Below are 46,282 nucleotides of genomic sequence, written 5' to 3'. Positions count from 1 at the left end.
AATTGTTCACATAAGGGTACCATTCATGTCGATAGATACCCTTATGCAGGCGAAATTGTTCACATAAGGGTACCATTCAAGACGATAGATACCCTTATGCAGGCGAAATTGTCCACATAAGGGCACCATTCAAGTCGATAGATACCCTTATGCAGGCGAAATTGTCCACATAAGGGCACCATTCATGTCGATAGATACCCTTATGCAGGCGAAATTGTCCATATAAGGGCACCATACAAGGGTATGTATAACGTTTTTTCAGTTAAGACACATATTTACATGGCACCTCTCTCTAGTTCTACGACCGTACTCCGAGTGGTTTCCTCTTTTCGGGCGCAGCTGCTCCTTTTCTGCGACCGTATCCGAGTGATTTCCTCTTTTTGGCGCAGCCCGTCTCAGTCTGTGACCGCAATCAAATATCACCTTTATTTGGTTGATTCGGGTGACTTAATTCTCCTGATTCAAAAACAGCCAAGGCTCAATCCCTGGCTGCAATCCTATTTTATAAACGCCTTCACGACTCCTGATGGCACCCACTTCTGCAATGACCGATAAGCTCGTCCATTAATATAAAAGAAGTAGCTGACGGGGCCTGCTGTTTTGATCATTTCCCTGGCGAGCTTCCTGATTCTTTCCTGACGCCTTACTTTTTCATCGGATAGATAAACGCCGAGCAGTCCGCGGTTGATCAGTTTGTGGAATTTCCGATGCGGCAATCGAGCTGTGTGCCGGTCGGCATTTTCCACAAAATACCGCAACCTCCCAAACAAAGCTTCTTCATTTTCATAATAGAAACAGAAGTTCAAATCGCCGCCTTCGCGATCCTCTTCCTGGTCGATGAAATAATCCAGGAGGATGTGCAGCCCTTGTATGTATGGAAAATAACCGTTGCGGATGCTATCTGCGTATTCCGGTTTGAAATCATCGCGAAGCGCGTAGGATACGAGACAAAAGATGCCGAGCGTCGATCCGGTGCAGGCTGAGAATTCGTACCATTCCATGTCGGGAATATTTTCACGATGGCCATCGAACCATGTTTGCAATCTCGGCACACGCTCTTTCACCTCGACATGCTTATGTATCTGCAAATCGCAATAGTAATCACACAGTTCAACCAGATGCTCCTTTATATCCTGATAATGATCAAGCCCGGCAAGGACTTCGCGGCAAACGGTAACCAGCTCGATCAGATACCCGCCATCATTCTGGTCTTCCCGCTCGCGATAATAATTTTTCAACTGGTTGTCCAGGCTGAGAGCATCTGCCATCGACTCATGCAGTGCGGCAAAATCCACCGGATCCAGCGAGGTGCTGCGGTCACATAGATTATCGAGATAATCGCTGATTGTCTGGTAAGCCACAATGAACCGGATGGCCTCTTTATATTGTTTTTTCGCGGTCAGACTCATAATAGAGCCGCCCTCACAATGGAAAGTCTTGTGCTCGATGCTAGCCAGGGCCTGCCTCCTGAGTTCAGGATTCGGGATTTCCTCTGCCCTGCTTTTCCAGTATGCCAGCTCCCGATGTACCTGTGGCAGGACTTTTCTGTACACCCGGTACATCAAACTGATGGGCATTGATGGGATCATCATGCTGCAGCTTCACCCTTTCTCTTTCTAATAAACATATCCAATCGCCTTCAGCTGGCTCATGACAAAATCATGCGCATAGTCAAAAACCTCTTCGCGTTCAGGTTCATTGAAGACTTCATGGTAGCATTTCGGCCATTCTTTATATCGTTTCTCTGAAAGCGGGGCATTGTTGAACCAATCTTTAACCGCTCGCTTATCGACTATCTTATCATCTCCGCCCTGCAGAAGCAGTGTTGGTACGTCCTGGACTTTATCCATATTATCAAACGCAAGCCCCATTGCCGCTGCCAGCTCGCGGTACCAGCGCACCGATACCTTGGTAATATATAATGAATCATTGGCGTCGACTGCCCTGACATCCTCATTCCTGGTTGCCATATCGACAGACAGGCCCGATGAGATCCTGAATGTCGGTAAAATGACATTCAGGCCGTGCGAGAGCATATCCAGCATTTTTGATGGATACTTTACCAATCCGAGGCATGGTGATGATAGTATCAATCCGGCAAGTTCGACACGTTCCTCCTGCAGCAAGCGGATGGCAATAAGTCCCCCCATGCTGTGGCCTAGCAAAAACACTGGGAGGTCAAAGTCATAAGCTGCCTCTATCCACTCTTTCACTTCCAAAATATATTCATCAAAGGAATCAATATGGCCACGGTTTGCTCTTGTGGTCATGCCCTGTCCTGGCAGGTCACCCATTATGACATGAAAACCGGATGAACGCCAGGCTTCAATCAGCCAGCCATACCGGCGATGATGCTCCTGCGCACCATGAATCATCACAATCACAGCCTTAGCATCCCCATCAGCTTCCCATTTCCACATGACCATTCCCCCACTCAAATACTTTTTCTTTCTTTAAAAGAACTATAATATATAATTAATGAAAAATAAAAACGAAAGCATTATAAAATTACAGGAGTGTGCACAAATGATTTATCCTTACAATGGCAAAACACCTAAAATAGCAGATTCCGCTTTTATCGCGGATTATGTAACAATTACCGGAGATGTTGAAATCGGTGAGGAATCGAGTGTCTGGTTCAATACCTCGATCCGCGGCGATGTCGCCCCGACGATCATTGGCAATAAAGTGAACATCCAGGACAATTCGGTCCTGCATCAAAGTCCGAATAACCCTTTAATCCTCGAAGACGAGGTGACCGTCGGACATCAGGTCGTCCTCCACAGCTGCATCATCAGGAAAAAGGCCCTGATTGGGATGGGGTCAATCATTCTTGATGAAGCTGAAATCGGCGAAGGCGCTTTTATTGGTGCCGGCAGCCTCGTTCCTCAGGGTAAGAAGATCCCGCCCAATACACTGGCTTTCGGACGACCGGCAAAAGTCATCCGTGAATTGAACGAAGACGATATAAGGGATATGGAACGCATTTCCAGAGAATACGCCGAAAAAGGGCAATACTATAAAAGTTTGCAGAACAAAGATGAATGATCTGCTAAAAAAACTCCCTCACCAGTCCGATACTAAATAATATAATATACCCTATTATTTTTGAAATATGCGGACGGGGTGATGGATGTGGACAAACTGTATTTACCTATTGCAGCAATTATCCCTTTGCTGCTCATGTTTTATTTATTGATTCGAAAACAAAATAGCATGATGAAATCCATCTTGATGTTCCTGTTTGTTTTCACCTCAATCGTTGGTGCTTTCCTCCTCGAGAACCTTCAGGCTTCACATGTAGCCCTGGCCGTACAATCGGTGAAAGACTGGCTGGATGAGCCTGAACCCAGAACAGAAAGGGCACCTGCTGTCCAGGAAGAGAGCGAACCTAAAATCATACCGACTAAAAAGCAGGTACTCCTGGAGGCACCAATCATATGGCAAATGCCTGAGCTCCCTCGAGGATGTGAGGTAACAAGCCTGGCCATGCTCCTCATGCATCAGGGTGTAAAAGTGGACAAGCTGACACTCGCCAGCGAAGTCAGGAAAAACCCGGCTGAGTACCGCCTCGATAATGGAAAAGTCTTTTTTGGAGACCCGAATGAGGGCTTTGTCGGCAATATGTACACATACACAGAACCAGGGCTCGGAGTCTATCATAAACCAATTGCTGAACTGGCAGAAAAGTATCTTCCCGGCAAAATAAAAGATCTTACGGGCGCAGGATTCCAGGATATTAAATCGCACCTGTCAGATGGCAGGCCAGTTTGGGTGATCATTAACACCGAATACAAAAAGCTGGACGACAGCTTTTTCCAGACATGGTACACGCCTGGCGGGCCTGTTAAAATTACAACGAAGGAACATTCTGTCCTGATTACCGGGTATGATGAAAACTTCGTCTATTTCAATGATCCTTTATCAAATGAAAAAAATAAAAAAGCACCCATTAAGGATTTCGCAGAATCCTGGGTGCAGATGGGAAGGCAGGCCATCACCTACCTTCCCTAATTTTTAAGATTGTAATACTTTTTGAGCCTCATACTCCTTCTGGAAGGAGTATTTTTTTTCGACATACACATCATGCCACATCATGAACATCAGAACTGTCCAGATTTTACGGCTGTTATCCGCCTTGTTCTGGCAGTGTTCATCCAATAGTCTTAAAACGTAAGACTTATTGATAAGATGTTCTGTGTTGCTTTCCTTGATAATGTTCTTTGCCCACTCGTTCATTTCATTCTTAAGCCAGTGTCTGATTGGCACCGGGAAGCCGAGTTTCTTGCGGGTAAGCACGTGGTCAGGGACCACTCCTTCTGCCGCTTTTCGCAAAATATACTTCGTTGTATTATTCGCTGTCTTCAGGCTTGTCGGAATCTTTGAAGCTGTTTCAAAAACAACCTTATCCAGGAATGGTACGCGAAGCTCCAAAGAATGAGCCATCGTCATCTTATCTGCTTTCAATAAAATATCGCCGCGCATCCATGTGTGGATGTCGATGTATTGCATTGTATCAACCGGATCATAGCCTCTGCTTTCACGATATAAAGGCTTCGTGACATCCCTGTAATCGTACTGGCCGTTATAAACATGCAGCAGTTCGCTCTTCTCTTTTTCCGTGAACATCTTCGCGTTTCCGATATAACGCTCCTCCATTGGAGTCACGCCGCGCTCGATGAAGCTCTTGCCTCTCATACCCTCTGGCATCATTTTGGAAATGCCCTTAAGCATCGCCTTCCCTACTCCGGGAATTTTATTGAATACCTCGAGGTCTTGCGGTTCGCGGTAAATATTATAGCCCCCGAACAATTCATCGGCACCTTCACCGGAAAGGACTACCGTTACATGCTTCCTTGCCTCACGGGCAACGAAATACAAAGGTATGGCTGCCGGATCAGCAAGCGGGTCATCCATATGCCACATGATTTTAGGAAGTTCATCCATGTATTCCTGCGGGCTGATCACATAGCTGATATTTTCAACACCGAGTCGATCAGCCGTTTCCTTGGCGACGTCAATCTCGCTGAAGCCATTCTGTTCAAATCCGACAGAGAATGTTTTGATTCCAGGATGGTATTGCTTCGCAATCGACGCAATGATAGAAGAATCAATCCCGCCGGAAAGGAAAGAACCAACCGGCACATCACTGCGCATGTGGATTTTCACCGATTCGAACAGGACATCCCTGATCTCCTTCGTGAATTCATCCTCAGATTTTTGGATTGGCGAGAAGCTCGCTTTCCAATAACGCTTGATTTCCATAGGTGAACCGATTTTCTTTGTAAAATAATGCCCTGGCTCAAGCTTGTAGATGCCTTCAGACATTGTATTAGGTTCTGGGACAAATTGATAAGTTAAATAGTGCTGCAGTGCCTTATAATCAATCACATCATTCTGCAGCGCAAGCAAAATGCTTTTCTTTTCAGAACCGAAGAATGTGCGATTTTCATCTTCAAAATAGAAGAATGGCTTGATGCCGAAATGGTCACGTGCACCGTAAAGGACTTGTTCCTGCTTATCCCAGATGACAAATGCGAACATTCCGCGCAGCTTGTCTACAGCCTGCTCCTTAAGGTGGCTGTATAGGGCAATGATGACTTCAGTATCAGAGTGCGTTTCGAAAGTCAGTCCTTCTTCAATCAACTCTTCACGAAGTTCGAGATAGTTGTAGATTTCCCCGTTAAAAATGATCCAATAGCGTTCATTTTCATAAGTCAATGGCTGATGGCCAGCCTCAAGGTCGATGATGCTCAGACGGCGGAAGCCGAACTGGATATGCTCATCATAGAAATACCCATCATCATCAGGCCCGCGGTGGGTGATGATGTCATTCATATTTTTGAACAGCTGCTTATCATCGCTGCTGAATTCCTGTGCATTTTCATGTACACAACCGATAAAGCCACACATTATGTACTTCACCTTCTCCATTTCAGAAAAAATTTATTGTGATTTTCCAGTGATTTTACTTCCAAAAAACATACCATCTAATACTACCATTAAACGCAAAATTTTTGCAGTAAAATCTGAGGGAAATTTAAGGTAATACTTTATTTTACACCTTTTGGACCAGGTGCAAACCTTGAAAATATCTGGCGCTCCCTAATTAGACGGCAAATAATAAAGGGAGTTACATATTTCTATGCAACTCCCGTTGTTCCTTTTTATTTACCTTGAGCCTGAGTGCGGAGTGCCTCTGCCTTGTCTGTACGCTCCCATGGAAGGTCAACGTCAGAACGGCCGAAGTGTCCGTATGCAGCTGTCTGCTTGTAGATTGGCTTGCGCAGGTCAAGCATGTTGATGATTCCAGCTGGACGAAGGTCGAAGTTGTTTTCAACAACATCGATCAATACATCTTCGCTTACCTTGCCTGTTCCGAACGTATCGATTGAGATAGATACCGGACGGGCAACACCGATTGCGTAAGCAAGCTGAACTTCAACTTTTTCAGCAAGGCCTGCAGCGACGATGTTTTTCGCAACATAACGCGCAGCGTATGCAGCTGAACGGTCAACTTTTGTAGGATCCTTACCAGAGAATGCGCCTCCGCCGTGGCGAGCGTATCCGCCGTAAGTATCAACGATGATTTTGCGGCCAGTAAGACCTGCGTCACCCTGTGGTCCGCCGATTACGAAACGGCCAGTTGGGTTGATGAAGTATTTTGTGTTTTCATCGATCAGCTCTGCCGGTACGACAGGGTTGATGACATGTTCTTTAAGATTGCGCTGGATTTGCTCAAGCGAAACTTCAGGATGGTGCTGTGTTGAGATAACGATTGTGTCGATGCGGACTGGCTTGTCATTCTCATCGTATTCTACCGTTACCTGAGTTTTTCCGTCCGGACGAAGATATGGAAGGATTTCTTCCTTGCGCACTTCAGTCAGGCGGCGGGAAATTTTGTGCGCCAATGAAATCGGAAGCGGCATAAGCTCTTTCGTTTCATTACATGCAAAACCGAACATCAAGCCTTGGTCGCCAGCTCCGATTGCTTCGATTTCTGCATCGGACATTTGTCCTTCACGTGCTTCAAGAGCCTGGTCAACACCCATCGCGATGTCTGCAGACTGCTCGTCAATGGAAGTTAACACTGCGCAAGTTTCAGCGTCAAAGCCGTACTTCGCGCGAGTATAGCCAATTTCCTTGACAGTTTCACGTACGATTTTAGGAATATCTACGTATGTAGATGTTGTGATTTCGCCTGCAACTAGTACAAGGCCAGTTGTAACTGATGTTTCAGCAGCAACACGTGCGTTAGCATCTTTAGCAAGGATCGCATCCAAAATCGCGTCAGAAATCTGGTCGCAAATTTTATCCGGATGGCCTTCTGTTACTGATTCAGAAGTGAACAAACGGCGTTTGTTTGACATCTGAGTTCCTCCCTCATGTATAAAAATTGATCGAGGCTGTCCCAATACAAACCTCGGTTTGATACGGTACTCATTCCCTATGTAGTATGAAATAAACGCTGAGTTTTTATTAGAAAAATTTGTTTAAGATTCATGGTGAATTTCTTTTTTTCCTAATTTTCACCCACGGGAGCAATGACACCAAAGAAGGCAGTCCAGTTGCATTTCTATGCATCGGACAGAAAAAAGCAATATAAAAAACCTCTCCAATTGTGAGGAAAGGTTTTAGCTTTAACCGCGCCTTTCGCTCTTATCGTTCAAGGGCAATTCCCTTGCGTCAGGTTAGCACCTTTGCCCGGAAAAGATCAGCTGATTCTTAGGCTGTTTTTCTCGTTTGCAGGTTGCTGGGTTTCATTGGGCCTGTCCCTCCACCAGCTCGGGATAAGAGAGTATCCGTTCAAATCAAAATCATAACGAACCTGTCTGGCCATGTCAATCATTTTCTCGACAAAAATGTCGATTGTTGTTGAAACCATTTCTTTAAAATAGGCTCTGTTAAAGCCCAATGTTGTTTTTACACCTGTTGATTGTAGTGGAAGGCGCGTAGGCTCCTGCGGGCGCAGCTGGTTAGGTGAGACCCCGCAGGAGCAAAGCGACGAGGAGGCTCAGCGCCAGCCAAGAAGAATTTGGTCTTTGAAAAAGCTGGCACTTGAGCTTTTTCATAATTCTTCCCCCGCGGAAAGCGAAGCGCCTGGAACAAAAATCAACAGTCTTGTTTAACAGAGCCTTAAAATAAAAAGTTGTCAAACCAACCCATATTACTTGACTATATAAAGAAAGAATTATATAACGCAAGTTAGGTACAAGGTAATTTTTTCATCATTAGTATAGATTAATTGAAGCAATGTGTTATACTATTACCGAGATGTAAACACTTACAAATTATCATTCTTTCAAGAAAAGTGGAAGCGCCTTGACCTGCCGCGGCAAGCGTTGGAGGCCGACCAGCGAAGTCGTTTTTTGTCTTCATTGGGCAGACCAAAATCGAAAAGTATAGCCGTCTGACCAGAAACGCAGAAACTGGAGACTCCGGCAATGAAGCGTTTTTTGCTTCTGTGGGCGGAGTTGAAGTTTCGAAATTTCTAGGAGGCGACACTAGCCAAGCGACTCGAGCGGTCAGGCGCTGGAACTGGATTCTCGAAAGTTGATATACGTATTTTGAATCTATAAAAAAGGAAGGTATCCTCCGATGAACGTTGTAGGAATATCAAATGAACTTTCAGCATTATTAAAAGGAAGCAATGTACAGGTACAGCTATCTGTGCCCCAGCTTGTCGAAAAGGTCCTGAACCGCAACGAAGGGCTTTTGACATCAACTGGAGCAGTAAGAGCGACTACTGGTAAATATACTGGCCGTTCACCTAAAGATAAATTCATTGTCGAAGAAGAATCCGTGAAAGACAAAATTGACTGGGGCTCGGTCAATCAGCCGATCTCCGAGGAATCCTTCACGAAGCTATATAATAAGGTATTGAAGTTCCTTAAAGATAAAGAGGAAGTTTTCGTATTCAAGGGATTCGCCGGCGCGGATAAGAAATACCGCCTGCCAATCCAGGTCATCAATGAATACGCATGGCACAACCTGTTTGCCCATCAATTGTTCATCCGTCCGACTGAGGAAGAGCTTCCTGAGCATGAATCCGAGTTTACGGTCATTTCGGCTCCTACTTTCAAAGCAGATCCAGAGGTTGATGGAACAAACTCAGAAACATTCATCATTGTTTCCTTCGAACAGCGCGTCGTCTTGATCGGCGGAACGGAATATGCGGGCGAAATGAAGAAATCGATTTTCTCCGTGATGAACTATATACTTCCGGAAAATGGAATCCTTTCGATGCACTGCTCAGCGAATGTAGGCCGCGAAGGGGATGTAGCATTGTTCTTCGGACTATCTGGCACAGGCAAAACAACTTTATCTGCTGATAATAATCGCCGTTTGATCGGTGACGATGAGCATGGCTGGTCACCTAATGGTGTGTTCAACATCGAAGGCGGCTGCTATGCGAAATGCATCAACTTGTCCAAGGAAAAAGAACCGCAAATCTTTGATGCAATCCGCTTTGGATCTGTTCTTGAGAACGTCGTAGTCGATGACGAAACACGCGTGGCCGATTATGATGACGGCAGCCTGACCGAAAACACTCGTGCAGCCTATCCGATCCAGGCTATCGAAAACATCGTGGACCCAAGCATAGCGGGGCATCCAAACGCGATCGTATTCCTGACAGCTGACGCTTTCGGAGTCTTGCCTCCAATCGCCAGGCTGACAAAGGAACAAGCAATGTATCACTTCCTGAGCGGATACACTTCGAAGCTTGCTGGAACAGAACGCGGCATCACTTCACCACAGGCAACATTCTCAACATGCTTCGGTTCTCCATTCCTTCCGCTTGCAGCCACAAGGTACGCGGAAATGCTTGGTGAAAAAATCGATGAGCACAACGCAAAGGTATTCCTCGTGAATACAGGATGGACAGGCGGAGAGTATGGAACCGGCAGCCGTATGAAGCTGGCGTACACTCGCGCGATGGTCCAGGCAGCACTTGAAGGCGAACTGAACAACGTCGAAACCGCCAAAGACGAAATCTTTGGCCTCGATATCCCGCTGCACGTACCAGGTGTACCTGACGATGTCCTCCAGCCAGTCAAAACATGGAGTGACAAGGAAGCCTACTACGCAAAAGCAAACGACCTCGCAGACCAGTTCCGTGACAACTTCAAAAAGTTCACAAACGTCCCGTCTGAAATCGAAGAAAAAGGCGGACCAACCGTTAAATAAGAATTTGATCGAGGCCATCTCTGGAAAAGAGATGGCCTTTGATTTTATTATTTTGTTATTCATAAATGGATTCTTATATTGAGCAAAGCCACAATCCCGTTCCCTTGTAGGACAGGGCACCAATAAAGCCCTTTGCTGACCTAAATTCCCGTTCCATCCGAAAACAGGGCACCAATAAAGATGCACTTTGCACACTTGATTGTTTTTCTAACAGTTAGCACCAGCCCTATTCAAAAAAAAAACAGAGCACAGTATGTGCCCTGCTCAGTTTGTAGAGTTCAAGGAAACTAATTGATACGTAATGGTTGTTTCATTTTCTGTCCACTCGACCTTTGAGATGACGCCTGTTCCCGTCAGGTCTCCTTCGATCGTCTTTTTGACTTCTACTGGAATGTCAATTGGATAAAGCCTGTAGCCTTCCTTTTTCAAAGAGAAGAAGTTGTCTTCGAGCCTTTTTTCGCGGCCTTTTGTCACGATCATTGTATTCAACTCTAATGGCATCCCCATCATTTTTCGCTCCTATTCGCAAGTAACTTCAAATTCATTTTATCATTGTTGCGGCTGTGATTTCATCCAATTCGTTAAATCGCTGACCACTTTCCGGTTCATCACCGGTGGAAAATAGTGCGTATATTCATCAAAGTACCAGCTTTCGACCGGCATGTCCAACTCTTTTAACCGTTTCTCGATCCGATAGGAGTGTTCAACCGAGACATTGCGGTCATTTCGGCCGTGGATCAGCAGCACAGGTGCTTCAAGGTTTTCGATTTCGTATAAGGGCGTCCTGAATTTATATCGGTTCGGCACTTTTTTCGGCGATCCGCCAATTACCCTTTTCATCATTCTTCGCAAGTCTTTTCTTTCCACATAGGTTAAAAACATATCGGTTACACCGCCCCAGGTGACAACTGAGGCTGTCTCCGGAAATTGAATGGCAGTCAGCAAAGCCATCAAACCGCCTCGGGAAAACCCAAAGACATGAACCCTTTCAACCCCTTGCAGTGATTGAAGCAGCCTAAAGCCGGCATAGGCATCGTCACGGTCATTACCGCCAAAATCTTCATCCCCTTCACCACCCTGGTTGCCACGGTAAAAAGGAGCAAAAACCGTAAAGCCTTCGGAAGCGAATTGGGCAATCCGGGCTGGCCTCACCTTCCCGACATTTTTGATTCCGCCACGAAGGTAAAGGAACCCTTCTGCCCCGCTTCCTTCAGCCGGTCTTGCCAGCAGCCCTTTGACACGCAGCCCGCCTGCAAAATAAGTAACCATTTCAAGTTCGACTTTTGGGTTGGGAGAAGGAAACTTATATGCTGATATGATTTGACCGTCATTGTCCACCGTCATCACTCCTCTTATATGAATTTTTTTCTATTTTGCTACTGGGCATTCACACATTTTTTCTCTCCTCATACATTATCGTAAGCCCAATTTAAGACAGATTTTAGGAGGCATCTATATGAAAAAATGGTTCAAAGCCGGTTTTGCTTTATTTTTGGTTGCCATACTTATTATACCTCTTGCAGCCTGCAGTCAAGACAAGGTACAGACTGTTAAAGTGGCAGAGGTAACTCGTTCAATTTTCTATGCTCCTCAATATGTTGCCCTTGCCAATGGATTTTTTGAGGAAGAAGGACTGAAAATCGAGCTCACTACAGCTTGGGGCGGCGACAAGACAATGACCGCCGTGCTTTCGAATGCGGCAGATGTTGCACTAGTTGGCTCGGAAACTTCCATTTACGTTTATGCCCAGGATTCAAACGACCCGGTCATCAACTTTGCCCAGCTGACCCAGACGGATGGCACCTTCCTTGTTTCCAGAGAGAAGATCGACAATTTTTCATGGGATCAGCTGAAGGGATCTACCTATCTCGGACAGCGTACAGGCGGAATGCCGCAAATGGTCGGTGAATTCGTGCTCAAAAAACACGATATTGATCCGAAACAAGATTTAAAGATGATCCAAAATATTGATTACGCCAATATTCCAAATGCCTTTGCTTCCGGAACCGGCGACTTTGTGCAGCTATTCGAGCCGCAGGCAAGCATGTTTGAAAAAGAAGGCAAAGGTCATATCGTCGCATCATTCGGTACTGAATCCGGTCATGTACCTTATACCACATTCATGGCAAAACAAAGCTACATGAAGGAAAACCCGGAAACGATTGAAAAGTTCACCCGTGCCGTTTACAAAGCACAGAAATGGGTCGATTCCCACAGTGCCAAAGAAACCGCTGAAGCCATACAGGAATACTTTAAAGATACAGATTTAGCGCTGATCGAAACAGTGGTTGACCGTTATAAGAGCCAGGGTTCATACGCAACTGACCCAATCCTTGATGAGGAAGAGTGGAACAATCTCCAGGCCATCATGGATGAAGCCGGGGAACTTCCTAAGCAAGTCAGCCATGACACTTTAGTCAATACAGAAGTGGCAGGAAAAGTCATGAAATAACAGGAGGTTGCAGCCTAATGGACTTTTTGACATTAAGAGGGATTCATCACACTTATTTTACAAAAACATCCGCTGTCACTGCGCTGAATGACATTTCACTCGATGTCCAGGAAGGGGAATTCGTCTCCTTTCTGGGTCCGAGCGGCTGCGGCAAGACGACACTGCTTTCGATTATCGCAGGGCTGATCGAACCTTCTGACGGCAAGGTAAAACTCGAAGGGAAATCTGTCAAAGAGGCTTCGAACCAGACCGGATACATGCTGCAGCAGGATTACTTATTCCCCTGGAAAACGATTGAGGAAAATATATTGCTAGGATTAAAGATCAGCGGAACATTGGAAGAGTCAAAAAAAGAGGAAGTTTTAGCGCTGCTGGGACAGATGGGGCTGGAGAATGTAGAAAAACTTTATCCTAAACAGCTGTCCGGCGGGATGCGCCAGCGTGTGGCCCTGGTGCGGACACTGGCAACAGAACCCAAGCTGCTCATGCTCGATGAACCGTTTTCCGCCCTGGATTATCAAACGAAATTGAAGCTTGAGGACCTGGTTTCAAATACATTCAAGTCGTTTGGAAAAACAGCGATTTTGGTCACGCATGATATCGGGGAAGCCATCGCGATGAGTGATCGCATATTCCTGTTCTCACCAAGGCCTGGCCGCTTGCATAAAACCTTCTCAATGCCGGAAGAGCTTAGAAACCTGAGCCCGTTTGAGGCGAGAAATCACCCTTTATACAATGATCTGTTCCAGACGATATGGAAGGAGTTGGAATCCATTGAACCAGAAGAAAACTGAACTCCTCCATCAACAGTATCTGAAAAAGCTGAGCAGAGAGCAGAAAAAAGTCCGCCTCTATCAATTGTTGATTTTCATCGTTTTTTTTGCAAGCTGGGAAATATCAAGCCAGCAAAAATGGATTGATCCTCTACTCTTCAGTTCACCCTCAAAAGTCTGGAATCTGCTGATTGAGAAGACGCTCGACGGTTCGCTCGCTGTCAACCTTGGCATAACACTGGCAGAGACTGTACTCGGATTCATCCTGGGTACCCTCGCCGGAACCATACTCGCCGCAATACTATGGTGGTCGCCGCTGCTATCAAGAATACTGGACCCTTACCTCGTCATTTTGAATTCAATGCCAAAAGTGGCATTAGGGCCGATCCTGATTGTCGCGCTGGGGACCAATATGACTTCCATTATTGCAATGGGAGCCATCATCTCCGTAATCATCACGACAATCGTGGTCTACACCTCTTTTAAAGAAGTGGATCCCAACTATTTAAGAGTGCTGCAAACATTCGGTGCCACAAGGACTCAGTGCTTCAGGGAAGCCATCCTGCCAGCCTCATTCCCGACCATCATTTCAACCTTGAAAGTGAATGTCGGCCTTAGCTGGGTAGGGGTCATGGTTGGAGAATTCCTCGTTTCGGCACGTGGACTTGGATACATGATTATCTATGGATTCCAGGTATTCAACTTCACGCTCGTGTTCCTGTCGCTGCTGGTCATCGCTGTGTTCGCAACCGTGATGTATCAGCTGGTCGAGCTGCTCGAAAAGAAACTGATTAAAAGTAACCAGTGATGAAGCCAGGTTTAATCCTTCTGGCTTCTTTTAGATTTAGGCGTAAAATGATTCTCTCTTTAGAATAAGTAGTGCCATCGCCAATAAAATCAGATTTTCGCCAATAAAATGGAGAAAACCGCCAATAAAATTTATTTTTCGCCAATAAGTTAGTGAACTGCATTTGTAACGACCTTTCGTAATGCGCATTTGCCATGAAAGATCATATTCCCGTACAGATCAACCTAAAAAATTGGCGGTCTCAACTGCAAACCGCCAATTTTTCATCTCTTTTTCTGCAAAAATTCAAGCGCATGTTTAATCACATCGTCCTTCATGATAAAGCTATACTCATCCTTCATTCTATCCGCGAGCAGATCTCCACTTATAAGTACGGGGCCCCCTGTTTCCAGGTAATCATCCTGGGGTACGATTTTCTCCACTTCACCGTAAAAGATTCTTTTTACAAATGAACCTTCTCTATCCATAACCTGATATTCCCCAATAAACTCTAGGCTACTTAAAACTGCACCCGTTTCTTCCATTACCTCCCGGTGAGCGGCATCCTCCAGGGTTTCATCTTTCTCCATTTTGCCGCCGGGAAACTCGAGACCTCTTACTTTATGGTTGGTCAAAAGCCACTGGTCTCGATATTTACAGATGACCAGCACGTGGCATGCCTTTTTTTCAAAGGCGTTTTCCTGAAAGGACAAGATTACGTCCTCGCCGTTCATCGCTTTAAACTTTTCCATGCTCCCTCTCCCCGTTCTATTTCATGACCTAATTATATAGAAAAACAGAAAATGAATAAACCGCAGACGATTTGTCTGCGGCTGCTCTATCTTTCAGGTAGTATTCCCATGCTTTCAATATGGTTCCTTGCTTCTTCATCTCCAAGTTTATAGATCATTTCGTATGTCTGGATCAGTTGTCTGTCGAGAGCATCATTTTCCCGGTCATAATGGTACTGGACATATGGAACGTGCGCCCTCATGAAGTTCTGCCAGCCTGTGGAATGTCCCTGGTCGAATATTTCCCTTAATGCGGTGATTTCCTCGTCAGTTGCCTCAATTTTAAAATTCCATGGAGATGCAGTTGATACGCTTTGAATCTCGCCATCACTGATGTTGATATAGTATGTTTTTTTGCTTTCTGTCATGTTTCTCACCTCATGGATATCGTTCCCTGCGTCTATATTTCTTTATACTGAATATCATTAAAATAAATAATTTTTAAGCACTCCAAATTTACTTTTAAAGTAAGGAGTATGTTAAAATTAGACACAAATAAAAATAAAGTGAATCAATAACCCAACAGGGAAATACTTCAAGTTCAAGGCATATTTTTTCCTATGGAGGGTATTAAATAAGTATAGGATTATGGAGGATAAAAGAAGGAGAGGTGAAATGCCATGAAACTGATTGATGAGCTATACGAACTATACCGCAACAAATTGACCGGCGACGAAGAGGATATCGATATGCTCGCTTTTGCCTTCCTTGAAGAAATGAGCCGTGAAGACCTGTTGAAGATTATCCAGGACCTTGATAAGCAGGAGCTTTATGATTTGATGGGTCTCTATTTAATCGAGAGTCTTAAGGGGAAATTTGCCCAGGATGACTTTGGCGCGCGCTCTGTCACATATCCTTCCCGCAACATCCATTAACGAATAGTCCATACATACAAACCGGCTGTTGAAGCCGGTTTTTTCTTTATTTAACAAAAAAAAACTGGCTACGGCCAGTTTTTTCTTTCTAGATAAGAAAGTGTAAAATTCACTTATATAATTGTCCAGCTCCAGCGCCTAGCCCCTCGAGTCGTTTCGGTCCGCCCAATGAAGTCAAAGAACGACTTCACCGGTCGGCCCTCCAACGCTTGTCGGCGCTGACCGAGGCGCTTCCGCTTTTCTTTATCCAAGATAAGCCTTGAACATCCACATATGTTTGCGAAGGCTCATTTTCACTTCCGTCATCATATCAGCGGTAGCGGTATCGTCTGCCTTCTCTGCAAGTTCGATTGCTTGCTGAAGCTCTTCAACGATTGTTGCAAAGTCATCATGCAATTGTTTTACCATTTCTTCTTCTTTTTCAGAACCTGTTGCCTCTTTTACTGAAGACAGTTCCAAATATTCTTTAAGCGTTGCTACAGGCTTTCCGTCCAACGCGAGAATTCTTTCTGCAAATTCATCGATGATTGTCGCTGCTTCATTGTAAAGTTCTTCAAATTTCACATGAAGTGTGAAAAAATGCCGGCCTTTTACATACCAGTGATAATTGTGGAGCTTGGTATAAAGAACCGTCCAGTTCGCTACTTGTTTGTTTACTGCTTGAATTAGTTCATTTTGTGCCATGTAAATTCATCCTCCTCTTAGTCATAAATTATATTCCCCTCCCTGGGTGAGAAAAAACATGCTGGCAGCAACTTTTTTCCTATCCCGGAATGGAACATGCTACAATAATTTTGAACAAAGGAGGACGTATTATGTATACCGTTTTGATTATCTCAGTCATTATCGTCATCGTTGTCCTGGTTTTAAGCGTGTTGACGACTTCGAAGGCATATCAATTCAAACACACGATCGACCCGATTGAAAGCAGCAGCGAAGAAACCAGGGAATCTGAAAACGAAGAACCTGGTAAAAATAAATAAAAAAGGAGCTGAAAGCCAGCTCCTTTTTCCTGATTCTATTTACAAGAAGGGATTTACCTATGCTAAAAAAAGCTTTCATCGGCATTATCCGATTTTATCAAACGGTCATTTCGCCATTAAAGCCGCCAACTTGCCGTTTTTACCCGACCTGCTCCCATTACGGGCTTGAAGCAATCCAAAAATTCGGACCCTTCAAAGGCGGCTGGCTGACAATCGTCCGGATCCTGAAATGCCAGCCATTGCATCCTGGCGGCTTCGATCCTGTACCGGAAGAGTGGCCTTCCAAGAAAAAAGCCAAGGCACATGATCATTAAGGGTGATTCATTCTACCTAGATCATTGAATTATTTTTCATATCCATCAATCACGCGATCCAGCCTTCCTGTTGCCGGATCGATCACGAGACCATGAACAGGAACATCCTTAGGCATCAAGGGATGGTTTTTTACGATTTCGACACTGTGGGCAACGCTGTCCTTTACATTGTCAAAACCGTGAAGCCATTCCTTCACATCGATACCCGAATAGTTTAATGTATTCAGCATATCATCGCTGACCCCGCGCTTTTTCATCTCTTCAATCACGATGTCGGGCTTCATCCCGCTCATACCGCAGTCATAATGGCCTATGATCGCAACTTCCTCAGCCTGAAGCTGATAAACAGCGACAAGCAGGCTTCTCATGATACTTCCAAACGGATGCATGATGAGTGCGCCCGCGTTCTTGACGATTTTCACATCTCCATTACGGATGTTCAATGCTCTTGGCAAAAGCTCGACAAGCCTTGTATCCATGCATGTTAATATGACCATTTTTTTGTTTGGAAATTTGGTAGTCGTAAACTCTTCATACTTCTTTTCAGCTACAAATTGTTCATTAAAATGAAGGATTTCCTCAAGCATTTTCATCTTCTCTACTCCTTTTTAACATGTTCTCTTAAATAGAATACCGCAAATAACGGCTGAGCCAAAATGTTTTACTTGATTTTGAATCAATCCTTTTGTATGATACAGAAGGTAAATCGTAACGATTACGAATTAATATTTTTTACCGCTGACTTGAAAACTAAAATGAATTTTACCAGTATACTTTATAAATCGTAATGAATACGTTTTAAACCAGGGAGGCCAATATGAAAAAATACGCTTTAATACTTTCTTTATTTCTTACAATTTCAGCTTTACTGAGCGGATGCGGGCAAGGGGAAACTTCTAATAAGGAAAAGGATGAAAACCTTTTGCAGGTATACACAACCGTCTATCCGCTTCAGTATTTCACACAGCAAATCGGCGGTGAGTTTGTTGATGTAAAAACAATCTACCCGCCGGGAGCAGATGAACATACATTTGAACCTTCTCAAAAAGATATGATGGCACTGGCTGACGCAGATTTATTTTTCTATATCGGCCTCGGTCTTGAAGGATTCGTTGATAAAGCCAGGAAAACTTTGAAGAATGAGGATGTTAAAATGGTCCCCGTCGGAGATTCGCTGCACATTGGTGAAGAAGGCTCTGGAGAACAGGAAGATCACGGCGAAGATGAACATGCAGATGGTGACGGCCATGCACACGGAGACATTGACCCGCACGTCTGGCTGGATCCAATCTATGCAAACGAACTTGCTCTTACTATCAAAGACCAGTTAGTTGAACAAATGCCTGAACAGAAAGATGCTTTTGAGAAAAATTATTCTGAGCTTGCTGCCCAATTAAAGGGTCTGGACAAGGAATTTACAGAGGTAATCGGGACTGCAAAGCGCAAAGAAATCATCGTAGCCCATGCTGCCTACAGCTATTGGGAAAAGCGATACGGTCTTGAGCAAATCAGTATTTCCGGCCTGTCGACTACTAATGAGCCGACCCAAAAAGAACTTCAAAAACTCATATCACATGCGAGGGACGAAAAAATAAAATATGTTTTGAACGAACAGAATTTCAACTCCAAATTGGCAAAAATGGTCCAGGAAGAAATTAACGGTAAACCACTTACACTCCACAACCTTTCTGTTTTGACAGATGAAGACATAAAAAACAAAGAAACATACTTCACGTTGATGGAAAAGAATCTATCCACTCTAGGAAAAGCACTGAATGAATAAATGTGTATGCCTCCCTATTTGGAGGTTTTTTTTATAGGATTCCACCTACATATTTTCCCTAAAGTGACTCCTTCTGTTTCCCGGCTTCATCTATTTTTTGAGCCTGTTCATGCAGGATAAAAGATATTTGCGTTAAAAAAAGACCAGGGAACAAACCTGATCCTTTTTACCTAATATTAGCTTGAATGTGTTATACCCTCGCGCAGCAAGCTAAAGGTGTATCAATCAAAAAGGAGTGGTACACCGATGGCAAAAGACGTATTGTGCGAAGTCAATAACTGTCAATATTGGGAGCATGGCAACCTTTGCAATGCCGATAAAATCTATGTAGTCAGCCATTCCGGCGAGACAGCCGACAATAGCCGGGAAACCGACTGCAAGACGTTTGAAGCGTTAAGTTAATCAATCCAGGATCGGGTTGCTCCCGGTCCTATTCAAGCCTTTAGTAAGAACATTGAATCAAACTCATAATCCGGTTTATCTAATTTATATAATGCAAGCGTGGAATCCTTACCGCAAGCGGAATCCAACACTATTTTTATTTAGACACCTCCCTCTAACTTCACAACCCCCTGCTGCCGTTTTAAAAAAACAATCAAACCCTTTGTCCTCTGCCCAGACTTTCTAATTCTATATGAATCCTTTCTGGATCGATCCGTTCAAATAAAGGCTCTACAGCAGTTACACTACGAGCTGTGATTTTCTGCGGTTTCCAGTATTCTTCTGTAAAAGACAGCATGTGTTTTACCTTTTTACTAGAAAAAGGCAAGAAAGGTGTCAGGATATTGGCCAGATTCCCTATGATGTAGACACAGTCTGCCAGAGTCTGTTTGCATTCTTCTACATTTTCATGGACCTGTCTCCAGGGCTGCTGCTGGTCAAAGTATTTATTCGAATATCTGACCAAATCAAATACTGTTTCCAATGCCTGTTTAAACCTTGTCTCCTCAATACTTCGGCCTGTGTCTTCATATAGTCTGGCAACCCGATCCACTATTTCTTTGCTAATTCTTTTTTCCGGAATGATGCCATCAAATGATTTCTGGATGAACTTCAAGGTCCGGTTCACAAGGTTTCCATATGCACCAAGCAATTCACTATTATGACTATAGATAAATTCCTTCCACGAGAAATCCGCATCCCGATTTTCGGGGGCGTTAATCGTCAGAAAATATCTGATAGAATCAGGATCATACCTCTCTAAAATATCAGGGACCCAGACAGCCCAATTTCTGCTGGTCGACAATTTTCTTTTTTCCAATGTGAGATATTCATTCGAAACAATGTGAGTTGGCAATGGATCTTTTCCTAACCCGGCTAGGATCGCAGGCCAAATGATGGAATGGAAAGGGATATTGTCTTTGCCGTGTACATAATAAGATTCAGTCCCATAACTCCAAAAAATCTGGTCATCCCCATTTGTTTCTTTTGCCCATAATTTACTGGCGGTATAGTAACCAGAAACAGCCTCGATCCACACATAGATTTTCTTTTGCTCATACCCCTTTATCGGCACACTTACCCCATGGTCTAAATCACGTGATACGGCCCGATCCTGAAGACCCTCCTTCAGATATCTCCTGGTCAGAGAGATGGCATTATCACGCCAGTCCCCATTGCTTTCTGCTTCAGCAACATAGTGTTCCAGAGTCTTTTGAAAGGCTCTTAAGGCAAAATAAAAGTGTTCCGTTTTTCTCACCGTTGGCGGCTGACCGCAGATTTTGCATCGTCTATCCAGCAAATCCAGAGGTTCCAATACACTTGAACAGGCGTCGCATTGATCACCCCGTGCATTCGCTCCGCAGATTGGGCATAGACCCTCTACATATCGGTCAGGCAAAAACTGTTTATCATGCTCGCAATACAATTGATCAATTTCTTTCTTGTAAATGAATCCTTTCTCCAACAACTCCAAAAAGATGGCTTGAACAATTTGATGATGATGTTCTGTATCAGTCCTCGTATACAGGTCATAAGAGAACCCCAGACGAGAAAAACAATCAACGAATTCGTTATGATAGTAATCCGCTATCTCTTTTGCCGTAACTTCCTCCTGTTTCGCTCTGATCGTAATAGGTGTACCATTGCAGTCGCTGCCAGAAACATATAGAACTTTTTCTCCTTTTAACCGGTAATACCTTGCTAAAATATCCCCCGGCAACAGACTGGAAATATGCCCGAGATGCAAGGATCCATTAACATAAGCCCATGCTCCTCCAATAAAAATGCTCATTTAATATGACCTCCTTAGAAGAATAAAAAAACCCCGCCCTTAACCGTAAAAGTTAAGGACGAGGTTTGGATTCCCCGTGATACCACCTTATTTCGCAAATAGCTTACACTATTTGCCTCACCAAGTACGGAGCATGGAATGCCTGCTCTTATACTGTGACATTGATAACGAGTGCCAACTCTCGCCGTTACCTACTTATGCCTGCAGCATGTTCAGGACGGAGCTCAGAGACCATTTTTCAAGTGTCTGTCTTTGCTTCTTTTCAGCTTCCGAAGCTCTCTGGTAAAAAACAGGGGCACCCTACTTTTTCTCTTCATTGCTTTTAAAAATTTATTAATCTGATTTTATTCAGAAATTTCCAGGAAGTCAATAAAATTCTGCCATTTTATTCCGATGTAAAAAAGATTTTAAATATACCAAAACCTTTTATAATCTCACACGTCTAAGTATTGAGTTCATTAGCAGGGAGAGAATTTATATGGCTGACTACAGGGATGAAGATATAAATGAATGGTACGATCTTTATCATCAAACAATTTTCAAATTTATTTTCATGCTCACCAAAGACTATCAGCAGGCTGAGGATTTAACCCAGGAAACTTTTTTCAAGGCATATAAGTATTATCATAATTTCAATCGTGATTCTAGTGAAAAGACTTGGTTATTCAGTATTGCTCATAACACAACTGTTGATTACTTAAGAAAGCAAAAACCAATTCGTTTTATAAAAGAGTTGTTTCAACCTCAAGTTGACATAAAACTATTGCCAGAGAATGTAGTACAGCTTAAAGAAAGTTCTAAGGAAATATACGAAGCATTAAGTGCACTTAAACAATCACACCGAGAAGTAATCATCCTTAGAAAAATAAAGGGTTTTTCAATTACTGAAACAGCGGAAATATTGAATTGTTCGGAAAGTAAAGTAAAATCCACCTTGCATCGTGGGATGTTAGCTTTGGAAAAAAGATTGATAAAGGAGTCGTGGTTAAATGAACATACAAAGTGAATTGAACACTTTTAATCGTGCTCTTCAGAAAGTAGAATATGATTTGGAATGGAGTCAGGATCAAGCCAATTCAGTCAGGAGAAAACTGGAGAGGCAAATTTATAAAGAAAAGGTCAAATCTCGAATTTTTAAAATTTCTGGTTACGCATCAACCATAAGTATAACTTTTTCTCTACTGTTTTTGCTCATTATTCAATTGGGGAATGAAGATTCATTTGTCTCTGGAATGCTATCAAATAAAGAAAAGCTGTATACAATGGAAGTGATCAACGGAAAAGAGACACCGGTTTTAACCGAAAAAGGAATGGAATATGTCGTTTATCCAATGGATGCCTACAAGGAGATCAATACAATCTCAGGAGAACCACTTCTTGCAGTATCTGTTGAAAAAATAGGCAGTAAAGAACAAATATTTACACAGGCTTTTTACCCGACTTCAGAAGGAAGGTTTATTTCAGTACATTATACAAAGAATGAAACGGGATCAGTTGAAGAAATGAGTAGGCATTTCTTTCCCGAACATCCCCTATACGGAACAAAAGTCACTGAAATAAACGTTTCAGGTCAACGCGCATTTCTACATGAACCGACAACAGAGTATGGCTCAACTGCGTTATATATCGTAACCAAAAATTATGTATACTATATGACTAATGATGGGTTGTTGGATAAAAAGCAGGGTGATTCAGAGGAGTTAATACGACTTGCCAATTTATTTAACTTTGAAGCTGAGAGATAAAGCTTATAAAAAAACAACGCTTGGTACGTTAACATCCCCAAGCGTTGTTTTTTTATTTTGAATATATTTATATAGCCAGTTAAGCCTCTAAGCTTGCCATTGGCCCGAAGAATTCGAAGTGAATTCTGTCTTCTGTAACGCCAAGATCTTTTAATGCAGAGTTGACTGCTTTCATGAATGGTACTGGGCCGCAGAAATAGAAGTCTGATTGTTCAAGGTTCACATTTTCTTTTAGCCATTCTTTTGTAATATACCCTTCAACATCAAAGCTGTTGTTCTGGCGGTCTTCTTCTGTTGGCTGGTCGTAGAATACTACTGAATTGACCTTTGCTTTGGCTGCGGTTGCTGCGACTTCCTCTTTAAGGGCATGCACTTTTCCATTCTGGGCTGCATGGATGAAAGTCACTTCTTTTTCCGGCTGCAGTTCTGCTACGGTGTTCAGCATGCTGACCATCGGAGTCAGGCCAACACCGCCGCTTAGCAGTACGACTGGAGTATCTTTTTCTGTATCAAGGAAGAAGTCGCCTGCTGGTGCACTAATTTGCAGAACTTCGCCTTCTTCTACGCTGTTGTGCAGGTAGTTCGATACTTTGCCATCCGGAGTTTCCATGCCAGCTTCTTTTTTCACGCTGATACGGTAATAATCTTTTCCAGGAGCATCTGATAGGCTGTACTGGCGGATATGTGTGAACTCTTCGCCTTCGATTTCTAGCTTGATGCTGATATACTGCCCTGGCTTAAATGCAGCGATTGCCTTCCCATCGACCGGCTTCAAGTAGAAAGAAGTGATGACATCACTTTCCTCGACTCTTTTCGCAACAATAAATGGACGGAAGTCCTTCCAGCCGCCTCTTTGGTTCGCAGCTTCATCATACATTTCCGCCTCCACAGAGATGAATGCGTCCGCGATTACGCCATATGCTGCGGCCCACGCATTGATGATTTCATCTGTAGCCGCATCTCCAAGAACTTCCTTGATCGCAATCAGCAAGTGCTTTCCGACGATTGGATAATGCTCAGGCAGGATGCCAAGGCTGCGGTGCTTATGCGCAATCTGGTTTACAACCGGAAGGATCGCTTCAAGATTATCGATGTATTTTGCAGCAGCATAGACTGTTCCAGCCAGCGCTCTTTGCTGTCTGCCCTGCTTCTGGTTTGCATGGTTAAAAATGTTCAATAATTCTGGATGGTTTTCGAACATAGTTTTATAGAATACTGTCGTGATTTGTTCTCCGTGCACTTCAAGTACTGGTACTGTTGATTTGATGATCTCAATCGTTTTCTGATCTAGCATTTCAAACACTCCCCTATGTCAATATCTTCTCGTTGAGGCGTTTTACCTCATTCCCATAGTGATTATAATAAATTATTTCAGCAGACTAAGTGATTCAAATCACACTATCGTAAAATAGTTCTTTTGAATCAGCTTTTTTCATTGGGATTTGCTTCATTCCTAACGTAATTCATGAGTAAAATGAATCAATCACCAAATATGGATGATTAAGACCATTAAACTATACGAAAAAAGGACTTACGATAATTTTTATAGCGAGATTTTAATTTATATAGCGAAAATTTCATTTATATAGCGATTTTTTTATTATTATAGCGAGTTTTTCGTTTTTATAGCGACTTTTTCCTTTTTATAGCGAATTGGAAAAAAACACTCACTTTTTCCAATTTGACCTGACAAAAAAATAAAGCACTGCCAAAGCAGTGCTCTCCACATTTTCTAAAACTCAAACCGTTCTTCAAAAACAGTTACTTCCTTCATTCGTTTCCTGTTCAGTTCAAAACCGATACCAGGGTTCTCAGGCACCTGGATCATCCCGTTTTCCACTTTGATCTCCGGCTCTATGATATCTTCTTCCCAATAGCGGTCCGAACCGGAAATATCCCCTGGTATTGTGAATCCTGGCAGTGAAGCGAGCGCAATATTATGGGCTCTTGAAATGCCGAATTCTATCATGCCGCCTGCCCAGACAGGAATGCCTTTTGAGCGGCAGTAGTCATGAATTCTTTTTGCTTCGCCAATGCCGCCGACACGGCCGACTTTTATATTAATGACCCCGCAGCTGCCGAGTTCGACTGCTTTCCTAGCGTCATCGAAAGTGACGATGCTTTCATCCAGGCAGATGGGTGTCTTGATCTGGTTCTGAAGTTTGGCATGATCAATAATGTCATCAAAACCCAATGGCTGTTCGATCATCAGCAGGCTAAAATCATCAAGTGCTTTTAACCGGTTCGCATCCCTGAGAGAGTATGCCGAGTTTGCATCGGCCATCAGTGGCAGATCAGGAAACTGCTGACGAATTCCCGAAATTAACTGGTAGTCAGTTTCGGGGCTTATTTTAATTTTCACGCGCTTGAAGCCTTGATCCAGATAGCTTTCGATTTGTTTCAGGACTTCAGACAAATTTGGGTTCCCGACAACCACACCTGCAGGTATCTCTGACATCGTTCCGCCAATAAGTCTCGATAGCGGAATTTCCTCTTTCTTTGCCTGCAGATCCCAGAGTGCTGTTTCAAGGGCGGCCTTTGCCATATGATTCCTGCGCACGGAACTGAACAACCCGAAAGCTTCTTCAGGATGGCTGATCCCCTTTTTTTTCAAAAGAGGGATCAAAAAATCTTTAAGCACATGATATGAGGTTTGCACCGTTTCCTCCGTATACCAGGGTGATGAAAATGCTACCCCTTCGCCATATCCAGTGATGCCATTACGATCTTCCACTTCTACTATGATCGCTTCCCTGTCGGTCACGGAACCTAAATGAGTCATGAAAGGCTGCTTCAATGGCATTTTAATGACCGATAAATGTACCGACTTAATCGCCATTTTCATCACGCTCCACATCCAGCCACTCGCGCAGTTTGCGCCTTAATAATTTCTTTGCGGCATTACGCGGCAGGCTGTCAACAAAGTAGAACTTTTTAGGAAGCTTGTATTTTGCAAGTTTTTGTTCACATAGCTTGAGCAACTCTTCTTCTGACACGCCCAAATCATTTTTCACAATAAAAGCGACAGGCACCTGTCCCCATTGCTCATCAGGCATTCCAATCACTCCGGCATCAGCCACACCTGGATGCGAAAGCAGGACGCCTTCAATTTCAGCAGGATAGACATTTTCCCCGCCGGAAATAATTAAATCGGAACGGCGGTCAAGAACATATAGGAATCCATCTCCGTCCACATAGCCAATATCACCGGTATGAAGCCATCTCTCACGGATTTTATCTGCCGTTTCATCAGGGCGGTTCAAGTACCCGACTGTCACGTTCGGCCCTTTTACAACAATTTCACCCTCTGCACCAGGCGGAACATCCAGGCCATCTGCATCCACAATCCGTATCTGGTTGGAAAATAGCGCTTTACCGGCAGAACCAAGGCGCTCAATGCTGTATTCCGGTGATAATGTCGCAAACTGTGAAGAAGTTTCTGTCATCCCATAGGTTTGGAATACCGGGATATCTTTTTCCAGACAGGATTGAAGTAATGGTAAAGGAGCAGGCCCGCCCCCCAACAGCATGCATCGGAATGATCCCGGCAGTCTGTCAGAGCCCAATTCGTCAATGATCCGCCTTAGCATCGTGCTGACGACCGACATAATGGTGATCTGATATCGACTGATATCTTCGATTGCCTTTTTCTCCTCGAAAGAAGAATGTAAGACAATCGGCATTCCATATATTTGGCCCCTCATTAAAATAGAGTAGCCGCTAATATGGAAAATAGGCACAGTGCAAAGCCATTTATCCTGAACATGCAAACCAAGATTGAGCGCTGAAGCATTCGCGCTCCACCAGTGGTTTCCATATGTTTGCATGACCCCTTTCGGATTGCCGGTTGTGCCTGATGTATACATGATCGAAGTGACTTCATCCATATCGTATTCTTCAAGAATAAATGGATTTATTCCTTCGAGTTCTTTTAAATCATTGATGCTGACCTTCTTTGTATCAGAATGAATTCCTGATACTTTATCAATGAAGCGAGTTTCATATAGAAGTACGACCGCTTGACTATCATCCAGCTGCCATGACAGTTCTTCTGATGTCAGGCGATTGTTCAAAATAACCGCTCTGACTCCCGCCATTTGCAAAGCGTATAAAATAAAGGCAGATTCAGCCTGATTGGAAAACAGCACGGCAGCCGCCACACCTTTTTGAATCCCCAGTGCGCCAAGTTTTCCCGCATACGTTTTTGCTTTTTCAAAAACTTGCTTAAACGTATAGGTATGTTCTTCAAATATCAGCGCTTCCCGGTCTGGAGAGAGATCGGCCCGCTTTTTCAGCCAATTCGGTATCGTTTCTGACATTGATGTCACCCTTTCTCTACATACTAAAACAGCTTGATGGAGGTCCATCAAGCTGTGTCATAATTATAAAATCAAGGGAATCTTGGGAACTGGCCGAAGTCTGGCTTGCGCTTTTCCTTGAATGCATCGCGGCCTTCTTTCGCTTCATCTGTTGTGTAGTAAAGCAATGTTGCATCTCCTGCCATCTGCTGTAGTCCAGCAAGACCATCAGTATCAGCGTTCATTGCAGCTTTCAGGAAGCGAAGAGCAGTTGGGCTCTTCTCAAGCATTTCTTCACACCACTTGAGTGTTTCCTCTTCAACCTGGTCAAGAGGTACAACTGTGTTGACAAGACCCATGTCCAGCGCTTCCTGGGCATTGTACTGACGGCACAGGTACCAGATTTCACGTGCCTTTTTGTGGCCGACGATTCTTGCAAGGTAGCCTGAACCGTAACCGGCATCAAAGCTTCCTACTTTAGGGCCTGTCTGACCGAATATAGCGTTATCAGCCGCGATTGTCAGGTCACATACGACATGAAGCACATGGCCGCCGCCGATTGCATAACCCTTTACCTGAGCGATAACTGGCTTAGGAATTACACGGATCAAGCGCTGAAGGTCAAGGACGTTCAAACGTGGAATCTCGTCTTCACCAACATATCCGCCGTGTCCGCGTACTTTCTGGTCACCGCCGGAGCAGAATGCATCGTCTCCAGCTCCAGTAAGGACGATAACACCAACGCTTGAATCATCACGAGCATAAGAAAATGCATCGATCATTTCCATAACCGTTTTCGGACGGAATGCGTTGCGCACTTCCGGGCGGTTAATGGTGATTCTCGCAATGCCATTATATGTTTCATACAGAATATCTTCGTAATTGCGTTCTGAAACCCATTCAACTGTCATTAAGATAACCTCCTATTATGTATTCGACAAAAACTCACTTACTATTGTACCAAATTTTTCTCGTTCTTCCACATGAATTGCATGCCCGCATCCATTTATCGTCAATTTTGTCGGATTTGGCAGCTTCAAGGCCATGTCGTCGGCTATTTTGCAAAACTTTTCATCAAGCTCTCCTGTAATCAGCAGGGTCTCGAAATCAAAGTTCACAAGCTCATCCCACCATGAAGGCTGAGCGCCGGTTCCCATTCCCCGCAGGCTGTTTGCCAGGCCAACGGGGTCGTTCTTCAGTCTTTGACTTCTTATTTGTTCCCTTACTTCTGCGGGGAGATTCAACTGCGAATGAAAAAGCGGGATCGTTTCCCAAAAATCGATGAATTTCTCCACGCCTTCCCTTTCAATCCTGTCAGCCAGTTTATGGTCCTGCTGAATTCGTGCTTCGCGCTCTTCAGATGTTTTTAGTCCTGGCGTCGTGCTCTCAAGAATGAGCTTCCTTACTCTTTCAGGATACAGACTTGCAAAGGTAATGGCTGTCCGTCCGCCCATTGAGTATCCAAGCAAATCCGTTTTTTCAATACCGAGCTGGTCTAAAAGAACTTTGATGTCATTGGCTGCTTCCTTTATATCATATCGCTCCATATCGCCTGGCGATTTAGTCTCGCCGTGCCCAATGAGGTCTACCATAACAAGGTCTGAGTGCTGTCCCCATATAGGACAAAACGGCTTCCATGTAGAAGCCGCTCCGGTAAAACCATGGAGCAATACGAGTGGAAAGCCGCTGCCGTATTGCTCGACATGATATTGGATTCCATTAATCATGGTTTTCATGATTCGTCACCTTTTAACAATGCAGTTATTTCCCGGGAAACAGATTTCCACAAATTTCGATGTTCCATCATGTTAGAATCCCTTGCCGTCCGGATTTCCATGACCTTCAAGCCTTCGGCGCGCTGGTTTTCAGTAAAGGTCTCAGAAAAATGCTCCCAGTCTTTAATCAGGTCATATTTCCCCTTGTACATCGCGACAACATGGCTGAAGTCAAGATCGAGCGGAGTGCCGAAAAGCATCTCGAAATGCTTCGGCTCGTTTGCCTGGGGCAGGAAGGAGAATATTCCTCCGCCATTATTATTGATCAGTAAAATATTAATATCGATATTATACAATTTTGATGCCAATAGCCCATTCAAGTCATGATATAAAGTTAAATCCCCCAGCACCAGGTAACATGGCTGCGATACACTCGCTACCCCAAGTGCTGTAGAGACAATCCCGTCTATGCCATTCGCTCCCCTGTTGGCCATGACCTTGATATTCTTATCATTAAGCAGGAAAAATGAATCGAGGTCGCGGATCGGCATACTGTTGCCAACGAATAGAGTCGCTCCTTCAGGAAGCATTTCAGCAAGCAGATGGAACAGCTTGCCTTCACTCATTTCTTCTACCTTTGAAATGCCCATCAGCTGCTGTTTGGCTGTATCGTTCAACGCAAGCCACTTATCCAAGTAGGAAGACTCATCAACATGATCAACTGCACTGCTTATCTTCTCGCAAAAAAGTGCTTCATCACAATAAAACATATCACTTGCCGACATCGTCGGCTCGCGCCAGCCGGCACCGCTATCGATCACAAACTGGCGGGCGTTGCGATTCTCTTTTATAAAGATAGTCAGCGCTTTTGAAACAGGCATCGCACCAAAACGGATGATCACATCGGGCTTTAAAGCTTCCTTCGCGTCTTCGTTACGCAAAAACGCATCATATGTATCGACAACATGACGTCCGTCGTGTTCACCGCTTCGCAGCTGTGACAGCGGATCAGCGATAATCGGGAACTTCAGGCTGTCAGCGAGCGCAATCACGCGTTCAGCAAAATCACTGCTGTCGATCTGCCCGCAGACGATGATTCCGTTTTTAAATGACGCAAGGTCTTCAGCAATTCTCTCGAACATTTCATCTGATAAGCTTATACGTCCGGTCTGGATTTCGACATATCCACCAACACGCTCAGGCAGTTCGAACAAATTTCCATCCAGCTTCGGAATCAATGGCTCCTTGAACGGGAAGTTCAAATGGACAGGTCCCTGCGGATAGCTTGATGCTGTTGCAGCCGCTCTGCCGCAAACAGTACGTGCATAGCGAATCATATCCTCTGTTTTTTGCGGCGGCGCCATCTCAACAAACCATTTGACGTTTTTTCCATACAAATGGATTTGGTCTATCGCCTGTGGTGCACCGACATCTCGGAGTTCATGCGGACGATCCGCTGTGAGGACGATCAGCGGAACCCTTGAAATGCTAGCTTCTATGACCGCAGGATAATAATTCGCCGCTGCCGTCCCAGATGTACAAAGCAGTGCGACGGGTTTTCGGGTTGCTTTGGCAATCCCGAGGGCGAAAAATGAAGCAGAACGCTCATCGACAAGAATATGGGTCCTCAGTTCAGGGTGTTCTGCCATCACCAGTGCCATTGGCGTTGATCTCGAACCAGGGCTGATGACAACATCCCTCACCCCTGTTTTGGATAACTCTGCAACAAATGCAGCGATATACGCTGTTAAACCTTCCTGGTGACTCATGTTATCTTTCCTCCAAGTGCTGTAAGCATCGGTCGGAACTTGATGCTAGTCTCTTTATATTCGCTTTCGGCATTTGAATCTGCCACGACTCCACATCCCGCAAATAAGGAAGCCTCTTTTCCCTGAATCAGTCCTGAACGGATGGCTACGGCAAATTCACCGTTCCCCTGATAATCCATCCAGCCAACAGGTGCAGCATAAAGCCCTCTGTCCAGCTGTTCGATTTCCCTGATTTTCTCGATGGCTGCCTGTTTCGGCAATCCTCCAAGTGCTGGAGTCGGATGGAGTCTGTCCACCAGGTGAAGAATCGATGTTCCTTCCCGGTTTTTACCGATGACCGGGGTATACAGATGCTGGATGTATTTCATCTTCATTAAAGCAGGCTGCTCTGGAAGGATTACCTCATCACAGGTTTCCTCCATCGCCTCTTTGATCATATCGACCACATATTGGTGTTCAATCAAATTTTTCTGGTCAGTTAAAAGTTCACAGCCAAGCTTTTCATCTTCTTCAGGAGTGTTCCCTCTTGCGATCGAACCTGCGAGACATGCGGAAAACAGGCTGTCGCCATCCTTCTTGACCAGCCTTTCGGGTGATGCACCAATAAAACAATCCCCATTGGATTCAAAAGCGAATGTAAAGCTTGCCTTCTGGTGATCCAAGAGATTCGCAAGGACTCTTTCTGCCTGGACCTTTTCTTCGAAATGAAGGCGCAGCTCCCTTGCGAGGACAACTTTTTTCAGTTCGCTATTCTCAAAACTGTTTACGGCATCTGTTACAGTCTGCTTCCATGCTTCCGGTTCGATTTCAACAATTTCCTTGAGATGAAGCTGAGCAAGTGCTGGTTTCACAACTGCCCTCGAGAGCACTTCTTCCCGCTCCCTGGACAATTTTTCAAATAAGGTTAGATCATCATGCTGGGTGCAAATTACGTTGGTAGTGAAATACGCCTCACCCTTGATTATAGTCAGCATGTATTTCGGAATATGGAACAGTGCTTCTGAAAACTTGGACCATAAAGCAGTTCCTTTTTTCAGCGGATCGAACGAAAATCCGCCGAACAAGGCTGGACCTATTCCATTGAGATTGTATTTATTAAATACCAGCGCGGAATCCATGAAGCGCTTCCACTCTTTTTCTACATGAAAAAAGCGGTCAGCTGGCTGATCCGACTGTATTTGCCCGCAAACCCCCAACCCCGCAAGGATTTGTTCTCCCTCAGAATCCTTCCAGAAAAAACGTTCTCCTAAGTACTTTTCCCGGCCTGAAGCAAAAAAATGAAAAGGATCGATACGATCTATTTTATGGACTTCGCTTACCAAAATCGACTGAGATAGTCCTTTGGCCCGCTCAATCCCATCAAGGATTCCCTGTCTAAGTTCCGTTTCCTGAATGGCAACCAAAAATATCCCCCCAATAACAGCCTCTCATCTGTTATCAAACGTTTAAAAGCTTATTTTAAGATACACCTCATACATCACGATGTCAATCATGGCGGGCTTTCCAAAGCGATTATCATCCTTATTATATATTTCACGCCAAAAGCTTGCATAATCTGGTAAAACCATCCTGCTTAGACGTGAAAATACTAATTGACAGTGGATATGTGAATATCTACACTTATAATTGTAAGGTAATTTAACCTGGATTTTAAAGGTCTTTTTGACAATTTTCGTTCTTTTAGATAAAATATTTAGGTTTGATAGATTGATATTAAGGGAGAGAATTAGATATGCAATCACAGTTACAGCCTAGTTCTTCACCAGCAGTTGATAAAGAAAGCTGGAAAGTCTGGTGGCAATTAACCCGTCCTCATACATTGACTGCCGCATTTGCCCCTGTCCTTCTCGGTACTGCTTTAGCCATAGAAAACAGTGGCGGCATCCATTGGGGCATGTTTATAGCCATGCTCGTCGCAAGCCTGTTAATCCAGGCAGCAACAAATATGTTCAATGAATATTATGATTTTAAACGCGGACTGGATAATGAGAATTCCGTTGGGATCGGCGGCGCGATTGTCCGTCATGGCATCAAGCCTAAAACGGTCTTGAACCTTGCTTTCAGTCTATATGGAATATCCGTTTTACTCGGTGTTTATATCTGTATGAGCACAAGCTGGTGGGTCGCAGCTGTCGGGGTTGTTTCCCTGGCTGCCGGTTACCTTTACACAGGCGGTCCGCTGCCAATTGCCTACACTCCTTTCGGTGAGCTTGTCGCTGGATTTTTCATGGGTGTACTGATCATTCTGATCTCGTTTTATATCCAGACTGGCACGGTCACACCTACAAGTGTACTCGTATCATTCCCAAGCTTTTTGCTGGTAGGTGCCATCCTGCTTGCTAATAATATCCGTGACCTTGACGGCGACAAAGATTTTGGGCGAAAAACACTCGCTATCCTGCTTGGAAGAAAAGGGGCAATCCGCCTGCTTGCTGGCATGTTCATCGTGTCATATACATGGGTAATCGGCCTGATCATTGCGGGTGTCGTTTCTCCTTGGCTGGCGATTGTCGCACTAAGCATTCCAAAAGCAGTCAAAGCAACAAAAGGTTTTATCGGAAAGTCCAATCCCATGCAAATGATGCCGGCAATGGCTGCAACAGCAAAGACGAACACGATCTTTGGCCTGCTTTTATCCGTCGGTATTTTCATCAGCTTAATTTAATGTTAGGCTGTTTTCGTAAAGATTGTTGTTAAAATCCTAAAGCCGATTTTAACGTGATAATATGCCATTTTGTCGTTCGGAATTAAGTGTGCAGGCTCTTTTCTCTTAAATTTTGTGAAGAAAAATAGGTCATTTAATCCCATTTTGCAGCCAAAAGCAACAAAGTTTGAGAAAAAAGCCTAATTAAACGAGAAGCTTCTGCCTTAGGCGGAAGCTTTTTCTATGTTTCCTGAAATGATGAGCGGGTATTTAGAACGTATGACACGATACAATATGAAGGATGTGTAATCATGCTGACAAAGGACCAGCTCAATAACTTGAAGGACACACTTATTAATGAAAAAGAAACACTTCAATCACAAATAGATCAAAATGAAGAGGAAGGTTACCTCGAAGGCAGCCAGCGGGAGGCAACCGGAGAACTTTCTTCATACGATAACCATCCCGCCGACAGTGGAACAGAACTATTCGAGCGGAGCAAGACCCTTGCGATGGACGAGCATCATGAGGACCAGATGGGCAAAGTCGAAAACGCCCTGAAGGCGATCGAGGATGGCACATACGGAAAATGTGTCGAGTGCGGGAAAGAGATTCCATACGAGCGACTCGAAGCAATTCCATACACTTTATACTGCGTCGATCACTCCCAGGAACAGGGCGTATCAAATGACCGTCCAGCAGAGGAAGATGTATTGGAATACACCCACGATGCAGATTTCGACCGCAGACAGAACGAGGAGATGGCGGACAACAGGAACAGCTTCGATGATGTAGCTGAGTTCGGGACCTCCGAAACACCTTCCGATTTTACCAGGGATCACGAAGACTACAATAAGCTTTATATTGATAATGAAACCGAGCGCGGGTTCACTGAAGACTATGAATCCTTCAGCGCCACAGATATCGAAGGCGATGACAGGCAAGTATTTCAGAGCGACAGCGAAGAGGAATACGAGGAAAGGCTTGACGAAACCGGCATGGAATCGGAGCTTGGCGATATCCCTTATAAAGAAGGAGATAGTTATGTAGAAGACGAAAAAAAGGATGACGATAAATAAGAAGAAGCCTCAGTTCATTAAGTGAACTGAGGTTTTTTTTCACCATTCTGAAACATAAGGCACAAATCAAGTCGTTCAGCTTAGGCACAAGAATATTCTCCGAGCAGAGTCTCAAACTAAGACTAAATAATATAGAAACGGAGATAGAAAATGAGTATTATTCTTGCTCTGCTTGCTGCACTTTTTGCTTCTTTTACAGCGATTCTCGCCAAGATTGGCATTGAGGATGTCGATTCCAACCTGGCCACTGCTGTCAGGACTGTGGTGGTCGTTATCATGGCTTATTTAATGGTGGTGATTACAGGGCAGACGGACAATATAATGACAGTATCTGCGAGATCACTGATTTTCCTTATTCTCTCAGGATTGACAACTGGCCTTTCCTGGCTGGCATTTTTCAAAGCAATCCAGATTGGTGATGTTTCCAAGGTTGTCCCGATTGATAAATCAAGCGTATTGCTGACGATCCTGCTTTCTTTCATCATCCTCAGGGAACCTGCTACAATGCCTGTTGTGGCAGGGGGCATCATCATTTCGATAGGTACCTTCGTATTGATTGGAAAAAAGGAAAAGAAAAATACCGAGAGAAAAAAGGTATTCAACATGAAATCGTATCTTTTCCTCGCCATCATGTCTGCTGTTTTCGCAGCGTTGACCAATATTCTCGCAAAAATCGGGATTGAAGACGTCGATTCCAATGTGGCCACCTTCATCCGTACTGTCGTAATCATCATTTTTGCATGGGGAATTGTCTTTTTTCAGGGGACTGTAAAGGAATTGAAGAACATCTCAAGGAAATCATACATCTTTCTAATTCTATCTGGTGCAGCTACAGGCTTCTCCTGGCTTTGTTACTTCGCTGCACTCGCAATCGGAAAGGTAAGTATCGTCAATCCGATCGATAAGTTCAGTGTCGTCCTGACGATGATCCTGAGCTTCATCATACTAAAAGAAAAACCGACACGCTCGACCGTGGCAGGTGCGGTATTGATTACGATTGGCACTGGCTTATTGATCTTGTAAAAGGATTTTGAGAAAACAAGAAATGGCCAAACCGTCATCGGTTTGGCCTTATTCTATAGTTTCAAAGCAGACTGGACTTTCCAGATTTCATCCGCATATTCCCTTATGGTCCTGTCGCTGGAGAAATATCCGGATTTGGCGATATTGACCAGGCTCATCTGCAGCCAATCGCCACGGTTTAAATATTTCCGGCTGACTTCCCCGTGTGCCTTAGCATAGGAAGCAAAGTCCCTAAGCAAAAAATACTGGTCATTATGCCCCAGCAGGGAATCATAGATTTCATTAAAATGGTTTTCTGTATCAGGGAAGAATCCATTAACCAGCTGGTCAACGACTTCCCGGATCCGTTCATCATGGTGGTAGTACTCCAGCGAATGATAGCCTCCGTTATGCTGGTAATCCAGCACTTCCTCTGCACTCAATCCGAACAGGAAAATGTTCTCCCTGCCAACCATTTCCGTGATCTCGACATTGGCTCCATCAAGTGTGCCCAGTGTCAAAGCCCCGTTCATCATGAATTTCATATTTCCTGTCCCTGAAGCTTCCTTACTCGCTGTTGATATCTGCTCACTGATATCCGCTGCCGGAAAAATTTCCTCGGCCAGGGACACACGATAATTTTCGAGGAAAATGACCTTCAGCTTATCATTCGTCACAGGGTCATTGTTCACCTTATCAGCAACACTGTTAATGAGTTTTATGACCTTCTTGGCAAAATAATACCCAGGTGAAGCCTTGGCGCCAAAAATGAATGTCCGTGGATACAACAGCGCTTCCGGATCTTTTTTCAACGCATTATACAGATGCATGATGTGCAGCACATTCAACAACTGCCGCTTATAGGCGTGGAGCCTTTTTACCTGGACATCAAAAATTGATTCTGTGTCGACCTCAATCCCTGTTTTATCCAAAATCCGCCTTGCAAGCCGTTCCTTATTCTCTTGCTTGATGTCATGCAGTTTTTCCAGGAAGGCTGCATCCTCCTTGTAACGCATCAATTCCTCCAGTTTATTCGGTGCCCCTACCCACTCAGGCCCAATTGCATCGGTAATCAACCCGGACAATCCAGGGTTTGCCTTCAGCAGCCAGCGCCTATGAGTGATGCCATTTGTCTTGTTATTGAATCGCTCTGGATAGAATTGATAAAACAAGTTCATTTCCCGATTTTTTAAGATATCCGTATGGAGCTTCGCCACTCCATTAATGCTGTGACTGCCGACAATCGCAAGCGGGGCCATCCTGACCTCGCCATGGGCAATGATTGCCATGGATTCAACCCTGCCCCAATCGTCAGGATATTGCTCCCATACCACTTTACAGAAACGCTCGTTTATCTCTTCGACGATCATGTATATACGCGGCAGCAGCGGCTGGAATATCCTGATCGGCCAGCGTTCAAGCGCCTCTGCCAGGGTCGTATGGTTTGTATAGGAAAGTGTCTGGACAGTAATATGCCACGCATCTTCCCAGCCTAGTCCCTCTTCATCCATCAGGATCCTCATCAATTCGGGGACCGCTATCGCAGGGTGTGTATCATTGATATGGATGCTCACATAGTCATGGAATTCTAGCAAGCTCTTATTCTTCTTTTTAAAAGACTTCACAATCGCCTTCAGGCTCGCTGCGACAAGGAAATATTGCTGCTTTAGCCGAAGGATTTTCCCTTCATCATGGGTATCGTCCGGGTATAAAAACTCAGAAACCGACTCGGTATCCTTCTTATATTTGAAAATATCTGCATTTGCCGGAAATCTCGATGGCTCAGCATTCCAAAGACGAAGGGTATTTACCGTCTGGGTCTGGTACCCGATGACAGGAAGATCGTAAGGAACAGCCATGATGGTCTCCGCGTTCAGATGTCTGAAAACGAGCCGGCCATTTTCCATTCTGCTCTCAATCTCTCCCCAAAAAGGTACTTCCACTGCATCATCCGTCTTGCGTACCTCCCAGACATGGCCGTGCCTCAGCCATTGCTCCGGAAGTTCAACCTGGTAGCCATCAACGATCTTCTGCTCAAACAAGCCATGCTTGTAGCGGATTCCGCAGCCATGTCCAGGAAAATCAAGCGAAGCAAGTGAATCGAGGAAACAGGCGGCAAGACGGCCAAGTCCTCCATTGCCAAGACCGGCATCCGCCTCGATTTCCTCCAACTGATCAAGCTCGATCCCCAGTTCCCAGAGCCCCTTGCACACAACCTCTTCAACACCCAAATTGATCAGATTGTGCCTGAGCAGCCGCCCAAGCAAGAATTCGATCGACAGGTAATACACCTGCTTTTTCGCGCCAGCACGATATAATTCATTCGTTTTGATCCAATCAGAACTCACATGCTCCCTGATCATATGCCCGAGAGTCTGGAATTGCTCCCGGCTCGAGCTTTCTTCAAAGCTGGTTCCAAACATCATCTCGAGTTTTTTCAAGAAAGCGGTTTTGAATTTGGGAACACTAGAAAACATGCGATTCACTCCTTGAGATGAGATCGGAATACAAGTCTTTGTACTGTCTTGCCGACTGCGCCCAGCTATAATCTGTTTCCATTGCCTGTGCCATCAGCTTCAGCCATTTTTCACGCTTACGGTAAAATGAGAGTGACCGTTCAATCGTAAAGAGCATGTCATGGGCATTGAAATTGGCAAAAGTAAAACCATTGCCCTCTCCGGTGAATTCATTATATGGCTGTACCGTATCGTTCAGCCCGCCCGTCTCCCTGACAATCGGGATCGATCCATAGCGCATCGCAATCATCTGGCTCAATCCGCATGGCTCGAACTTTGATGGCATCAAAAATAAATCGGATCCTGCATAAACCTGATGTGCCAGATTCTCATCAAAGCCGATATATACGCCACATTGGTCAGGATATTCCGCAGCCATTTCCCTGAAGAACTGCTCAAACTCAGGGTCACCGGTGCCAAGAACAACAAGCTGCACTCCCGTTGCCATGATTTCATGGAAGACTTCCCTGACCAAATCAAGGCCTTTTTGTTTCGTCAGCCTTGTGATCATCGCAACAACCGGAACATCATCATTAACCGGAAGGCCAAAGCTTCGCTGTACCTGCAGTTTGTTGATCACTCTTCTTTCTAGTCCCCATACACCAAAACTGGCGGCCAGGCCAGGATCGCTTTCAGGGTCATAAGCATCATGGTCGATCCCGTTTAAGATCCCTGAAAGATCCTCACGCCTTTTTCTCAGGATTCCATCCAGTTTTTCACCAAAATACTCAGTCTGGATTTCGTCCTTGTAAGTAGGGCTGACGGTCGTGATATGATCTGCTGAAATCAATGCGGCTTTCATGAAATTGGCCATCCCGTAAAATTCCAGCTGTTCCTCATTGAAATAAGAACTGTCAATCTGCAGCAGGTCACCCAGCACTTCCTGAGGAAAGATTCCCTGGAACTGGAGGTTATGGATCGTGAATACCGACCGGATCAATCCATAACCCGGACGCTTATAATACTCTGTCCGCAGCAAGAAAGGAATCATCCCTGTATGCCAGTCATGGCAATGGATCACGTCAGGATAAAACTCGCTTTCGGCGATGAACTCGAGCACCGCCCTGCTAAAAAAGGAAAAACGCTCCCCATCATCATAATGCCCATAAAGACTATCCCGCTTGAAGTAATATTCATTGTCCACAAAATAGAAGGTAACACCATCATGTTCAAGAGCTTCAATGCCGCAATATTGCGAGCGCCAACCCAATTGCACAGTAAACTCTTTCAATTTCTTCATTTCAGAGCGGAATTTCTCAGGAATCAATCCGTATTTCGGTAAAATCACCCTGACATCCGTTCCTAATTTTTCCAGTTCCTTCGGAAGTGATCCTGCTACATCTGCCAGGCCTCCTGACTTGATGAAAGGAACACATTCCGATACTGCGAATAATACCTTCACGAGCTGCTCCCCACTCCCTGTACTGCTCCTTTACGGATGACAGCAGGCGAGTCTGCTGGCGCTGTAATCACGGTTCCTGCCTCGATTCTTGCATCCTTATCTACTATTACAGAGTCCAATATACAATTCTCCTTAATCTGCGTCTTTTGCATGATGATACAATTGCGGATCACTGTACCCTTCCCAATTTTCACACCTCTTCCGATGATGCTGTTTTCAACCGTCCCCTCAATCAGCCCGCCATTGGCGACCATTGAATTCCGGACCGATGCATCCACATCATAGCGGGTTGGAGGCTCATCTTTCACCTTTGTTAAAATAGGGCGTTCTTTAGGGAATAACTCCTTCCAAACCTCAGGCTTCAGCAAATCCATGCTCACACTGAAATATTTAGCGATGGTATCCACCATCACTGCATAGCCTTCATAGTCGTAATAACAAAGCTGGAACTGACTGCTGGTATCCCTGGCAGCATCCCTCATATTCGAATATCCTGTTTCATTCCTTGTCATGATCAAATCCATCAGCAGAGTTTTTTTCACAAGATAAATTCCTAGAGACCTTCCATTCTTCTGTACTTCCGTAATGTCACAACCGGATTCGATATGCCAGTCAAGCAACGGCTGGAAATCCATATTGAAAACCGTATAGGAATTCGCTATCAGCGCATAATCCTGCGTACTGCGTTCAAAATAATCAATGTTATCGGCAAAGTGATCCAATGTTCCGATTCCCGTATAATTTTTATTCAGATTTGATGCAGGGAAGAAAAACAATCCATCCCTTTTTCGGTTGAGGTCCCAATTTCGACCCGACCCCAAATGGTCCATTAATGACCGATACTGGTATTTTGGAAAAATTGCCACGCTCTCGATTCCCGAATTAACCATGTTTGAAAGGATAAAATCAATCAGCCTGTATCGCCCGCCAAAGGGAATCGCCGCCACCGACCGATGCAGGGACAGTTCCTGAAGATCTTCGTGAACGGTTGTCGCATCTATTACTCCCAATAATCGTTTGTTCATTTCTATTTCCTCCCGAAGTCGGCTCAATTGGATTGCAATTCACCAATTGTTTCTTCCGATACTAATGTAATTTCAGTGCAGCTATCATCTGGCCTGATGATTGTTCCATCAGGGACATACACTCCTGGCGACACAATCGCCTTCTCAATCACGCAATTATGGCCGATGACCGCATCTGGCATAATGACCGTTTCCTTTACAACCGCTCCTTTTTTAACCGTTACACCCTGGAATACGACCGTTTTGGAAACTTCTCCTTCAATCTTGCAGCCCTCATTGACAAGGGATTCCGAAACTTCCCCCTCTGGGCAAATATATTGCGGCGGCTGATTCGGGTTCACGGAATAAATCCGCCAAGACTGGTCGAACAGGTTCAGTTCACAATCCTTATCCAATAAATCCATATTCGCTTCCCACAGGCTCTGAACAGTACCAACATCCTTCCAGTAACCTTTAAAAGGATAGGCAAATAACTTCATATTTTCTTCGATCAGCAGCGGAATGATATCCTTGCCAAAATCATGGCTGGATTCCGGGTTCTGGTCATCTCTTATCAGATATTCCCTTAAAACACTCCATTTAAAAATATAAATTCCCATCGAAGCCAGATTATTTTTAGCGACATCCGGTTTTTCTTCAAATTCAGTAATTCTCAGCTCAAAATCCGTATTCATGATCCCGAAACGATTAGTTTCTTCCCAAGGCACCTCTATGACCGAAATGGTCACATCAGCCCCTTTTTCAACATGATAGTTGAGCATCAATTCATAATTCATTTTATAAATATGGTCACCTGAAAGAATTAAAACATATTCAGGATCATACTGATCAAGATAATTCAGGTTCTGAAAAATCGCACTTGCCGTGCCTGAATACCATTTAACCTCGGAACTCTCAGCATAAGGCGGCAGCACTGTCACCCCGCCATCCTTTCTGTCGAGGTCCCATGCACTGCCTATGCCGATATAGGAGTTAAGCAATAACGGCTGATACTGCGTCAATACACCGACTGTATGGATGCCCGAGTTTGTGCAGTTACTTAATGGAAAATCGATGATTCGATACTTGCCGCCAAAAGGGACAGCAGGTTTAGCGAGATTCTTTGTCAGTGAGTGCAGACGGCTTCCTTTTCCTCCTGCCAATAGCATTGCCACGCATTTCTTCTTTTGCATGATTGTTTCTCCCCTTTCTTTTAATAACAGGACGTAAAACTGAGATTCCGAATGGAGAAATACTCATCTCTATAGAATATGGCCTTCCATGGAAAGCTATTTCCTTTGCTTTTCGCACTTTTTTATTCAACACGCCTGAGCCCCCGAAAACCTCAGCATCGCTATTTAAAATTTCCCGATATTCCCCGGACTTCGGGACACCAATCCGATATTCATGGTATACTTTCTCGGTAAAATTGCAGACGATGACAAGCAGATCTTCCGGATTCTGCCCTTTACGGATAAAAGAGAAAATCGACTGGTCACGATTATCCGCGTCAATCCACTCAAAACCTTCATAGCTCTGGTCAATCTCATACAGTGGCTTTGAACGCTTATAGAGTTTGATCAGCTCTTTTGTGTAATGGTTCATTTTTTCATGCATTTCATACCCGAACAGATTCCAGTCAAGCTGTTCTTTGTCCTTCCACTCCGAAAACTGGCCGAATTCGGTTCCCATGAAGGTCAGCTTCTTTCCAGGATGCGCGACCATGAATCCAAGCAATAGCCGCAGCTGCGCAAATTTTTGCCAATAATCGCCCGGCATCTTGTCGAGAAGAGATTTCTTTCCATGCACCACCTCATCATGTGAAAAAGGCAGCACAAAATTCTCTGAAAAAGCATAAAGCAGGGAGAACGTAACCTTATCATGTATATGCTTCCTGTTATGGCTTTCTTCCTCCATATACTTCAATGTGTCGTTCATCCACCCCATGTTCCACTTGTATGTAAAACCTAGTCCGCCATACTCCACGGGAGCCGTCACCTGCGGCCAGTCGGTCGAATCCTCCGCGACCATCAAAGCTCCAGGTTCAAACTCTTTCACTGCTTTATTCAATTTCTTTAAAAACTCCACCCCGTACGGATTGGCTGCATTGACTGAATTAGGCCAATAAATGATGTTCGCAACCGCATCGACCCTGAAGCCATCAATATGATATTTCTCCAGCCAGAAAATCGCACTCGAGATCAGGAAGCTCTGGACCTCTGTTTTTCCCAAGTCAAAATTGGCTGTTCCCCAAACCAGGTTCTCCCGGTCACTCTCACGCTGGTATTCAAAAACATAACTGCCATCAAACTGGTACAGCCCATGGGCATCCTTGCAAAAATGGCCAGGAATCCAGTCAAGGATAACCCCAATGCCGTTTTGATGGCACATATCCACGAAATACATAAATTCATGTGGTGTTCCATAACGGCTTGTAACAGAAAAATAACCTGTGGATTGATAGCCCCAGGACATGTCGAGCGGATGCTCAGTTAAAGGCAATAGCTCAATATGTGTGTATCCATGTGAAAGAATATAAGGAATCAGCTCATCTGCAAGCTCACGATATGTAAGGAACGATCCATCATCATGCTTTTTCCAGGAACCCACATGCAGTTCATAGATGAACACAGGCTCATCGAGCGTGCTCCGCCCCTCCCTCTTCTGCAGCCACTTCTGATCACCCCATTTGTACCCATCAAGGGAATAAACAACCGAAGCGGTATTTGGCCTCTCTTCCGAGAAGAAAGCAAACGGATCAGCTTTAAGCTTCTTACCCCCGCCAGCTGTAAAAATCTCATATTTATAAATAGCTCCAGTCAGATCACCCTCTAAGGCAAGCTGCCAGACACCTTCCTTATTCACTTTATGAAACTTATGATTCTCTCCATACCAATGATTAAAATCACCAACAAGCTTTACTTCAAGCGCATTTGGAGCCCACACACAAAATCGAGTATATGTTTCGGTTCCTCGATTCATGACATGCGCACCAAATAAATTATGACTCTGATACAAATTCCCTTCATGGAACAGATGCAATTCAAACTCTGTTGGATTTATCACCAATACCCTCCACCTGCCTTTGTAAAAACGAATAAAACTTCCTATTTGAGTAGTATTCTAGTTACCATAAAGAATTCCTTGTAAACATTTTCTTAATTTTTCGACAATAATACTTAGTTAAGCGGGTAATTCGACAAAAGCCCGCAAATGGTAGCGCTTTAATGTACTAAATCTTCCAATTACGCGAAATTTGGAGAACGAAAGTTGAAAGTGAATAATGATTTTTTGAGAGGGTTGGTTGAATTTATTAGGTTTGGCAAAGAGATGGTGATTAAAAATATTTTTCGGTTGATAGCGTTTTCATATGGAAATGATGGAATAGTGATTAGGACTGAGGGGGGTTACGTAGACTTCCTACTGAATACAGCAATACTATTAAGTGGTCGTGTAAAGCCATTGAGGTTGATTGTATGATCTGTTTTTTACGAAGTTTATGCGGTTGAATTCTCATTGGCTCGGATATTGGAGGAACACATCACTCGTCACTAGTTTATGGACCGTTTTTCTCTTTCTTCCTAAAACCGGGAATATATCTCTCGATATGTGCCTCGTTTTTTATTACTGCCTATAACCGGGAACATATCTCTTCTTTATGTGCTCCGTTTTTCTCTTTCACCCTATAACCGGGAACATATCTCTTCTTTATCTGCTCCGTTTTTCTCCTTCACCCTATAACCGGGAACATATCTCTTCTTTATGTGCTCCGTTTTTCTCTTTCACCCAGAAACCGGGAACATATCTCTTCCTTTTGTGCTCCGTTTTTCTCTTTCACCCAGAAACCGGGAACATACCTCTTCCTTTTGTGACCCGTTTTTCTCTTTCACCAAGCAACCGAGCACATATCTCCCCTAAAGTGATCAGTTTTTCCTTTTCAATCCTTTACCCTGGCATAAATCCATAATCGTCGCTTCTATGTACTCTGTTTTGATAGTGCGTGCAGCCTGCTGTATTGCTTAAACAACATCTTGGAAAAAAGCAGACAAGTTGGAAGAGAACACCTGGTTCCTCTGGAGGAAAAAATTTTAAGTACAAAAAAAAGCTGTTAGCACAATTGCTAACAGCTTTCCTTATGACCCCTACGGGATTCGAACCCGTGTTACCGCCGTGAAAGGGCGGTGTCTTAACCGCTTGACCAAGGGGCCTTATGGCGGAGAAGGAGGGATTTGAACCCTCGCGCCGGTTACCCGACCTACACCCTTAGCAGGGGCGCCTCTTCAGCCTCTTGAGTACTTCCCCATAATGGCTCCGCAGGTAGGATTCGAACCTACGACCGCTCGGTTAACAGCCGAGTGCTCTACCACTGAGCTACTGCGGAATAATATAAAAAATGGGCCTAAGTGGACTCGAACCACCGACCTCACGCTTATCAGGCGTGCGCTCTAACCAGCTGAGCTATAGGCCCATATATGGAGCGGGTGATGGGAATCGAACCCACTACATCAGCTTGGAAGGCTGAGGTTTTACCAGTAAACTACACCCGCATATTAAGAAAAGGGGCGACTGATGGGAATCGAACCCACGAATGTCGGAACCACAATCCGATGCGTTAACCACTTCGCCACAATCGCCATATCTCAATCATATAATTAATTAAATTAAATAAGGTGGCTCAGGACGGAATCGAACCGCCGACACAAGGATTTTCAGTCCTTTGCTCTACCGACTGAGCTACTGAGCCACTATAATAGTGTATCTAAAAAATAAAAATGGCGGTCCCGACCGGGATCGAACCGGCGATCTCCTGCGTGACAGGCAGGCATGTTAACCGCTACACCACGGGACCAGATTGCGGGGGCAGGATTTGAACCTGCGACCTTCGGGTTATGAGCCCGACGAGCTACCGGACTGCTCCACCCCGCGACAATATTAATAAAAAACTATGGAGGAGGTAGAGGGATTCGAACCCCCGCGCGGTGTTACCCGCCTGTCGGTTTTCAAGACCGATCCCTTCAGCCAGACTTGGGTATACCTCCGTATTCAAAACAAGTAAAATGGTGGACCTTGTAGGACTCGAACCTACGACCGGACGGTTATGAGCCGTCTGCTCTAACCAGCTGAGCTAAAGGTCCAGGATATCCTAGATTGAATAGGTTCAACCAGATTAAATTTGGTAGCGGCGGAGGGGATCGAACCCCCGACCTTACGGGTATGAACCGTACGCTCTAGCCAGCTGAGCTACACCGCCAAATTATTTTATTAAGATATAATGGTGGAGCCTAGCGGGATCGAACCGCTGACCTCCTGCGTGCAAGGCAGGCGCTCTCCCAGCTGAGCTAAGGCCCCATATAATATAAAGCATGGTCGGGAAGACAGGATTCGAACCTGCGACCCCTTGGTCCCAAACCAAGTGCTCTACCAAGCTGAGCTACTCCCCGATAAAGAGAAAATATAATGGCGCGCCCGAAAGGAGTCGAACCCATAACCTTCTGATCCGTAGTCAGACGCTCTATCCAATTGAGCTACGGGCGCATATTTAGTATATTAGCTAACTTGGTGGTGCCGAGGACCGGAATCGAACCGGTACGGTAGTCACCTACCGCAGGATTTTAAGTCCTGTGCGTCTGCCAGTTCCGCCACCCCGGCTAAAGAACTATGGAGCGGAAGACGGGATTCGAACCCGCGACCCCAACCTTGGCAAGGTTGTATTCTACCACTGAACTACTTCCGCATATATAGCTTTTGAAAAAATGGTGCGGGTGAAGGGAGTCGAACCCCCACGCCTTGCGGCGCCAGATCCTAAGTCTGGTGCGTCTGCCAATTCCGCCACACCCGCATATTTTTTTAAAAATGGTGAGCCATGAAGGACTCGAACCTTCGACCCTCTGATTAAAAGTCAGATGCTCTACCGACTGAGCTAATGGCT

39 protein-coding genes, 18 tRNA genes, 1 riboswitch and 1 other annotated feature are annotated in these 46,282 nt (G+C 44.5%); of the genes, 16 read left to right on the top strand and 41 right to left on the bottom strand.

All coding sequences use genetic code 11. The features are described from left to right. Window positions 1–497: 497 nt before the first annotated feature. Together FS736_RS11290 and FS736_RS11285 are read right to left on the bottom strand one after the other, a co-directional pair. Window positions 498–1,592 carry a tetraprenyl-beta-curcumene synthase family protein gene (locus tag FS736_RS11290; protein ID WP_144477078.1) on the bottom strand — a complete coding sequence of 365 codons (1,095 nt, stop codon included), beginning with the start codon at window positions 1,590–1,592 and terminating at the stop codon, window positions 498–500. Window positions 1,593–1,616: 24 nt separating this feature from the next. Next, window positions 1,617–2,420, bottom strand: coding sequence for an alpha/beta hydrolase (locus tag FS736_RS11285; protein WP_144477076.1), 804 nt, complete (start codon window positions 2,418–2,420; stop codon window positions 1,617–1,619). 106 nt (window positions 2,421–2,526) lie between these two features. Here FS736_RS11285 and FS736_RS11280 point away from each other — a divergent pair, with 106 nt between their 5' ends. Both FS736_RS11280 and FS736_RS11275 read left to right on the top strand, forming a co-directional pair. After that, entirely contained in the window at window positions 2,527–3,048 is a 522-nt protein-coding gene (locus tag FS736_RS11280) for a gamma carbonic anhydrase (protein ID WP_144477073.1), read from the top strand. 81 nt (window positions 3,049–3,129) lie between these two features. Beyond that, on the top strand, window positions 3,130–4,014 hold the full coding sequence (locus FS736_RS11275; protein WP_395883514.1) for a C39 family peptidase: 885 nt from the start codon (window positions 3,130–3,132) through the stop codon (window positions 4,012–4,014). 3 nt (window positions 4,015–4,017) lie between these two features. Here FS736_RS11275 and asnB read toward each other — a convergent pair whose 3' ends face one another. Beyond that, window positions 4,018–5,913, bottom strand: coding sequence for an asparagine synthase (glutamine-hydrolyzing) (gene asnB / locus FS736_RS11270; RefSeq protein WP_144477070.1), 1,896 nt, complete (start codon window positions 5,911–5,913; stop codon window positions 4,018–4,020). Window positions 5,914–6,167: 254 nt separating this feature from the next. Then, window positions 6,168–7,370 carry a methionine adenosyltransferase gene (gene metK / locus FS736_RS11265; protein WP_144477067.1) on the bottom strand — a complete coding sequence of 401 codons (1,203 nt, stop codon included), beginning with the start codon at window positions 7,368–7,370 and terminating at the stop codon, window positions 6,168–6,170. Window positions 7,371–7,656: 286 nt separating this feature from the next. Beyond that, window positions 7,657–7,797: riboswitch (SAM riboswitch) on the bottom strand. 801 nt (window positions 7,798–8,598) lie between these two features. Between metK and pckA the strand changes: the two genes are divergently transcribed. Further along, window positions 8,599–10,188 carry a phosphoenolpyruvate carboxykinase (ATP) gene (pckA, locus tag FS736_RS11260; protein WP_144477064.1) on the top strand — a complete coding sequence of 530 codons (1,590 nt, stop codon included), beginning with the start codon at window positions 8,599–8,601 and terminating at the stop codon, window positions 10,186–10,188. Window positions 10,189–10,452: 264 nt separating this feature from the next. On the opposite strand, the gene FS736_RS11255 is transcribed toward pckA, so the two are convergent. After that, window positions 10,453–10,695, bottom strand: a complete 243-nt coding sequence (locus FS736_RS11255) for a DUF2584 domain-containing protein (RefSeq protein WP_144477779.1) — start codon at window positions 10,693–10,695, stop codon at window positions 10,453–10,455. Window positions 10,696–10,737: 42 nt separating this feature from the next. Next, complete coding sequence (locus FS736_RS11250) at window positions 10,738–11,526, bottom strand: alpha/beta hydrolase family protein (RefSeq protein ID WP_395883513.1); 789 nt, start codon at window positions 11,524–11,526, stop codon at window positions 10,738–10,740. 118 nt (window positions 11,527–11,644) lie between these two features. On the opposite strand from FS736_RS11250, the gene FS736_RS11245 reads away from it, so the two are divergent. From FS736_RS11245 to FS736_RS11235, 3 genes are read left to right on the top strand one after another with little or no spacing between them, the layout of a single operon-like run. After that, a complete protein-coding gene (locus FS736_RS11245) occupies window positions 11,645–12,640 on the top strand; it encodes an ABC transporter substrate-binding protein (RefSeq protein ID WP_144477058.1) in 996 nt (331 codons plus the stop codon). A 17-nt stretch (window positions 12,641–12,657) separates the two neighbouring features. After that, the gene (locus FS736_RS11240) at window positions 12,658–13,434 is read left to right on the top strand and encodes an ABC transporter ATP-binding protein (protein WP_144477055.1); all 777 of its coding nucleotides are present in this window, start codon (window positions 12,658–12,660) and stop codon (window positions 13,432–13,434) included. Beyond that, window positions 13,415–14,221, top strand: coding sequence for an ABC transporter permease (locus FS736_RS11235; protein WP_251544770.1), 807 nt, complete (start codon window positions 13,415–13,417; stop codon window positions 14,219–14,221). Before FS736_RS11240 ends, FS736_RS11235 begins: the two co-directional genes overlap by 20 nt. A 263-nt stretch (window positions 14,222–14,484) precedes the next feature. Here the strand turns inward: FS736_RS11235 and ytkD are convergent, their stop codons facing one another. Together ytkD and FS736_RS11225 are read right to left on the bottom strand one after the other, a co-directional pair. Continuing rightward, a complete protein-coding gene (gene ytkD, locus FS736_RS11230) occupies window positions 14,485–14,952 on the bottom strand; it encodes an RNA deprotection pyrophosphohydrolase (RefSeq protein WP_144477048.1) in 468 nt (155 codons plus the stop codon). Between the two features lie 86 nt (window positions 14,953–15,038). Continuing rightward, window positions 15,039–15,359, bottom strand: coding sequence for a hydrolase (locus tag FS736_RS11225; protein ID WP_144477045.1), 321 nt, complete (start codon window positions 15,357–15,359; stop codon window positions 15,039–15,041). A 252-nt stretch (window positions 15,360–15,611) separates the two neighbouring features. Between FS736_RS11225 and FS736_RS11220 the strand changes: the two genes are divergently transcribed. Continuing rightward, window positions 15,612–15,866, top strand: coding sequence for a DUF6154 family protein (locus FS736_RS11220; protein WP_144477042.1), 255 nt, complete (start codon window positions 15,612–15,614; stop codon window positions 15,864–15,866). 243 nt (window positions 15,867–16,109) lie between these two features. Here FS736_RS11220 and FS736_RS11215 read toward each other — a convergent pair whose 3' ends face one another. Further along, the gene (locus FS736_RS11215) at window positions 16,110–16,550 is read right to left on the bottom strand and encodes a Dps family protein (protein ID WP_144477039.1); all 441 of its coding nucleotides are present in this window, start codon (window positions 16,548–16,550) and stop codon (window positions 16,110–16,112) included. A 131-nt stretch (window positions 16,551–16,681) separates the two neighbouring features. On the opposite strand from FS736_RS11215, the gene ytzI reads away from it, so the two are divergent. Further along, on the top strand, window positions 16,682–16,849 hold the full coding sequence (gene ytzI / locus FS736_RS11210) for a YtzI protein (RefSeq protein ID WP_144477036.1): 168 nt from the start codon (window positions 16,682–16,684) through the stop codon (window positions 16,847–16,849). 59 nt (window positions 16,850–16,908) lie between these two features. Then, window positions 16,909–17,163, top strand: coding sequence for a membrane protein insertion efficiency factor YidD (gene yidD, locus FS736_RS11205; RefSeq protein ID WP_144477032.1), 255 nt, complete (start codon window positions 16,909–16,911; stop codon window positions 17,161–17,163). 29 nt (window positions 17,164–17,192) lie between these two features. Here yidD and FS736_RS11200 read toward each other — a convergent pair whose 3' ends face one another. Further along, window positions 17,193–17,756, bottom strand: a complete 564-nt coding sequence (locus FS736_RS11200; RefSeq protein ID WP_144477029.1) for a beta-class carbonic anhydrase — start codon at window positions 17,754–17,756, stop codon at window positions 17,193–17,195. A 224-nt stretch (window positions 17,757–17,980) separates the two neighbouring features. Between FS736_RS11200 and FS736_RS11195 the strand changes: the two genes are divergently transcribed. After that, a complete protein-coding gene (locus FS736_RS11195; RefSeq protein WP_144477026.1) occupies window positions 17,981–18,946 on the top strand; it encodes a metal ABC transporter solute-binding protein, Zn/Mn family in 966 nt (321 codons plus the stop codon). Window positions 18,947–19,192: 246 nt separating this feature from the next. After that, a complete protein-coding gene (locus FS736_RS11190) occupies window positions 19,193–19,348 on the top strand; it encodes a DUF1540 domain-containing protein (protein ID WP_079510168.1) in 156 nt (51 codons plus the stop codon). 193 nt (window positions 19,349–19,541) lie between these two features. On the opposite strand, the gene metG is transcribed toward FS736_RS11190, so the two are convergent. Continuing rightward, entirely contained in the window at window positions 19,542–21,179 is a 1,638-nt protein-coding gene (metG, locus tag FS736_RS11185) for a methionine--tRNA ligase (protein WP_144477024.1), read from the bottom strand. Window positions 21,180–21,230: 51 nt separating this feature from the next. Beyond that, window positions 21,231–21,505, bottom strand: a binding site (T-box leader). A 152-nt stretch (window positions 21,506–21,657) separates the two neighbouring features. On the opposite strand from metG, the gene FS736_RS11180 reads away from it, so the two are divergent. Together FS736_RS11180 and FS736_RS11175 are read left to right on the top strand one after the other, a co-directional pair. Continuing rightward, the gene (locus tag FS736_RS11180) at window positions 21,658–22,185 is read left to right on the top strand and encodes an RNA polymerase sigma factor (protein WP_144477021.1); all 528 of its coding nucleotides are present in this window, start codon (window positions 21,658–21,660) and stop codon (window positions 22,183–22,185) included. Beyond that, window positions 22,169–22,924: a hypothetical protein gene (locus FS736_RS11175; RefSeq protein WP_144477017.1), complete on the top strand. Its 756-nt coding sequence runs from the start codon at window positions 22,169–22,171 to the stop codon at window positions 22,922–22,924. The genes FS736_RS11180 and FS736_RS11175 overlap by 17 nt, the downstream gene beginning before the upstream one ends. Window positions 22,925–23,003: 79 nt before the next feature. On the opposite strand, the gene hmpA is transcribed toward FS736_RS11175, so the two are convergent. The 7 genes from hmpA to FS736_RS11140 all read right to left on the bottom strand — a co-directional run bounded on the left by hmpA (window position 23,004) and on the right by FS736_RS11140 (window position 32,109). After that, the gene (gene hmpA, locus FS736_RS11170; protein WP_144477014.1) at window positions 23,004–24,218 is read right to left on the bottom strand and encodes an NO-inducible flavohemoprotein; all 1,215 of its coding nucleotides are present in this window, start codon (window positions 24,216–24,218) and stop codon (window positions 23,004–23,006) included. Between the two features lie 438 nt (window positions 24,219–24,656). Then, the gene (gene menC, locus FS736_RS11165; protein ID WP_144477011.1) at window positions 24,657–25,763 is read right to left on the bottom strand and encodes an o-succinylbenzoate synthase; all 1,107 of its coding nucleotides are present in this window, start codon (window positions 25,761–25,763) and stop codon (window positions 24,657–24,659) included. Further along, complete coding sequence (locus FS736_RS11160; protein WP_144477009.1) at window positions 25,753–27,243, bottom strand: o-succinylbenzoate--CoA ligase; 1,491 nt, start codon at window positions 27,241–27,243, stop codon at window positions 25,753–25,755. Before FS736_RS11160 ends, menC begins: the two co-directional genes overlap by 11 nt. A gap of 71 nt (window positions 27,244–27,314) precedes the next feature. Continuing rightward, on the bottom strand, window positions 27,315–28,133 hold the full coding sequence (menB, locus tag FS736_RS11155; protein WP_144477006.1) for a 1,4-dihydroxy-2-naphthoyl-CoA synthase: 819 nt from the start codon (window positions 28,131–28,133) through the stop codon (window positions 27,315–27,317). Between the two features lie 15 nt (window positions 28,134–28,148). Continuing rightward, the gene (menH, locus tag FS736_RS11150; protein ID WP_144477001.1) at window positions 28,149–28,958 is read right to left on the bottom strand and encodes a 2-succinyl-6-hydroxy-2,4-cyclohexadiene-1-carboxylate synthase; all 810 of its coding nucleotides are present in this window, start codon (window positions 28,956–28,958) and stop codon (window positions 28,149–28,151) included. Continuing rightward, complete coding sequence (gene menD, locus FS736_RS11145; RefSeq protein WP_144476998.1) at window positions 28,955–30,706, bottom strand: 2-succinyl-5-enolpyruvyl-6-hydroxy-3-cyclohexene-1-carboxylic-acid synthase; 1,752 nt, start codon at window positions 30,704–30,706, stop codon at window positions 28,955–28,957. The genes menH and menD overlap by 4 nt, the downstream gene beginning before the upstream one ends. Further along, the gene (locus FS736_RS11140; RefSeq protein WP_144476995.1) at window positions 30,703–32,109 is read right to left on the bottom strand and encodes an isochorismate synthase; all 1,407 of its coding nucleotides are present in this window, start codon (window positions 32,107–32,109) and stop codon (window positions 30,703–30,705) included. Before FS736_RS11140 ends, menD begins: the two co-directional genes overlap by 4 nt. A 329-nt stretch (window positions 32,110–32,438) precedes the next feature. Here FS736_RS11140 and FS736_RS11135 point away from each other — a divergent pair, with 329 nt between their 5' ends. The 3 genes from FS736_RS11135 to FS736_RS11125 all read left to right on the top strand — a co-directional run bounded on the left by FS736_RS11135 (window position 32,439) and on the right by FS736_RS11125 (window position 35,452). Beyond that, a complete protein-coding gene (locus FS736_RS11135) occupies window positions 32,439–33,371 on the top strand; it encodes a 1,4-dihydroxy-2-naphthoate polyprenyltransferase (protein WP_144476992.1) in 933 nt (310 codons plus the stop codon). A 290-nt stretch (window positions 33,372–33,661) separates the two neighbouring features. Continuing rightward, a complete protein-coding gene (locus FS736_RS11130) occupies window positions 33,662–34,429 on the top strand; it encodes a TraR/DksA C4-type zinc finger protein (RefSeq protein ID WP_144476989.1) in 768 nt (255 codons plus the stop codon). Between the two features lie 150 nt (window positions 34,430–34,579). Next, on the top strand, window positions 34,580–35,452 hold the full coding sequence (locus tag FS736_RS11125; protein ID WP_144476986.1) for an EamA family transporter: 873 nt from the start codon (window positions 34,580–34,582) through the stop codon (window positions 35,450–35,452). A gap of 53 nt (window positions 35,453–35,505) precedes the next feature. Here FS736_RS11125 and FS736_RS11120 read toward each other — a convergent pair whose 3' ends face one another. From FS736_RS11120 to FS736_RS11010, 23 genes are all read right to left on the bottom strand, one after another. After that, entirely contained in the window at window positions 35,506–37,908 is a 2,403-nt protein-coding gene (locus tag FS736_RS11120) for a glycogen/starch/alpha-glucan phosphorylase (protein ID WP_144476983.1), read from the bottom strand. Beyond that, on the bottom strand, window positions 37,898–39,349 hold the full coding sequence (gene glgA, locus FS736_RS11115; protein ID WP_144476980.1) for a glycogen synthase GlgA: 1,452 nt from the start codon (window positions 39,347–39,349) through the stop codon (window positions 37,898–37,900). Before glgA ends, FS736_RS11120 begins: the two co-directional genes overlap by 11 nt. Beyond that, complete coding sequence (locus FS736_RS11110; RefSeq protein WP_144476977.1) at window positions 39,346–40,374, bottom strand: GlgC family sugar phosphate nucleotidyltransferase; 1,029 nt, start codon at window positions 40,372–40,374, stop codon at window positions 39,346–39,348. Before FS736_RS11110 ends, glgA begins: the two co-directional genes overlap by 4 nt. Window positions 40,375–40,397: 23 nt before the next feature. After that, window positions 40,398–41,546 (bottom strand): glucose-1-phosphate adenylyltransferase, encoded by a 1,149-nt coding sequence (locus FS736_RS11105; RefSeq protein ID WP_144476974.1) that lies wholly within the window; start codon window positions 41,544–41,546, stop codon window positions 40,398–40,400. Further along, window positions 41,464–43,422, bottom strand: coding sequence for a 1,4-alpha-glucan branching protein GlgB (gene glgB / locus FS736_RS11100; protein ID WP_144476971.1), 1,959 nt, complete (start codon window positions 43,420–43,422; stop codon window positions 41,464–41,466). The genes FS736_RS11105 and glgB overlap by 83 nt, the downstream gene beginning before the upstream one ends. 1,067 nt (window positions 43,423–44,489) lie before the next feature. Continuing rightward, window positions 44,490–44,561 (bottom strand) — tRNA-Glu (locus FS736_RS11095). A gap of 3 nt (window positions 44,562–44,564) precedes the next feature. After that, a tRNA-Ser gene (locus FS736_RS11090) sits at window positions 44,565–44,655 on the bottom strand. Window positions 44,656–44,659: 4 nt separating this feature from the next. Next, a tRNA-Asn gene (locus FS736_RS11085) sits at window positions 44,660–44,734 on the bottom strand. Window positions 44,735–44,747: 13 nt separating this feature from the next. Next, window positions 44,748–44,821: transfer RNA gene (locus tag FS736_RS11080), tRNA-Ile, on the bottom strand. A gap of 5 nt (window positions 44,822–44,826) precedes the next feature. Next, window positions 44,827–44,900: transfer RNA gene (locus tag FS736_RS11075), tRNA-Gly, on the bottom strand. A gap of 14 nt (window positions 44,901–44,914) precedes the next feature. Next, window positions 44,915–44,987 (bottom strand) — tRNA-His (locus FS736_RS11070). A 37-nt stretch (window positions 44,988–45,024) separates the two neighbouring features. After that, window positions 45,025–45,097: transfer RNA gene (locus tag FS736_RS11065), tRNA-Phe, on the bottom strand. 29 nt (window positions 45,098–45,126) lie between these two features. After that, window positions 45,127–45,202 (bottom strand) — tRNA-Asp (locus FS736_RS11060). Between the two features lie 3 nt (window positions 45,203–45,205). Then, window positions 45,206–45,279 (bottom strand) — tRNA-Met (locus FS736_RS11055). Window positions 45,280–45,299: 20 nt separating this feature from the next. Further along, a tRNA-Ser gene (locus FS736_RS11050) sits at window positions 45,300–45,392 on the bottom strand. A gap of 19 nt (window positions 45,393–45,411) precedes the next feature. Then, a tRNA-Ile gene (locus tag FS736_RS11045) sits at window positions 45,412–45,488 on the bottom strand. A 39-nt stretch (window positions 45,489–45,527) separates the two neighbouring features. Continuing rightward, window positions 45,528–45,604 (bottom strand) — tRNA-Met (locus tag FS736_RS11040). Between the two features lie 22 nt (window positions 45,605–45,626). Further along, a tRNA-Ala gene (locus FS736_RS11035) sits at window positions 45,627–45,702 on the bottom strand. Between the two features lie 15 nt (window positions 45,703–45,717). After that, window positions 45,718–45,794, bottom strand: a tRNA-Pro gene (locus tag FS736_RS11030). A 17-nt stretch (window positions 45,795–45,811) separates the two neighbouring features. After that, window positions 45,812–45,888 (bottom strand) — tRNA-Arg (locus FS736_RS11025). Between the two features lie 25 nt (window positions 45,889–45,913). After that, window positions 45,914–46,002 (bottom strand) — tRNA-Leu (locus FS736_RS11020). A gap of 10 nt (window positions 46,003–46,012) precedes the next feature. Continuing rightward, window positions 46,013–46,087: transfer RNA gene (locus FS736_RS11015), tRNA-Gly, on the bottom strand. A gap of 20 nt (window positions 46,088–46,107) precedes the next feature. Next, window positions 46,108–46,192 (bottom strand) — tRNA-Leu (locus tag FS736_RS11010). Window positions 46,193–46,282: the final 90 nt, after the last annotated feature.

The sequence above is a fragment of the Cytobacillus oceanisediminis 2691 genome, assembly GCF_007678455.1.
Taxonomy (GTDB): Bacteria; Bacillota; Bacilli; order Bacillales; family Cytobacillaceae; genus Mesobacillus; species Mesobacillus oceanisediminis_A.
This window is presented reverse-complemented; position numbering and strand designations above follow the sequence as displayed.

Coding starts and splice junctions, on each gene's coding strand:
- FS736_RS11290 (WP_144477078.1), bottom strand. CDS start 1,592: ATGATGATCCCATCAATGCCCATCAGTTTGATGTACCGGGTGTACAGA.
- FS736_RS11285 (WP_144477076.1), bottom strand. CDS start 2,420: ATGTGGAAATGGGAAGCTGATGGGGATGCTAAGGCTGTGATTGTGATG.
- FS736_RS11280 (WP_144477073.1), top strand. CDS start 2,527: ATGATTTATCCTTACAATGGCAAAACACCTAAAATAGCAGATTCCGCT.
- FS736_RS11275 (WP_395883514.1), top strand. CDS start 3,130: ATGGATGTGGACAAACTGTATTTACCTATTGCAGCAATTATCCCTTTG.
- asnB (WP_144477070.1), bottom strand. CDS start 5,913: ATGTGTGGCTTTATCGGTTGTGTACATGAAAATGCACAGGAATTCAGC.
- metK (WP_144477067.1), bottom strand. CDS start 7,370: ATGTCAAACAAACGCCGTTTGTTCACTTCTGAATCAGTAACAGAAGGC.
- pckA (WP_144477064.1), top strand. CDS start 8,599: ATGAACGTTGTAGGAATATCAAATGAACTTTCAGCATTATTAAAAGGA.
- FS736_RS11255 (WP_144477779.1), bottom strand. CDS start 10,695: ATGGGGATGCCATTAGAGTTGAATACAATGATCGTGACAAAAGGCCGC.
- FS736_RS11245 (WP_144477058.1), top strand. CDS start 11,645: ATGAAAAAATGGTTCAAAGCCGGTTTTGCTTTATTTTTGGTTGCCATA.
- FS736_RS11240 (WP_144477055.1), top strand. CDS start 12,658: ATGGACTTTTTGACATTAAGAGGGATTCATCACACTTATTTTACAAAA.
- ytkD (WP_144477048.1), bottom strand. CDS start 14,952: ATGGAAAAGTTTAAAGCGATGAACGGCGAGGACGTAATCTTGTCCTTT.
- FS736_RS11225 (WP_144477045.1), bottom strand. CDS start 15,359: ATGACAGAAAGCAAAAAAACATACTATATCAACATCAGTGATGGCGAG.
- FS736_RS11220 (WP_144477042.1), top strand. CDS start 15,612: ATGAAACTGATTGATGAGCTATACGAACTATACCGCAACAAATTGACC.
- FS736_RS11215 (WP_144477039.1), bottom strand. CDS start 16,550: ATGGCACAAAATGAACTAATTCAAGCAGTAAACAAACAAGTAGCGAAC.
- ytzI (WP_144477036.1), top strand. CDS start 16,682: ATGTATACCGTTTTGATTATCTCAGTCATTATCGTCATCGTTGTCCTG.
- yidD (WP_144477032.1), top strand. CDS start 16,909: ATGCTAAAAAAAGCTTTCATCGGCATTATCCGATTTTATCAAACGGTC.
- FS736_RS11200 (WP_144477029.1), bottom strand. CDS start 17,756: ATGAAAATGCTTGAGGAAATCCTTCATTTTAATGAACAATTTGTAGCT.
- FS736_RS11195 (WP_144477026.1), top strand. CDS start 17,981: ATGAAAAAATACGCTTTAATACTTTCTTTATTTCTTACAATTTCAGCT.
- FS736_RS11190 (WP_079510168.1), top strand. CDS start 19,193: ATGGCAAAAGACGTATTGTGCGAAGTCAATAACTGTCAATATTGGGAG.
- metG (WP_144477024.1), bottom strand. CDS start 21,179: ATGAGCATTTTTATTGGAGGAGCATGGGCTTATGTTAATGGATCCTTG.
- FS736_RS11180 (WP_144477021.1), top strand. CDS start 21,658: ATGGCTGACTACAGGGATGAAGATATAAATGAATGGTACGATCTTTAT.
- FS736_RS11175 (WP_144477017.1), top strand. CDS start 22,169: ATGAACATACAAAGTGAATTGAACACTTTTAATCGTGCTCTTCAGAAA.
- hmpA (WP_144477014.1), bottom strand. CDS start 24,218: ATGCTAGATCAGAAAACGATTGAGATCATCAAATCAACAGTACCAGTA.
- menC (WP_144477011.1), bottom strand. CDS start 25,763: ATGGCGATTAAGTCGGTACATTTATCGGTCATTAAAATGCCATTGAAG.
- FS736_RS11160 (WP_144477009.1), bottom strand. CDS start 27,243: ATGTCAGAAACGATACCGAATTGGCTGAAAAAGCGGGCCGATCTCTCT.
- menB (WP_144477006.1), bottom strand. CDS start 28,133: ATGACAGTTGAATGGGTTTCAGAACGCAATTACGAAGATATTCTGTAT.
- menH (WP_144477001.1), bottom strand. CDS start 28,958: ATGAAAACCATGATTAATGGAATCCAATATCATGTCGAGCAATACGGC.
- menD (WP_144476998.1), bottom strand. CDS start 30,706: ATGAGTCACCAGGAAGGTTTAACAGCGTATATCGCTGCATTTGTTGCA.
- FS736_RS11135 (WP_144476992.1), top strand. CDS start 32,439: ATGCAATCACAGTTACAGCCTAGTTCTTCACCAGCAGTTGATAAAGAA.
- FS736_RS11130 (WP_144476989.1), top strand. CDS start 33,662: ATGCTGACAAAGGACCAGCTCAATAACTTGAAGGACACACTTATTAAT.
- FS736_RS11125 (WP_144476986.1), top strand. CDS start 34,580: ATGAGTATTATTCTTGCTCTGCTTGCTGCACTTTTTGCTTCTTTTACA.
- FS736_RS11120 (WP_144476983.1), bottom strand. CDS start 37,908: ATGTTTTCTAGTGTTCCCAAATTCAAAACCGCTTTCTTGAAAAAACTC.
- FS736_RS11110 (WP_144476977.1), bottom strand. CDS start 40,374: ATGAACAAACGATTATTGGGAGTAATAGATGCGACAACCGTTCACGAA.
- FS736_RS11105 (WP_144476974.1), bottom strand. CDS start 41,546: ATGCAAAAGAAGAAATGCGTGGCAATGCTATTGGCAGGAGGAAAAGGA.